At 70.4% G+C, this 54870-nt stretch carries 56 protein-coding genes, 1 tRNA gene, 4 pseudogenes and 1 riboswitch (1 of these 62 only partly in view); of the genes and pseudogenes, 32 read left to right on the forward strand and 29 right to left on the reverse strand.

The features are described from left to right. Positions 1 to 128: 128 nt before the first annotated feature. Together DPA01S_RS17285 and DPA01S_RS17570 are read right to left on the reverse strand one after the other, a co-directional pair. The gene (locus tag DPA01S_RS17285) at positions 129 to 947 is read right to left on the reverse strand and encodes an OLD family protein (protein WP_232303070.1); all 819 of its coding nucleotides are present in this window, start codon (positions 945 to 947) and stop codon (positions 129 to 131) included. Between the two features lie 39 nt (positions 948 to 986). Continuing rightward, positions 987 to 1943 (reverse strand): annotated as a pseudogene (locus DPA01S_RS17570) (AAA family ATPase); the annotation flags it as partial. Positions 1944 to 2094: 151 nt separating this feature from the next. On the opposite strand from DPA01S_RS17570, the gene DPA01S_RS08370 reads away from it, so the two are divergent. The 3 genes from DPA01S_RS08370 (at position 2095) to DPA01S_RS08380 (ending at position 4426) form a co-directional block, all read left to right on the forward strand. Further along, a complete protein-coding gene (locus DPA01S_RS08370) occupies positions 2095 to 2481 on the forward strand; it encodes a VOC family protein (RefSeq protein WP_061915415.1) in 387 nt (128 codons plus the stop codon). A gap of 306 nt (positions 2482 to 2787) precedes the next feature. After that, positions 2788 to 3039, forward strand: coding sequence for a hypothetical protein (locus DPA01S_RS08375; RefSeq protein WP_061915418.1), 252 nt, complete (start codon positions 2788 to 2790; stop codon positions 3037 to 3039). A gap of 106 nt (positions 3040 to 3145) precedes the next feature. Beyond that, positions 3146 to 4426 (forward strand): AAA family ATPase, encoded by a 1281-nt coding sequence (locus DPA01S_RS08380; RefSeq protein ID WP_061915423.1) that lies wholly within the window; start codon positions 3146 to 3148, stop codon positions 4424 to 4426. Here the strand turns inward: DPA01S_RS08380 and DPA01S_RS17290 are convergent, their stop codons facing one another. After that, positions 4427 to 5056: a Rossmann-fold NAD(P)-binding domain-containing protein gene (locus tag DPA01S_RS17290; RefSeq protein ID WP_232303071.1), complete on the reverse strand. Its 630-nt coding sequence runs from the start codon at positions 5054 to 5056 to the stop codon at positions 4427 to 4429. It lies immediately after the preceding gene. 460 nt (positions 5057 to 5516) lie between these two features. On the opposite strand from DPA01S_RS17290, the gene DPA01S_RS08390 reads away from it, so the two are divergent. Then, positions 5517 to 6167 (forward strand): antitoxin Xre/MbcA/ParS toxin-binding domain-containing protein, encoded by a 651-nt coding sequence (locus DPA01S_RS08390; protein ID WP_061229168.1) that lies wholly within the window; start codon positions 5517 to 5519, stop codon positions 6165 to 6167. 46 nt (positions 6168 to 6213) lie between these two features. Further along, a complete protein-coding gene (locus tag DPA01S_RS08395; RefSeq protein WP_181366020.1) occupies positions 6214 to 6801 on the forward strand; it encodes an RES family NAD+ phosphorylase in 588 nt (195 codons plus the stop codon). Positions 6802 to 6925: 124 nt separating this feature from the next. Here the strand turns inward: DPA01S_RS08395 and DPA01S_RS08400 are convergent, their stop codons facing one another. Continuing rightward, complete coding sequence (locus DPA01S_RS08400) at positions 6926 to 7534, reverse strand: hypothetical protein (RefSeq protein WP_061915429.1); 609 nt, start codon at positions 7532 to 7534, stop codon at positions 6926 to 6928. A 69-nt stretch (positions 7535 to 7603) separates the two neighbouring features. Here DPA01S_RS08400 and DPA01S_RS08405 point away from each other — a divergent pair, with 69 nt between their 5' ends. From DPA01S_RS08405 to DPA01S_RS08415, 3 genes are all read left to right on the forward strand, one after another. Beyond that, positions 7604 to 8740, forward strand: coding sequence for a plasmid pRiA4b ORF-3 family protein (locus DPA01S_RS08405; RefSeq protein ID WP_232303072.1), 1137 nt, complete (start codon positions 7604 to 7606; stop codon positions 8738 to 8740). A 280-nt stretch (positions 8741 to 9020) separates the two neighbouring features. Next, entirely contained in the window at positions 9021 to 9680 is a 660-nt protein-coding gene (locus tag DPA01S_RS08410) for an ATP-binding cassette domain-containing protein (RefSeq protein ID WP_061915431.1), read from the forward strand. Beyond that, a complete protein-coding gene (locus DPA01S_RS08415; RefSeq protein WP_061229164.1) occupies positions 9677 to 11833 on the forward strand; it encodes a YhgE/Pip domain-containing protein in 2157 nt (718 codons plus the stop codon). Before DPA01S_RS08410 ends, DPA01S_RS08415 begins: the two co-directional genes overlap by 4 nt. A 48-nt stretch (positions 11834 to 11881) precedes the next feature. On the opposite strand, the gene DPA01S_RS08420 is transcribed toward DPA01S_RS08415, so the two are convergent. Genes DPA01S_RS08420 through DPA01S_RS08430 form a run of 3 tightly spaced genes read right to left on the reverse strand, consistent with a single transcriptional unit; the run spans position 11882 to position 14950 of the window. Then, a complete protein-coding gene (locus DPA01S_RS08420; RefSeq protein ID WP_061229163.1) occupies positions 11882 to 12799 on the reverse strand; it encodes a siderophore-interacting protein in 918 nt (305 codons plus the stop codon). Then, positions 12792 to 13850, reverse strand: coding sequence for a FecCD family ABC transporter permease (locus DPA01S_RS08425; RefSeq protein ID WP_061229162.1), 1059 nt, complete (start codon positions 13848 to 13850; stop codon positions 12792 to 12794). The genes DPA01S_RS08420 and DPA01S_RS08425 overlap by 8 nt, the downstream gene beginning before the upstream one ends. Continuing rightward, the gene (locus DPA01S_RS08430) at positions 13847 to 14950 is read right to left on the reverse strand and encodes a FecCD family ABC transporter permease (protein WP_232303073.1); all 1104 of its coding nucleotides are present in this window, start codon (positions 14948 to 14950) and stop codon (positions 13847 to 13849) included. The genes DPA01S_RS08425 and DPA01S_RS08430 overlap by 4 nt, the downstream gene beginning before the upstream one ends. Positions 14951 to 15013: 63 nt before the next feature. Here DPA01S_RS08430 and DPA01S_RS08435 point away from each other — a divergent pair, with 63 nt between their 5' ends. The 3 genes from DPA01S_RS08435 to DPA01S_RS08445 are packed head-to-tail and all read left to right on the forward strand — an operon-like array spanning position 15014 to position 17277. Continuing rightward, on the forward strand, positions 15014 to 15949 hold the full coding sequence (locus DPA01S_RS08435; protein WP_061229161.1) for an ABC transporter substrate-binding protein: 936 nt from the start codon (positions 15014 to 15016) through the stop codon (positions 15947 to 15949). After that, the gene (locus DPA01S_RS08440) at positions 15949 to 16791 is read left to right on the forward strand and encodes an ABC transporter ATP-binding protein (protein WP_061915434.1); all 843 of its coding nucleotides are present in this window, start codon (positions 15949 to 15951) and stop codon (positions 16789 to 16791) included. Before DPA01S_RS08435 ends, DPA01S_RS08440 begins: the two co-directional genes overlap by 1 nt. 48 nt (positions 16792 to 16839) lie before the next feature. Further along, positions 16840 to 17277: a hypothetical protein gene (locus tag DPA01S_RS08445; protein WP_061229159.1), complete on the forward strand. Its 438-nt coding sequence runs from the start codon at positions 16840 to 16842 to the stop codon at positions 17275 to 17277. Positions 17278 to 17322: 45 nt separating this feature from the next. Here DPA01S_RS08445 and DPA01S_RS08450 read toward each other — a convergent pair whose 3' ends face one another. Then, positions 17323 to 17940 (reverse strand): response regulator transcription factor, encoded by a 618-nt coding sequence (locus DPA01S_RS08450; RefSeq protein ID WP_061229158.1) that lies wholly within the window; start codon positions 17938 to 17940, stop codon positions 17323 to 17325. A gap of 128 nt (positions 17941 to 18068) precedes the next feature. On the opposite strand from DPA01S_RS08450, the gene DPA01S_RS08455 reads away from it, so the two are divergent. Beyond that, a complete protein-coding gene (locus DPA01S_RS08455) occupies positions 18069 to 18347 on the forward strand; it encodes a WhiB family transcriptional regulator (RefSeq protein WP_061915436.1) in 279 nt (92 codons plus the stop codon). A 388-nt stretch (positions 18348 to 18735) separates the two neighbouring features. Here DPA01S_RS08455 and DPA01S_RS08460 read toward each other — a convergent pair. After that, positions 18736 to 18808: transfer RNA gene (locus DPA01S_RS08460), tRNA-Gly, on the reverse strand. 280 nt (positions 18809 to 19088) lie between these two features. Between DPA01S_RS08460 and DPA01S_RS08465 the strand changes: the two genes are divergently transcribed. From DPA01S_RS08465 to DPA01S_RS08495, 7 genes and pseudogenes are all read left to right on the forward strand, one after another. Beyond that, on the forward strand, positions 19089 to 19499 hold the full coding sequence (locus tag DPA01S_RS08465; RefSeq protein WP_061915438.1) for a YciI family protein: 411 nt from the start codon (positions 19089 to 19091) through the stop codon (positions 19497 to 19499). A 51-nt stretch (positions 19500 to 19550) separates the two neighbouring features. Continuing rightward, positions 19551 to 20423, forward strand: a pseudogene (locus DPA01S_RS08470) (RNA polymerase sigma factor); the annotation flags it as partial. Positions 20424 to 20664: 241 nt separating this feature from the next. After that, positions 20665 to 20961: a DUF3072 domain-containing protein gene (locus DPA01S_RS08475; RefSeq protein WP_061229156.1), complete on the forward strand. Its 297-nt coding sequence runs from the start codon at positions 20665 to 20667 to the stop codon at positions 20959 to 20961. Positions 20962 to 21225: 264 nt separating this feature from the next. Next, positions 21226 to 21597 carry a hypothetical protein gene (locus DPA01S_RS08480; RefSeq protein ID WP_061915443.1) on the forward strand — a complete coding sequence of 124 codons (372 nt, stop codon included), beginning with the start codon at positions 21226 to 21228 and terminating at the stop codon, positions 21595 to 21597. Between the two features lie 125 nt (positions 21598 to 21722). Beyond that, a complete protein-coding gene (locus DPA01S_RS08485; protein WP_061229154.1) occupies positions 21723 to 22415 on the forward strand; it encodes a DedA family protein in 693 nt (230 codons plus the stop codon). A gap of 162 nt (positions 22416 to 22577) precedes the next feature. After that, the gene (locus DPA01S_RS08490) at positions 22578 to 23003 is read left to right on the forward strand and encodes an organic hydroperoxide resistance protein (protein ID WP_061229153.1); all 426 of its coding nucleotides are present in this window, start codon (positions 22578 to 22580) and stop codon (positions 23001 to 23003) included. Positions 23004 to 23122: 119 nt separating this feature from the next. After that, the gene (locus DPA01S_RS08495) at positions 23123 to 23638 is read left to right on the forward strand and encodes a cupin domain-containing protein (RefSeq protein ID WP_061229152.1); all 516 of its coding nucleotides are present in this window, start codon (positions 23123 to 23125) and stop codon (positions 23636 to 23638) included. Positions 23639 to 23652: 14 nt separating this feature from the next. Here DPA01S_RS08495 and DPA01S_RS08500 read toward each other — a convergent pair whose 3' ends face one another. From DPA01S_RS08500 to DPA01S_RS08535, 8 genes are all read right to left on the reverse strand, one after another. Next, complete coding sequence (locus tag DPA01S_RS08500; RefSeq protein ID WP_061229151.1) at positions 23653 to 26460, reverse strand: aconitate hydratase; 2808 nt, start codon at positions 26458 to 26460, stop codon at positions 23653 to 23655. 179 nt (positions 26461 to 26639) lie between these two features. Continuing rightward, complete coding sequence (locus DPA01S_RS08505; RefSeq protein ID WP_061229150.1) at positions 26640 to 27692, reverse strand: TerC family protein; 1053 nt, start codon at positions 27690 to 27692, stop codon at positions 26640 to 26642. 228 nt (positions 27693 to 27920) lie between these two features. Beyond that, a complete protein-coding gene (locus DPA01S_RS08510) occupies positions 27921 to 28241 on the reverse strand; it encodes a hypothetical protein (protein ID WP_232303074.1) in 321 nt (106 codons plus the stop codon). Between the two features lie 23 nt (positions 28242 to 28264). Beyond that, complete coding sequence (locus DPA01S_RS16770) at positions 28265 to 28735, reverse strand: hypothetical protein (RefSeq protein WP_153038732.1); 471 nt, start codon at positions 28733 to 28735, stop codon at positions 28265 to 28267. A gap of 446 nt (positions 28736 to 29181) precedes the next feature. After that, complete coding sequence (locus DPA01S_RS08520) at positions 29182 to 29586, reverse strand: four-helix bundle copper-binding protein (protein WP_061915445.1); 405 nt, start codon at positions 29584 to 29586, stop codon at positions 29182 to 29184. A gap of 276 nt (positions 29587 to 29862) precedes the next feature. Next, on the reverse strand, positions 29863 to 30303 hold the full coding sequence (gene arfB, locus DPA01S_RS08525) for an alternative ribosome rescue aminoacyl-tRNA hydrolase ArfB (RefSeq protein ID WP_061915521.1): 441 nt from the start codon (positions 30301 to 30303) through the stop codon (positions 29863 to 29865). A gap of 97 nt (positions 30304 to 30400) precedes the next feature. Beyond that, positions 30401 to 30997, reverse strand: a complete 597-nt coding sequence (locus DPA01S_RS08530) for a 1-acyl-sn-glycerol-3-phosphate acyltransferase (RefSeq protein WP_061229148.1) — start codon at positions 30995 to 30997, stop codon at positions 30401 to 30403. 74 nt (positions 30998 to 31071) lie between these two features. Next, entirely contained in the window at positions 31072 to 31650 is a 579-nt protein-coding gene (locus DPA01S_RS08535) for a TetR/AcrR family transcriptional regulator (RefSeq protein WP_061915448.1), read from the reverse strand. Between the two features lie 77 nt (positions 31651 to 31727). Here DPA01S_RS08535 and DPA01S_RS08540 point away from each other — a divergent pair, with 77 nt between their 5' ends. The 6 genes from DPA01S_RS08540 (at position 31728) to DPA01S_RS08565 (ending at position 35555) form a co-directional block, all read left to right on the forward strand. Continuing rightward, complete coding sequence (locus tag DPA01S_RS08540) at positions 31728 to 32249, forward strand: nuclear transport factor 2 family protein (RefSeq protein ID WP_061915451.1); 522 nt, start codon at positions 31728 to 31730, stop codon at positions 32247 to 32249. A gap of 9 nt (positions 32250 to 32258) precedes the next feature. Continuing rightward, positions 32259 to 32897 carry a sulfite exporter TauE/SafE family protein gene (locus DPA01S_RS08545; protein ID WP_061915454.1) on the forward strand — a complete coding sequence of 213 codons (639 nt, stop codon included), beginning with the start codon at positions 32259 to 32261 and terminating at the stop codon, positions 32895 to 32897. A gap of 59 nt (positions 32898 to 32956) precedes the next feature. Next, entirely contained in the window at positions 32957 to 33787 is an 831-nt protein-coding gene (locus tag DPA01S_RS08550; protein ID WP_083961787.1) for an SDR family NAD(P)-dependent oxidoreductase, read from the forward strand. A gap of 72 nt (positions 33788 to 33859) precedes the next feature. Then, positions 33860 to 34156: a hypothetical protein gene (locus tag DPA01S_RS16775; protein WP_061915457.1), complete on the forward strand. Its 297-nt coding sequence runs from the start codon at positions 33860 to 33862 to the stop codon at positions 34154 to 34156. Continuing rightward, positions 34123 to 34719, forward strand: a complete 597-nt coding sequence (locus DPA01S_RS08560; RefSeq protein ID WP_232303075.1) for an ABC transporter permease — start codon at positions 34123 to 34125, stop codon at positions 34717 to 34719. The genes DPA01S_RS16775 and DPA01S_RS08560 overlap by 34 nt, the downstream gene beginning before the upstream one ends. An 83-nt stretch (positions 34720 to 34802) precedes the next feature. Next, a complete protein-coding gene (locus DPA01S_RS08565; protein WP_061229907.1) occupies positions 34803 to 35555 on the forward strand; it encodes a TetR/AcrR family transcriptional regulator in 753 nt (250 codons plus the stop codon). Here the strand turns inward: DPA01S_RS08565 and DPA01S_RS17705 are convergent. The 6 genes and pseudogenes from DPA01S_RS17705 to DPA01S_RS08590 all read right to left on the reverse strand — a co-directional run. Continuing rightward, a pseudogene (locus tag DPA01S_RS17705) lies at positions 35511 to 35890 on the reverse strand (SUMF1/EgtB/PvdO family nonheme iron enzyme); the annotation flags it as partial. The gene DPA01S_RS08565 and the pseudogene DPA01S_RS17705 sit on opposite strands and share 45 nt — an antisense overlap. A 3-nt stretch (positions 35891 to 35893) precedes the next feature. After that, positions 35894 to 37078 (reverse strand): FAD-dependent oxidoreductase, encoded by a 1185-nt coding sequence (locus DPA01S_RS08570; protein ID WP_061915460.1) that lies wholly within the window; start codon positions 37076 to 37078, stop codon positions 35894 to 35896. 4 nt (positions 37079 to 37082) lie between these two features. Further along, positions 37083 to 37349 (reverse strand): DUF6480 family protein, encoded by a 267-nt coding sequence (locus DPA01S_RS08575; RefSeq protein ID WP_061915464.1) that lies wholly within the window; start codon positions 37347 to 37349, stop codon positions 37083 to 37085. Between the two features lie 32 nt (positions 37350 to 37381). Further along, a complete protein-coding gene (locus DPA01S_RS08580; RefSeq protein WP_232303076.1) occupies positions 37382 to 38275 on the reverse strand; it encodes an aspartate dehydrogenase domain-containing protein in 894 nt (297 codons plus the stop codon). A gap of 256 nt (positions 38276 to 38531) precedes the next feature. Further along, the gene (locus DPA01S_RS08585; RefSeq protein WP_153038730.1) at positions 38532 to 39146 is read right to left on the reverse strand and encodes a hypothetical protein; all 615 of its coding nucleotides are present in this window, start codon (positions 39144 to 39146) and stop codon (positions 38532 to 38534) included. 5 nt (positions 39147 to 39151) lie between these two features. Beyond that, positions 39152 to 41005, reverse strand: coding sequence for an alpha/beta hydrolase (locus DPA01S_RS08590; RefSeq protein ID WP_153038729.1), 1854 nt, complete (start codon positions 41003 to 41005; stop codon positions 39152 to 39154). 58 nt (positions 41006 to 41063) lie between these two features. Here DPA01S_RS08590 and DPA01S_RS08595 point away from each other — a divergent pair, with 58 nt between their 5' ends. After that, a complete protein-coding gene (locus DPA01S_RS08595; protein WP_232303082.1) occupies positions 41064 to 41381 on the forward strand; it encodes a WXG100 family type VII secretion target in 318 nt (105 codons plus the stop codon). Between the two features lie 56 nt (positions 41382 to 41437). After that, a riboswitch (TPP riboswitch) is annotated at positions 41438 to 41534 on the forward strand. Between the two features lie 76 nt (positions 41535 to 41610). Next, a complete protein-coding gene (locus DPA01S_RS08600) occupies positions 41611 to 42387 on the forward strand; it encodes a 3-oxoacyl-ACP reductase (RefSeq protein WP_439950979.1) in 777 nt (258 codons plus the stop codon). Positions 42388 to 42416: 29 nt separating this feature from the next. On the opposite strand, the gene DPA01S_RS08605 is transcribed toward DPA01S_RS08600, so the two are convergent. Further along, positions 42417 to 43919: an alpha/beta hydrolase gene (locus tag DPA01S_RS08605; RefSeq protein WP_232303077.1), complete on the reverse strand. Its 1503-nt coding sequence runs from the start codon at positions 43917 to 43919 to the stop codon at positions 42417 to 42419. A gap of 179 nt (positions 43920 to 44098) precedes the next feature. On the opposite strand from DPA01S_RS08605, the gene DPA01S_RS08610 reads away from it, so the two are divergent. After that, positions 44099 to 44743, forward strand: a complete 645-nt coding sequence (locus tag DPA01S_RS08610) for a sensor histidine kinase (protein WP_232303083.1) — start codon at positions 44099 to 44101, stop codon at positions 44741 to 44743. Positions 44744 to 44754: 11 nt separating this feature from the next. Beyond that, a pseudogene (locus tag DPA01S_RS16320) lies at positions 44755 to 45179 on the forward strand (response regulator transcription factor). Between the two features lie 70 nt (positions 45180 to 45249). Here the strand turns inward: DPA01S_RS16320 and DPA01S_RS08620 are convergent. Then, on the reverse strand, positions 45250 to 45453 hold the full coding sequence (locus DPA01S_RS08620) for a hypothetical protein (protein ID WP_061915486.1): 204 nt from the start codon (positions 45451 to 45453) through the stop codon (positions 45250 to 45252). A gap of 133 nt (positions 45454 to 45586) precedes the next feature. Between DPA01S_RS08620 and DPA01S_RS08625 the strand changes: the two genes are divergently transcribed. Further along, positions 45587 to 46510: an SDR family oxidoreductase gene (locus tag DPA01S_RS08625; protein ID WP_061915489.1), complete on the forward strand. Its 924-nt coding sequence runs from the start codon at positions 45587 to 45589 to the stop codon at positions 46508 to 46510. Positions 46511 to 46872: 362 nt separating this feature from the next. On the opposite strand, the gene DPA01S_RS08630 is transcribed toward DPA01S_RS08625, so the two are convergent. The 4 genes from DPA01S_RS08630 to DPA01S_RS08645 form a co-directional block, all read right to left on the reverse strand. After that, the gene (locus DPA01S_RS08630) at positions 46873 to 47985 is read right to left on the reverse strand and encodes an NDMA-dependent alcohol dehydrogenase (protein ID WP_061915492.1); all 1113 of its coding nucleotides are present in this window, start codon (positions 47983 to 47985) and stop codon (positions 46873 to 46875) included. 80 nt (positions 47986 to 48065) lie between these two features. Beyond that, positions 48066 to 49607, reverse strand: coding sequence for an aldehyde dehydrogenase family protein (locus DPA01S_RS08635; protein ID WP_232303078.1), 1542 nt, complete (start codon positions 49605 to 49607; stop codon positions 48066 to 48068). Between the two features lie 131 nt (positions 49608 to 49738). Beyond that, positions 49739 to 51379: a helix-turn-helix domain-containing protein gene (locus DPA01S_RS08640; RefSeq protein WP_061915495.1), complete on the reverse strand. Its 1641-nt coding sequence runs from the start codon at positions 51377 to 51379 to the stop codon at positions 49739 to 49741. 102 nt (positions 51380 to 51481) lie between these two features. After that, entirely contained in the window at positions 51482 to 52420 is a 939-nt protein-coding gene (locus DPA01S_RS08645; RefSeq protein WP_061915498.1) for a helix-turn-helix domain-containing protein, read from the reverse strand. A 164-nt stretch (positions 52421 to 52584) separates the two neighbouring features. Here DPA01S_RS08645 and cysD point away from each other — a divergent pair, with 164 nt between their 5' ends. Together cysD and cysN are read left to right on the forward strand one after the other, a co-directional pair. Beyond that, positions 52585 to 53502 (forward strand): sulfate adenylyltransferase subunit CysD, encoded by a 918-nt coding sequence (cysD, locus tag DPA01S_RS08650; protein WP_061229344.1) that lies wholly within the window; start codon positions 52585 to 52587, stop codon positions 53500 to 53502. After that, positions 53502 to 54870: the 5' portion of a sulfate adenylyltransferase subunit CysN gene (gene cysN / locus DPA01S_RS08655; protein WP_082767766.1), read on the forward strand. The gene runs 542 nt beyond the window's last position; 1369 of the gene's 1911 nt are visible here — the first part of the coding sequence; the start codon lies at positions 53502 to 53504; the stop codon falls past the right edge of the window. The genes cysD and cysN overlap by 1 nt, the downstream gene beginning before the upstream one ends.

Genomic DNA, 54870 nt, shown 5'->3' on the forward strand with positions numbered 1-54870 from the left:
GCTGAATCACTGTCAACTTGTGGAACTCAGGCCTGATTCTGGACCTGGACTACGGGCGTCCTTCTCCGGCGCCCTTCCATATGCGATAAGCACCCGGGAGCAAGCTGGGGTAGGCCACTAGTGCGATCTCAGATGAGGTGCGCAGAAATCAATCGATGGAAGTCATCGAACCCCTCAAGCGGAAGTCTCTCCCTCGCTAAAGCCTCGAGCAAAGCCTGGCCTGATTTCATTTGGGAGACTCGGTTCGCAAACGAGTTTGTAATCGTTTTTGCCCTAACCAAGCCCCAGCGCTCCTTCGGTGAGGCCGACTCCCATATTGTAGTCGCGTCGGTTACTGCCTTCGTCACAGTGTCTTTCGAAACTTGCTCGAGCTTCTCGATGGCCCTCTCTAGTCGCTCGATGGGCCGCTCGCCCCTTGGGCTGGGCCAGTCAAATTCAGTCTCGCGACGTAGACGTCTCTGAGCGAGCTCGGCGATTACGCTCTCCCGCTGGGTGTTAACCAATTCATCGAGAATTTGCCTCAGCAGTGCGACGTTGGCGAATTCGTTTCGAACTAATCTCCGATCAATCATCGCGGCGAGCGAAGCGTCCTCGGACAGGTAAATCCCCTCGATATCGCCGGTTGGCCATATAGCGATACGTGCCGCTATTTCGCTTGGGGGTTGGGGGGCGTCGACGTCTCGATCGACAGCGCCGATCACCGGAATATCGTAGGGGGCGAGTTGGGCGACTTCGCGAAGCGCCTGTGCGCGTCCTCCTGCGCTTCGAATAGAGGCCCGCGCCAATTCTGGGAATTGCAGCGTCAGTAAAGGAGCGTCGTTCTCTCCCTCCACTATGACAAGAAGGTCTGATTGAGTTAGGCTGCTGGCGCGAAATCCGGCCGCCCGGTACAACTCCAAGCGCCCGTCTTCGTCGCTGATTAGGCGCGGAGGTGCATCGTGGCTCATCCGAATAATTGAGGAAGGTGGTATCGCGTCCAAGACGGCTGGGCTATGGGTGGCCACAATTAACTGTCCGGCGTCCCCGACGCCCGTCCGTAGGGCGTGTATTAGACGCTGGCTAAGCAATGGATGTAAATACGCGTCAGGCTCGTCTACCAAGGCGGTCGAATGGCCTTGGCCTGCGCGCAAGACTCGGCTAATAACAACTAGTGCTTGGCGCTCTCCGCTCGATAAATCCCTTACGCCGTGAGTCGCGCCTGACGGGGTAGACACGCGCAGTTCCTCGGGGTGCTTCCGAGTAAGTGGAAGAAGCTCTTTGGGTGAGATTATCGAGTTAACGGCGGCCTGGAATGATTCCCAGTTTATACGAGCTTTCGCAGACTCCTCAGTTTCTCCAGGTTCGTCTGGGAGCGACGCGGCCACACAAAGAGCTCTTGCGAAGCTTTCGAATTCTTGATCATCGAGTCTCCCGTAATTCTGCACGGCGAATCTTGGTTCTGCCGTTTTTTCGAAAGAAACTAGCTCGGCTAATTGGCTTAAGTCGATAGACTTGGAGCCTTCGGGTAGGAGTCTCCGCTCCGCTGGGAGATAGATTAAGTTGAGGCTGGGTGAGGACTTGATAAACTCAGGCGAATTAAACGCTGTATGCAACGCGAAAGACTCGGGGACGGTGGTTCGCCTAAGTCCAGCCGTTGGGTGATGCGTGAACGTAATCATTACCGTTTGGGGAAGACGCGTATGGCTGCCGGTTGAAGCTATTTCAAACCGCTCAAGCGCAGCCCGCTCGCTTTCGCTTAGTCGGATGGAAATTTGCACTTCAGACTTTGCTCCAGCTACCGCCGAAGGGATGTAGCCGGTCCAAGGGGCTAGGAGGCAAGCGAGCAGTTTGCTCTTCCCCGTGCCATTGCTACCTGCTATAGCTACTACCGACGTTTCTGGAAACTCGATCGAACCGTCGGTGACGCCGCCGATTCCTTGGGTGGTTACCGAGGTGATGCGCATAGAAAATCTATATCATCGAGTATCTTAACTGCGTGCGCTTCGCCAGAATCTTCTGCCGCAGAACGCAATGCTCGGCCGGACAACCGAACTTGAGTCGCTCAGCGAGCACCGGGGGCTTGAGCGGAGTCCGCGCCGGTCGTAGCGTAATGCCATGGCTGGCATCAGCGCGCGGCACGTGGTCGTCGCCCTCGACTGTCCCAACGCGCGCGAGCTCGCCGAGTTCTACGCGTCGATGCTCGGCTGGCGGCTACACGACGGCGGGAACCCGGACTGGGTCGACGTCCTGCCGCCAGAAGGCGAGTCGGGCGCGCTCGCGCTCGCCTGCCAGACCGTCCCCGACTTCCGCGCGCCCACCTGGCCAGGCGGCCCGGTCCCTACGCAGGTGCACCTCGACTTCCACGTGAACTCGATCGCGGACGCAGAGCCGACCGCCCTCGCCGCCGGCGCCCGACGGCACGATCACCAGCCCAGCCTCGACGGTCGATTCGTGGTCTACCTCGACCCGGTCGGGCACCCGTTCTGCCTCTGCGAGGCGTGAGACCGCGCGGAGCACACCGCGCGACCCGGCGGCCCGAGCACGCCGCCTGTCCGGGCGATCGCGGGGCTCCACGTCGAGGACCCTCCCAGCATGTCCCGCCTCGGCGCGTGATGCAGCGCGTGGGCGGCGATGACCTTGTCGTCGTCGTGCCGCGGTCTTTCCCCGTCACCACACGGTGACCCCTCGCTTATCTGGCAACCCTCCGCAGCCGCGCGGCGCTCCGGAAACCCGTAGCGCTACGGGTACCCGGGGCCGGTCGGCGCCGAGGCACTGGGTCGTGGAAGGACCAGCCACCAGGAGGGCACCATGACCAGCAGAATTCGACGGGCACTGGCGGGGGGGCTACTGGCCGCGGCCACCGCCACCGGCATCGCTCTGGCCGGAGCGGGAACGGCCAACGCCTACATGCCGCCCGAGCCGACCCACCAGGGGACCGAGGGCGAGCGGGCCTACTACCAGGGCGGCGGCGACCCCACCATCCACCGCTTCACCTGGACCGGCGGCGCGTGGCGCTACGACGGATGCGTCGGCGTCGGCTACTACGAACAAGTGCGGTAATCGCCACTCCCGCCGCCTGTCCTGGGGTTCACTGTCACCGAGGGGTCCGCCGCGTCGGGTCAGCGATGACGGAGAACCCCGGGGCAGGGGCAGGGGCAGGGGAGCGATGCAGGGCCGGACAACTGAACTCGAGTGGCTCACCGAGCAGCTGGAGGCGGGTGGCTCCGGCCCGCCGCGGCTGACGCTCGTCAAGGGCCCGCTCGGCTCCGGCAAAACGGCCCTGCTGTTCAGCGCGCTCGCCGAGCTCGACCGGCCGACGCTCTTCCTGCGCGGAGACCCCTACCCGGACACCGAGACCCCCCTCGCGGCCGCGCGACAACTGGTGGAGCGGCTGTTCGACCAAGACCTCGAGCGCGTCGTGGCCGACCATTCCCCGGCCGCCATCCACCGACAGTGCTGCCGGTTCCTCGAGGCGAGCCCCCGACTGCTCATCATCGACGACGCACAGTGGATCGACCCCGCCTCCCTGCGGCTCTTCGCCGCCGTCCTCCCGCACGCCGCCGACACCGTCCTGGCCTACCGGACCGGGATGACACCCACATCCCTCATCGACGCCGCGCGGCGGGTGGGCGCGACCATCGAGCACCTCACCGTGGGACCACTCGACGACGACGAGGTCGCCGCCCTCGCCGCCGACCTCGATCCCCGGCAACGCCGGACCGTCGTGGAATCCGCCGCCGGCAGTCCGCTGTTCGCCCGCACGCTGATCGGCGCCTTTCGGCGGAACCCGCACGCCACCACGCTCGAGCATGTGTTGCACGAGGGGGCCGGGGCGGGCGGTGACGCGTTGAGCTCGGTGGTCGGCGCGGACCTGGCCCGGCTCGACCCGGGCGCCCGGCTCACCCTCACCGCGATCGCCGTGCTGGGCAGCGCCGACCCCGCGCAGCTGGAGGCGGTGGCCGGCGTCGCTGACGTGGGCCGGCACCTGGGCGTGTTGCGCGACTGGGGTCTCATCTCGACGTGGGCGGCTGAGCCCCTCCACCCGCTCGTGCGGTTCACCGCCTACTCGCGCGCGTCCGCCGCCGAGCGCGCCGCGCTGCACCGCGCGGCCGCCGCTCTGCCCGGCCAGGACGCGTTCGCCCGGGCCGGCCACCTGGCCTCGCTCGGGCCCGCGGCCACCGCGGAGAAGATCAGCGTGATCCTCGACGCCGCCGAGCGCGCCGCCGACTCCGACCCGCAGGTGGTGGAGCGATGGCTCGCGGGGGTCGGGGGCGCGGCGGCGGTTTCCGGTGGCGCGGCGCCTGCGGCGGCCGGGCACCCCGGCTCGGGCTCCTCCGGTATGGCGCCTGCGGCGGCGGGGCACCTCGGTCGGCGGTGCGATCTGGTCCGCGCGCGGGCGCAGGTGATCATGGGCCAGCCGGACAGGGCGATCGAGGCGCTGCGGTGACTACACGATCGGGGCGAGCTCCTCGCGGACCCAGCTGCGCAGGCGGGTCGGTGTGGTGGTGACGATCGAGCGGGCCTGCTCGGGTACGAAGTCGTCGCGTAGGCCGGTCGACATGCCCAGGAGTGCGTCCGCCCAGGCCGGCGGCATGCCCGCGCCGAGGTACTGCTCGCGCATCTGCTCGTCGGTGATGCGCTCGACGCCGACCTCGCGACCCAGCTCCGCCGTGAGGATTCTCGCGACCTGGTCCCACGACAGGTCCTCGGGGCCGTGGACGGCCTGCACGCGCCGCCCGCGCCACCCGGTGTTGAGCAGGGTGAGCGTCGCGACCTCCGCGATGTCCCGCGGGGCGACCCAGCTCATTTGCGCGTCGAGGGGAAGCACGGTCTGGAGCCGGCCGGCCCGGAGTGATTCCACCTCGAACAGCAGGTTGGTGAAGAAGTAGCCGCAGCGCAGGTGGGTGACGGCCGCGTCGGACTGGTCGAGGGCGACTTCTGTTTCCGCGAGGCCGTCGATCTCGCCCGCGCCGTGGCGCTTCTCCGCCCCGACGCTGCTCTGGAAGACGACCCGGCCGATCCCGTTCGTCTCGACCGCCGCGACGACGGACTCGGTCGCGCGGCGATAGTCATCCACGGCTCCGGGGACTCGGCGGGTGGGTCGACCCAGTAGAGGGCGCCGACGTCGGCCGTCGCGGCGATGACCTGGTCGGGGTCGCGGGAGTCGGCCCGCCTCGGCTCGGCGTGCTCGGCGAGCTCGGCGGGGATCTGGTCCGGGTGGCGGGTGAGCAGGACCGGCCTGACCCCGGCGCGGATGAGCATCCGCGTCAGGTGGCGGCCCACGTTGCCCTGGGGGGTCGTGACGGCGATCTTCATGGGGTCCCTTCTGCCGGGCGCGTTCTCTTGCGCGGGTTGGCGCGTGCAGGTTGCTGCGTGCGGTTTCCACGCTAGGGGCGGAAGCGGTCGGATTCGGTCCGGATTGCGGGCAGTTGCGGGCTTCCGTCGCCCTCGAGGAGGTACCTGGAACCGCGGTCTCCGAGAAGTCCCGCCCGCGGCCACCTACGGGTAAACTTCCATAGCACTGGAAGAAGGACGGAATGATGGCAGCAACGCTCGAAGGCGCGGAGGACACCGCCCGGTCAGCGGCCGAGACGCTTGCGGCCACGATCGAGGCAGGGGTCTCGGAGGATCGGCGTCAGACCGACGAGTTCATCACCGAGCTCACCGATTTCGCGTTGGAACTGCTCCACTCGTGGCCGTCTACAGCGCCGAGAGTTCACATCGACGGTCTGTTGTCCCTACTCATCCGTGCGCGGACTGCACATGAACAAGACGACGCCGACGACCTGCTCGTCGCCCTCGTCGGGATGCGGACTGTCCTGTCGCGGATACAGCGTCAGAAGCGCCTCGCCCGGATCGAAGATCCGCAAGAAGCGCTCGCGCTCCTCGACACCTCTCTGGATGGGTGGAGTGCTGACGACATCGCGCGGGTTGTAGGAGCACAGTCGCGGGTCCTGGCCAACTGGCGGGCCGGAGCGGTGCCGCGTAGAGCCGCGCTCGAGCGGTTGCAGATGGTGGCCGAGCTCGTGGTGGAGTTGCGGACGGCCATGACGGCTCGCGGGGTCCGAATGTGGTTCGACAACCCGGTGCCGCAGCTCGACGGACGGTCACCGCTCGAGGTGCTCGAGGAGGGCGACCTCCGGGCGCAGGCAGAGCTTCTGGAATTCGCGCGCGGTGGCCTCCGTTAGGAAGGCGCCCCCGCGGATACACGTGGAACGGGCCGCGTTTCGCCAGGTGGGGCACGCGCAGCCACCGCTCTGGCACGACGCCGGCCTCGGCGGCGTGCCCGTGCAGTCGAGCGGTCGCTGGCATCGGAGAGGCGAGGGCTACGCCCAGTACCTGGCGTTGTCGCCCGCGGGGGCGTGGGCGGAGCTGGTCCGCTACTTCGCCCTGCGGACTCCAGAGGCGGTAGTCGAGCAGCGACGATCGCTGTGGCAGGCGTACGTGGTTCTGGACGACGTCGCCGACCTGTCGACGTTCGACGACTGGACGGCGTGCGGTCTGGACCCCGAGGTGGCGGTAGCCGATGACCACGCCGAGTGTCAGAAATTGGCGGCATGGCTGCAGGGTGAGCGCTACCGTGGGGTGCTCGCGCCGTCAGCGGCACTACCCGGCAGCGTCAATCTCACCGTGTTCGGGGGCCGCTATGAGCAGCTGGCCGCTGATGACCCGAGCGCCGTGCGAGGACGTGATCCTGACCGATGGCTGCGCGTGGCGCTGGCGGCGGAGGGGGCCCACCCTCCGAAAGAGCTGGTGACACGGACCCGGTACCGAGGCCAACCGCATGGCGGATACGAAGACTGGGCAGCTGGCACGGGGTAACTGTGCGGGGACGGGTGTGACCACTCGCGGGCCGGAGGGGGGCGCAGCGGCGGCGTCGTCGCAGCAGGACCCGCTCCAGCCGGCGGGAGCGGGCCCGACCGGGCAGTGGAGGCGCTCGTCGTCGTCATCGCTTCCGCGCTGGCACGTGCTCAACCTCGACGGACAGCGGCCGCCACGAGAGCCCCGGGATCGAGCGCAGGGGAGCGAACGGGTCGGCAGCGCGCTGCCAGGCGACCGCCAGGTCGTCTCCGATGAGGTCGGCATCGGCGGGATGGGCGCGCGTGGCGAGCTGCCGCAGGCACTGGACGTCGGTGAGCTTGACGGTGACCGTCCACGTGAACGTGCCCCGGTCGGGGGCCTCAGGCGTCACCGCGCTGGCGACCTCGAGAACGGTGAAAGCGCCTCCCTCGAGGAGCTCCTCCAGCCCATCCGTGGGCCAGAGCAGCCAGGGCAGCTGTTCCAACGGCGGAAGGGCGGGATCGGGTCCCGCCTCCTCGCTCGCGGGATCCTCGATCACCTCGCCGGAGAACGCGTCGACTACCACGGTGTCCTCCTGGTACCGCGTCAGTTCGGCTGTCACCGCCGCCGGGTCGTCAACGGACACCGCCGCGGTGACAGTGCAGGACCACGTCTCGCGGTTCCTCCCGCGACGGGGACGCGCAGGCGAGGACTGCGGCGCGGGCTCGGGTTCGGGTTCGGGTAGGTCGAAGAGGCCGGGTTCGACGTTGTCCATGGCGGGTGAGCCTACTTCTCCGGCCCGGGATGCCCCAGTACGGCGCTCGAGTCTCGTATCGTCGATGAGGTGACGCCCTCGACAGACCGCCCGTACGGACCAGGCGACCTCTCCGCAGATGAACTGAAACAGGCCATTCTCGACGCGCTCGCGAGCGCGGGGGTCCCGCAGACCGAGCTGATGGCCTCGCTGGCAGCCGGGGCGGACTACCAGTCGCCGTGGGAACGCCCGGCCGTCAACCGCCGCCACCCGAGGCGCGAGACACCGGTGACGTACCGCGTCAAGGTCGAGTTGCTGGACTCGTCCCCGCCCATCTGGCGGCGCCTGGACCTGCGCAGCGACCTCATGCTGCCGCGCCTGCACCTGATCCTGCAGGAGGCCATGGGCTGGACGAACAGCCACCTGCACGAGTTCATCCATTCGTCGTCGCGCCAGGACCGCGACGCCGAGCACTTCGGCTCCATGGACTACCCCGACGCCGGCGAGATGGGCGAGCTCGACGAGGCCGACGTGCGGCTGGACGAGCTGGCCCACAGCGTGGGCGACAAGTTCCTGTACTGGTACGACTTCGGTGACAGTTGGTGGCACCGCGTCACCGTGGAAAAGGTCCTGGAACATGGCGACGACGACGAGATTCCGGATGCAACCGTGGTGGCCGGTCGCCGGGCATGCCCGCCGGAGGACTGCGGGGGGATCTGGTCCTACAACGAGTGGATCGCCGGGGACGCCGACCCGGACGGCTGGGACCCGCACACACTCGAGTTCTGGGCGGGGTGGGATGCGGAAGCGTTCGACCTCGACGATGCCCAACAGCGAGTGGCCCGGGTCGCGGAGATGCCCGCCACCCTCCGGGAAATCCAGCTGGAGGAGGCCGAGAAGCTGCAGATCCTGCTCGAGCGGATCGGGGAGGGCGTCAAACTCACCGCGGCCGGGTACCTGCCGCCGGCGATGGTCGAGCAACTGATGGTCGACACCGGCTGGCACCGCCAGTGGATCGGGAAGAACAACCGCGAGGACCTCACGTTCCCGATCTGGCAGCTGCGGGACTGGGCCCGGGCGCTGGGGCTGGTGCGCAAGTACAAGGGCGAGCTACGGCCCACCCGCCGGGGCGCGGCGCTGAAGAACGACCGCGAGGCTCTCGCCGACCTCATCGCCCGCAGCATCCCGCACGACCGGCTCTACGGCACACCGCTCGACTGGTTCTGATGTGCCGGAACGCGACCCGCCCGTATGGGGGGCGTGGCCGGCTGCCATGCGGTGGGATCGGCAGCGGTGTATAAAGTGGAGTCTAGTCCGCTTTGGAGATCGCCGCGTACGCAACGAAGCGCGCGGCCGCGGCCACCGGTCGCTCCCGCCAACAATGAAGACCTCACCCACCCGGGACGTCACCATGACCACTGCACGCGAGAATCCCGACAACGCTGAGCCCCCCGACAACGCTGAGCCCGCCGAAAGCGCTGAGCCACCTGAAGTCCCGGAACCAGCGGTGCGCGCTCGCGGCCTCGGGCTGGTGGGCGACCACGGCCGGGTCTTCGGCCCCGTGGATCTGGATATCGACCGCGGTGGAATCACCGTCCTACGCGGCCACCCCGGCAACGGCCGCACATGCCTCCTGCTCACCCTGGCCGGTCGAATGGCACCCACCGAGGGGCGGCTCGAGGTGCTCGGTCACACCGGCAGTCGCGAGATCTTCACCCGGTCGGCGATCGCCGGATTCTCGGGCATCGACGAGCTGGACCCGGCGGTCACGGTCCGCACGGTCGTGGCGGAGCAGCGCGCGTGGATGAGCCCGTGGTGGCGCCCGCGTGGCCGCACCGGCCCAGCCCAACTCGAAGAGCTCCTCGGCCCGGTGTACGGGGACCTCCGCCTGCCCGGGCTGCGCACCTACATCGGAGACCTCACCGAACTGGATCGCCTGCTGCTGCGCATAGCGCTGGCCCGCTACGAGGGCACGCCGATACTCGTAGTGGACGACATCGAACAGGTCCGCGTTCCCGCGGAACGCGCACGAGCGCTGCAGCGCCTGGCCGAGATCGCCGACGCCGACCAGAGCACCGTCATCCTGTCTTCCGTGGACTCCCTGCCCGCGGGCTCGCCCGAGCACCACATGGTCACCGTCCCCGCCACCAAGGAAGGCCTCGCATGATCTCCGGACTGTCCATCGGCAGTGAGCTCAAACGCTTCGGCCGCGGACGGCTACCGCGAGTGGCGATAGTCGTGCTGGTGCTCATGCCCCTGCTCTACAGCGCCCTGTACCTCGCCGCCTTCTGGGACCCGTTCGGCCGGACCTCCCAGTTGCCGGTCGCGTTGGTCAACGACGACACCGGGACGCAGGTCGACGGCGAACCACTACGCGCCGGCGACCAGGTGGTGGACGAACTCCTGCAGAACGACCAGCTCGACTGGCGACTGGTCGACGCCGCCGAGGCCGAAGCCGGACTGTCCGATCACCACTACAACTTCGTGGTTCGCCTGACCCCGGAGTTCAGCGAATCCGTCGCCTCACCCACCGGGGACGACCCGCGGCAGGCCGCGATCACCGTCACCTACGACCAATCCGGCAACTACCTGTCCAGCCTCATCGGACGCAGCGCCACAGCCGAACTGCACAACGCGGTGGGCTCGGCCATCTCAGCGCAGGCCGTCGACAAAGTCCTCGTGGGTGTGCAGGATGCCGGCGCCGGGCTGCGCGAGGCCGCCGACGGTGCCGCGCAGCTCGACGACGGCGCGGGCACACTCGACGACGGCATCACCGAGCTGAGCGAAAAGTCCGCCGAACTGGACGCCGGCGCCCGCACCCTCGACCAGGGCGCCGCCACGCTCGCGGACGGCAACCACCAGCTGGCCACCAAGATCCACGAGGCCCGCTCCGGAGTCGACCAGCTGGCCGGCGGGATCGGCACTGCCGCCGACGGCGCGACGCAGCTCAACGAGGGCGTCCAGCGCCTCGACGGCGGAGTGCAGCGGCTCGGGAACGGGGCCGCGCAGGTCAGCGGCGGAGTCGACCAGCTCGCCGGTGTCCTGGATCAGCTCTCGCAGGCACAGAACGCCGCGATCGCCCCGCTGCGGCAGGCCGCCGCGCAGATGAGGCAGGTCGAGGCCACCACCGGCCTGGCCACCGCTCCGGGGTCCGCGGGATCGGGGAGCTCCGCGGGATCGGCCGGGGTACCGGTCTCCGTGCAGTTGGAGACCCTGGCCGACCAACTCGAATCGCAGGGCCTCGGCGCCGGCTCGTCGCAACTGTCGGACCTGCACCGGCTGCGCGACGGCGCCCGCGAGTTGTCGTCGGCACTCAACGACCCCTCCGGCGAGTTCCTCACCGGGATCAACGCCCTGGGCGCCGGCGCGGCGCAACTCGACAACGGACTGCAACGACTCGACACGGGCGCCACCACCCTCGTCGACGGCGTGCGCCAGCTCGACGAGGGCGCCGCACGCTTGGACGAGGGCGCGGCCACCCTGGCCGCGGGCACCGGCGACCTCACCGACGGCACCGGCCGCCTCGTCGACGGCACCAGCCGGCTCGCCGACGGCTCACACACCCTCAAAGACGGCACCGGCCGGTTGTCGAGCGAACTGGCCGCCGGCGCCGACCGGGTCCCGCAGTGGAGTGACCAGCACCGCGAGGACATGGCGCGCACGATCGGAGACCCGATCACACTCACGTCGATATATGACAACCCGGCGGAGACGTTCGGCTACGGGTTCGCCCCGTTCTTCGTGCCGCTGGCACTGTTCGTGGGCGGGATCATGATCTGGCTGCTGCTCACGCCACTCCAGCCGCGCGCCGTGGCCACACGGTTGCACCCGCTGCGGGTCGTGATGGCCTCGCTGCAGCCGGCGCTGCTGTTGGCGCTCGGGCAGGCGGTGGTGATTCTGCTGGTGCTGCGCTTCGGTCTGGGCATGACGCCGGTTCACCCGATGGGCGCACTGGCCATCATGGCGCTGTCGGCGGTGGCGTTCATCTCACTCATCCAGATGCTCAACGTGGTGTTCGGCCCGTCGGTCGGCAGAGTGCTGTCCATGGCACTGCTGATGCTGCAGCTGACCTCGGCGGACGGCATCTATCCGACCGCGGTCGAGCCCGCGTTCTTCCGCTGGATCCACCCGTTCAACCCCATGACCTACACCGTGCAGGGGCTACGGCAGACCATCATGGGCGGCAGCCCCTCGCAGATGTGGATTCCGGTGTTGGTTCTGACGTTGGTGACGGTGGGTGCGATCGGCATCAGTACATGGGCGGCGCATCGCAATCGTGTGTGGACGCTGGAGCGGTTGCACCCGCCGGTGGCCATGTAGCGCGGAGTTACTCCTCCGTCGTGATGAACTGGGCGAGCGACTCGGGGCCTATAGCGGCCCGCCGAGGCGCCAGTAGCCGGTGAACTGGACGCGGTCGGGCTCCTGGCCGCGGGCGAGGAGATGCCGGCGGACGGCCGTGACCATCCCGGACTCGCCGGCCACCCACGCGAACCCGGCGGGGAGCTCGACCGCGGCCATCGCGTTGATGAGCTCATCCGCCGAGCCGGGCGCCGCCGCCACCACCCGAACCCGGACGCGGTCGGCGTCGGCGGGGGAGACCGCGGGCAGAACCGTGCGGGGGAGGGCGGACGGGTCAGGCACCGCGGCCAGCACGTCGAGCGCCAACGTCGGCGGTCGCTCCTCGATCAGCCGGGCCAGCGCGGGCAGGGCGGTGGCGTCCCCCACGGCCAGCATCCGGTCCACCGCGGGAAGGGCCCGGCACACCCGCGGGCCGACGATCGTCAGCGCGTCACCCGGCCGGACCGACTCGAGCCAGCGCACGCCCGCGCCCGAGGCGTGGCGGACCAGGTCCACGGCGAGGGCGCCGTCTCGCAAGGACCGCACGGTGTACTCCCGCACCAGCGCGGCGCTGCCCGGTGGGTGGCCCAGCCCGCCACCCGGCGCGGGAACGGGGAGGGTGACCTCGCCCGTCACGGGATCGGGCAGGCAGAAGACCACGACGTCGTCGAAGGACGGGCTGCGCACGGCGGGCACGAGGCCGGTGTCGCCGGCCGCGGCGGAGGCGGTGGCGCATGCGGAGCTGGCGGCGGCGAACTCCCCGAGCTCGTCGCCCTCGAGCGTCACGCGCACCAGCTCGGGAGCGAGGGGTTCGACGGCGCGTACTCGGACCCGCCGCAGCGCGGTCGGCTGCCAGCTCTCCGCCCGGTGGGGGTTGCGCGGGCGCGGGGTCTCGCGGTCGGACGGGCGCCGTGCGGGTTTCTCGGACATGCCGGTCTGGTCAACCACGGCGACCCTCCCGCCACAACAGACCCAGGAAGAACAGCCCGCCGAGCACCACCGTCACCACGCCCACCGGTAGCGGCTGGGCGAACGCGTGCTGAGCCACGAGGTCGGAAGCCAGCAGCAGCACCCCGCCCAGCAGTGCCGCCGGCAGGACCCGATCACTGCGGGTGAGCAGCCGCGACAGGTGCGGAGCCACCAACGCCACGAACGAGATCGGCCCGGCCGTCGCCACGGCCGCCCCGGCCAGGACCGTGGCCGCCGCCAACAGGACCAGCCGCGTGGAGCGCAGTCGCACGCCCAGGGCCACCGCGACGTCGTCGCCGAGCGCCAGCGCGCGCATGGCCCGGGACCGACTCGCGATGACCACCGCGGCCACGAGCAGCACCCACGCCAGCGGCCAGAGCTCGGACCAGCCGCGACCCTGCAGCGAGCCGGTGAGCCAGATCTGGGCGGTCACGGCGCTGGCCACGAACCCCCTGGAGAGCAGGTGCGCCACGTACGCCATCGCCAGGGCGCCCAGGGCCACGCCGAGCAGGACCAGGCGGGCGCCGCTGAGCCCGCGCCACCACGTCAGGGCCAGGATGAACCCGGTGGTGAGCGCCGCGCCCGCGAGTGCGCCCGTGGCGACCTGCGCGATCCCGCCGCCCAGCACGAGGATCACCGTCGCCCCGCCCGCCGACGCGCCCTGGGTGATGCCGATGATGTCCGGGCTGGCCAGCGGATTGCGGGTGAGCGCGCAGAACAGCGCGCCCGACGTCGCCAGAGCCGCGCCCACCGCCAGCGCGACCAGCGCCCGGGGCAGGCGGCGTTCGTGGATGAAGAAGTTGGTGGTGCGGTCGGGTGCGTCGCCGAGCAGGGTCGCCACCGCGTCGGGGACCGAGATGATGAACTCGCCGATCACCAGCGAGGCGGCCACGAGTATGACGACGACGACGGCGAGGATCGCAGTGACCCACGCAGTGCGCAGGTGCAGCCGCACCGAGAATCGGCCGGCGGCGAGGAGGCGTTCGTCGCTGGGCAGGGCTGTTGCGGGGCGCGGTGCGGTTATCGTCATGCGACACCCACCCGTCGGCCCGCGGCCAGGTACGCCACCAGCAGCGGCGCGCCGATGAACGCCATGACCACGCCCGCCGGGGTCTCCGAGCCGCTCGCGATCACGCGGCCGACCACGTCGGCCACCAGCAGCAACGCCGGGGCCACCACAATGGACAGCGGCACCACCCGGATCAGGCTCGGGCCGACGAGACCGCGGACGAGGTGGGGCACGACCAGTCCCACGAAGCTGATGGGGCCGGCCAGCGCCGTGGCGGTCCCGGCGAGCAGTGCGACGGCGACGAGCGACCACACCCGCACCCACCCGGGGCGCACGCCCAGCGCCACCGCCGAGTCGTCGCCCAGGGCGAGCGCGTCCAGGCCGCGCAGGAGCAGCAGGGCGATCACCGCGCCCGCGACGACGAGCGGGATCACGCCGGTGACCTCGTCGATCGACCGCGCAGTGAGCGAGCCGACTTGCCAGAAGCTGTACGCCTGCAGGACGGTCTCGTCCAGCACGACGAACGTTTGGCTGAGACCGGACAGCACCGCTGCCAGCGCGACGCCGGCCAGGGTGAGCCGAACAGGGGAGGACGCCGCGAGCGCCGAGGTGCTGAGCAGGAGGATGATCGCGGACGCCACACCGGCGCCGGCCAGTGCGAACCACACCGTGGAGGCCAGGCCGAGGCCGCCGGTGAGCGTCGCTCCGGCGACCACCCCCAGCGCGGCGCCGGCATTGACGCCGAGGATTCCCGGGTCGGCGATCGGATTGCGGGTCATTGCCTGCATGAGCGCCCCGGACGCGCCGAGCGCCGCACCGCACACCAGCCCGAGCACGGTCCGGTTGGCCCGCAGTTCGCCGACGATCCCCACCACGCTCTGCGTGCCCTGGCCGAGCAGCGCACCCACCACCTCGGCGGGCGGGATCGGGCGGGCACCGATAGCGAGGCTGGCCACGACCGCGGCCGCCAGGGCCAGGACGGCCACGATCAGTCCGGGGAACAACCCGGCTCCGCGGCGGGGCTGCTGGCCAGCGCTTGCTGCCGGGGCGGCTGCCCGGTCGGCGGCCGGCACCGCGGGCCGTGCGTCGGCGTCGGAGTCGGGGAGAGGTCGTGGGGCCACGGTGGAACCCTAGACCAGACTCATTGTTAGGTGAGCCTTGCCTGTGTGGTTTGATCTGTAGTCATGACCAGAATCTCACGCCGGCGCCGCTCGGTGCCCGCCCTGATCGCCATGGCCCTCGCCTCTGCGGTGGCTCTGTCCGCGTGCTCCGGCAGCAGCGACACCGCCGAGGCACCTTCGGACGAGGCCTATACCGTCACCCACGCGATGGGCGAGACCGTGATCGACGGGACGCCCGAGAGGGTCGTCGTCCTCGACTCTCCGCACCTCGACGCGCTCGTCGCGCTCGGCCACACGCCCGTCGGGATCACCGAGTCCGGCGCCGGCTCCGGCGCCCCGCCGTACCTCGGTGACGTGGACGCCGAGATCGTGGGCCTGACCTCCGAGCCCGACATCGACGCGATCGCCGCCCTTGCCCCTGACCTCATCATCGGCGCCAAGGTCCGCCACGAGGCCATCTACGACGAGCTCTCCGGCATCGCCCCCACCGTGTACTCCGAGAACTCCGGCACCGACTGGCAGGAGCAGGCGCGGATCACCGCCGCCGCCGTCGGTGAGGACGAGGAGATGGAGCAGCTCATCGACGACCTCGACACCCACATCGCCGAGGTCGGCGAGCAGGTGGGCGCCGAGGGCACCACGCTGTCGATCGTCCGGTTCCGCCCGGACAACTTCCGCCTCTACGGACCCGAGACGTTCTCCGGCTCGATCCTGTCCCAGATGGGCTTCGACCTGGGCGAGCGCGAGTGGAACGAGTACTCCATGGCCGAGCTCTCCCCGGAGCTGTACGAGCAGATCACCGGCGACGTCGTGTTCTTCACCAACCCCGGCGGCGACCCGTCGGCGACGACCATGGCGACCGTGACCGGGCTCTGGGGCGACCTGCCCGCCGTGAAGTCCGGCCAGACCTACGAGGTCGAGGACGAGACCTGGATGGTCGGCATCGGCGTCCTGGGCGCCGGCGAGATCCTCGACGACGTCCAGGAGATCCTGGGCTGATGCGCCCCACCTCCCTCGACCGTGATGCCCGCGCCGGCGCCCAGCTCGAGCGCGGGCGCGGGCTCACGGTGGAGGGGGCGCGGCTCGCGTACGAACGGCGCGTCGTGGCCACCGACCTCGACCTGGAACTGCCCGAGGATGCGTTCACGGTGATCGTCGGCCCCAACGCCTGCGGCAAGTCCACGCTGCTCAACGCCCTGGCTCGCGTGATCGCTCCCGGCGAGGGACGGATCCTGCTGGACGGACACGATCTGCACCGGCTGCGGACCAAGGCGGTCGCCCGCCGGATCGGGCTCCTGCCGCAGGGCGCCGTCACTCCGGAGGGGATCCGGGTCGACGACCTGGTGGCGCGTGGCCGGCACCCGCACCACAGCCCACTACGCCAGTGGAGCCGCGCCGACGACACCGCCGTGACCGCCGCGATGGCCTCCACCGGGGTGTCCGATCTGGCGACCCGGTTCGTCGACGAACTCTCCGGCGGCCAGCGCCAACGCGTGTGGGTCGCCATGCTGCTGGCCCAGGAGACGCCCATCCTCCTGCTGGATGAGCCCACCACCTACCTCGACATCGCGCACCAGTACGACCTGCTGGACCTGCTCCGAGACCAGCACGAGAGCGGTCGCGCGGTGATCGCCGTGCTCCACGATCTCAACCAGGCCGCCCGCTACGCGACGCACCTGGTCGTGATGAAGGACGGCCGCGTGGTGGCCACCGGCGCCCCGGCCGAGGTCCTCACCGCCGAGCTGGTGGAGCAGGTTTTCGGGCTCCCGTGCCTGATCGCCGCCGACCCGGTGACGGGAACGCCCACCGTGGTGCCGCTCGATCGGCGCAGGCGGAGCTGATCGCACCGCTACGCTGACCGGACCTCATCCGCTCACCCTGGGAGATTCATGTCCGCACTGCGCACGTCCATGGCTGCTGTCGGTGCCGCGATCGCGGCAGGCGTTGCGGGAAGTCTGATCGGCGCGGCGCCCGCCACCGCACAGCCGGCCGCCCCGCCGATCCCGCGGGGTATGCCGCAGGTGGTGACCGATGTGCTCGGCCCCCGGGACCCCGGGTTCTGGAACCCGGCGGTGAACGGCACCCGCGTCCTCACCCCGGTCGAGCCTGGTGTCGAGGTGGCGTGCGCGACGGGCTTCGAGCCGGTGATCTCGTGCTCGACGCTCGACATGCGCGACTTCACGCCGCAACGCAGCCTGGGGTTCATCGACGTGCCCACGCTCGGAGGGCCCGCACTGCGGATGTGGTTCGACTATCCGCGGTGGGGCGACGGCTCGACCGGGGACGTGAACCGGCGGGTGATCGAGTGGTGGGAAAGCAGGAACTGACGTCACCGACGGCGACTGACCCGCCGCAGACAGTCGTACCCGGCCCTACCGGTCGGGCTTGAGGCCGTTCTCGATGCCCCACGCGACCGCCTGCGCGCGCGTGGCCACGTCCATCTTCCGGTACGCCGAGCGCACGTAGGTTTTCACCGTGTTGAGCGAGAGGTAGCACTGCTCGGCGATCTGCTCGTTGGACAGCCCCTGCACGATCAGGCTGACCACCTCGGCTTCTCGGTGTGAGAGGCCGGCCTCCTTGGCGGGCCACTTGTCGGGACCCATGATCGGCAGGCCCGCTCCCGTCAGGGTGACGCGCTTGCCGGCGGCGATCTGCTCGATGCCACTCACCAGCTCGGGAGCGGTCAGGGACTTGGACAGGAACCCGTGGGCGCCCGCGTCGAGGCTGTCGCGCACCGCGGCCGGGTCAGAGGTGAACGAGTAGACGGCGACCGCCGCGATGGTCGGATCCTGCAGGAGCTTCTCGAGGCGGTCGTCCTTGCCCAGGGACGAGGCGAAGGAGTCGTATAGGGCCACGTCCACGGTGGCCGATCCGCTGGAGACCAGGTCCTTCTCCACCATCTCGATCCGGTCGGAGTAGGGGGCGAGAAAGGCGTTGACGCCGGCGACGACGACGAGGTAGTCATTGACCACTGTGACCTTGATCGGCATCCGCAGATCTTAGCAACGGGCTCTGAACGGCCACGCCCTGCTAATACACCCCTAGGGGTGAAGTGTGCCCGGGTGGACCCGGGAGACAATTCGACGTTGATCTTCCGCCATCTGCGACAGGAGCACGAGTGCCACGGTTCAGGAATCTGAAACCCACATCGGAGTTCTGGGCCTGGAGGGACGACGGAGCGTGCGTCGGCGACCCCGATCTCTTCTACAGTGCCGAGGACGAGCCGAAGGGCGTGCGTCGTCGCAAGGAGAAGGCGGCCAAGGAGATCTGCGCCCGCTGCCCGGTCCTCGAAACGTGCCGCAAGTTCGCGATCGAGGCGGGCGAGCTCTACGGCGTCTGGGGCGGGATTACCGAACTCGACCGGCACAAGCTGGCCGGGCGGCAGCGGACCGGCTGAGGCTCCCGCCCCCCCGCCCCAGTGGAGTGACCGTCGCGCGCTACGACGGCATGCGCCTGAAAAGCCCCGGATCGGTGCGGCGATGGTGCGCTGATTATCGCGCCGGATCAGGCCCGACAACTGATAACCAGATGAGCGCTGGGCCCACGATCCGCGCCAGGCGCGTCGATAGGTCGCACCTGCTTACGTTGTCCCAGGACGGGTCATGGAGAAGTCAGTGTCTGTGACCACTCGACGAACAGCGGGCGCCGGACGGGCAAGGGCTCGCGCATCTGGCGCGCGGGCGCCGAATCTCGTGTGCACGGCCCCCACACATCGGGCGCGCGGACCCCGCTGACGAAGAATGTCCCGGGCCATCGACGAACGATGATCCGGGACATTCACTCTGAGCGGATGACGAGATTCGAACTCGCGACCCTCACCTTGGCAAGGTGATGCGCTACCAGCTGCGCCACATCCGCATTGCATTCCGGCCCGCCGGGGCGTTCCGTGCTGCGAGAAAGAACAATAGCGCACGCCGTGAAGCGGTTGTACGCGGGGTCCCCGAGCGCGTCGGACGGGGTCCTCGAGCGCGTCGGACGGGGTCCCCGAGCGCGCCGGACGGGTTCACGATGGCGCCGATCGCGGTCCCGACCACGGCTGCGCTGCGCCCGCACCGCCCCGGATGTCGAAATCCGGCGGACGGTTCCGTCCCCCTCGTGAAGCGACCACACTCGGTCGCACAGCGTGAGGAGGACCATCATGGCCAAGTACCTGTTGCTCAAGCACTATCGCGGCTCGGCGCCGGAGGCGCCCACCTATCCACCGCTGGGCGAGTGGGCGCCCGAGGAGGTCTCCGCGCACTTCGAGTACATGGAGGATTTCGCCAACCGGCTTCGTGAGAGCGGGGAGTACGTGGACTCCCACGCACTGTCGGAGTCGGGGACGTGGGTGCGGTACGACGGCGAGGGCAAGCCCCCGCTGACCGACGGCCCCTTCGCCGAGACCAAGGACCTCATCGCCGGCTGGATGATCATCGACGTGGCCGACTACGACCGTGCGGTCGAGCTGGCCGGCGAGCTGTCCGCGGCACCCGGCCCCGGCGGCGCGCCGATCCGGGAGTGGCTCGAACTGCGGCCCCTGCTCGCGGCGCCCACGGAGATGGAGGACTGACCGATCGTGGCCGGGCACGATGCCGTGGCTGGGCCCGGCTCACCGTCCGGCCTGGACCTGCGGGCGCTCATCCCGCAGGTGATCGGCGTCCTCGTCCGCCGCGGAGCCGACTTCGCCGCGGCCGAGGACGCCGTGCAGGATGCCCTCGTCGAGTCCCTGCGCAGCTGGCCCGCCGACCCGCCACGCGATCCCCGGGCCTGGCTGATCGCCGTGGCGTGGCGCAGGTTCCTCGACGCGGCCAGGTCGGAGTCGGCCCGTCGGCGCCGCGAGGGCCTGGCGACGGCGGAGCAGGCGGTGACCTCGTCGTCGTCCTCTCCGCTCGTCCCACGCGACCGGGGTGACCGGAGTGACCGGGGCGGTGCGGGTAACCCGTGCGGCCAGGTCGATCGGCCCGACCGCGACGACACCCTCTGGCTCTACTTCCTGTGCGCGCACCCGGCGCTGCCGATGCCGTCGGCGATCGCGCTGACCCTGCGCGCGGTCGGCGGCCTGACGACGCGGCAGATCGCGCGGGCGTTCCTCGTCCCCGAGGCGACCATGGCGCAGCGCATCAGCCGCGCCAAGCGCACGCTGGCCGGCCAGCGGCTCGACCGGCCCGGCGACGTCGCGACCGTCCTGCGCGTGCTCTACCTGGTGTTCAACGAGGGCTACACCGGTGAGGTCGACCTGGCCGCCGAGGCACTGCGCCTGACCCGGCAACTGTCGGCGGCGATCGACCACCCCGAGGTGCGTGGGCTGCTGGCGCTGATGATGCTGCACCACGCGCGCCGGGCGGCGCGGTTCGGGGGCGACGACGACGAGCTCATCCCCCTCGCCGAGCAGGACAGACGCCTGTGGGACGCGGATGCCATCGCGCAAGGGACCGCGATCCTGCAGGCGGCGCTCGCGCGCGATCAGCTGGGGGAGTACCAGGCGCAGGCCGCGGCGCTGGGTGGGCGACGGTCAGCGGGGCCCCTCCGGCCGCCGGCGTAGCCGCACACACTCTGGCGTCTGCGCGCAGCCGCTCCTGCGGATGGCGTCTCGCTCCCGGGGATGTGCGCGAATTCCGCAGCCGCCTCTGGCCATGGCGTCTGGCCTGCGCTTCGGGGCGCGCGAGACGCCATGGCCAGAGGCGGCTGTGCAGCGCTCGGTGGTCCGCTCATCCGGCCCGGCGTAGCGTGCGGGCATGACCGATTCCCAGCAGATCCCGAGCAGCGACAACGGACAGCGGAGCGGAGATTCCAGCGGCGAGACCCTCGGTGCGCCGGTCCCCGAGGGGCGGGCGGCCGGCGGTGGGTCGCTGCAGCGTGACCCCGACGACTGGGTCACCGGCGACGAGCCCATGACCGAGGCGCAGAAGAGCTACCTGGACACCCTGGCCCGCGAGGCCGGCGAGGAGCTCCCCGCGACGTTGACCAAGGCGGAGGCGTCCGAGCACATCGACCGCCTGCAGAAGGGCAACCCGCGCACCGACCGGGCGTAGGCGTCCCGCTCCGTGCAGCGCCACGCGCGGATGGCACCGACGCGGTGCTTTGAGGATCCGCGAGTGCGCGAAGGCTAATGCGGCTAACATTGTTGGTGGCCGTCAGGTGTGGACTCCTTGGCGGCGTCTACGTGAAGAGGATGCGAGGGGCCGGGCCCGCACGAGTCGCCCGGGTCACGCAAGTGGGTCTCGCCCACGGACTGAACAGGTTGTAAAATTCCGCTCAGAAGGCGGGTGGTCGCGATGACTGTTCAGAATCGGGTGATGTCGCAGAAGGCCGTGTCGGGAGATCGCGCGGAGCGTGCACTGCGAGAGCTCGACGACCCGCTGTTCGCCGACCTCGTCGTCAAGGAACTGCGTCGGCGCAGCTCGTTCACCGGCGTCGCCGGGCGAGATCCTCATCCGGCGGGGCGTCCTGTCAAACTCGACCACTTCGACCCGCGCCGCGCAGACGACATCGTCGCCGTGGTCAACCGGATGCTCGACGCCGGGCACGCCCCGGAGGCCGCCACCGTGTGGTGGACCACGCCGACCAGCTCGCTGCCCGGGCGGCGCGCGCCCATGGACCTACTGGGTCAGGACCACGCCGCGCTCCGCGAACTGGCCGCGGCCTACGTCACCGGCGCGGAAGTCTGACCACGACTTCTGTTGACGGCGGGGAGGTCTGACCGCGCCCGACCGGATCGTGATGCCGCAGGCCCGGGGGTGAGCTCGGCCGCGCGCGGCCGCTCCGACGTACCGCCGCGCCCTAGACTCCCCACATGATGGTTCTCGCCGCGTCGCCTCCGACCGACCCCTCCGCGGGGTACGACGGGTTCATCGGCTGGATCCTCTCACTCATGGAGACCCTCGGCGAGCTCGGCGTCGGTATCGCGATCCTGCTGGAGACCTTCCTGCCGCCCATCCCGTCCGAGGCCGTCCTTCCCGGCGCCGGCTTCCTGGCCTACGACGGCCGGATGAGCTTCTGGCTGGCCTGGGTGGCGGCGACCGCGGGTGCGCTGCTCGGCGCGTGGATCTGGTACGTCGTGGGCGCGGCGCTCGGCCGGGACCGCACCCGCCGCCTCGTCGGCCGGATCCCGCTGCTGGACCACGACGACTTCGACAAGTCGGAGGCGTTCTTCCAGAAATGGGGCGGCGTCGCCGTACTGGTGGGGCGCTGCGTCCCCCTCGTGCGGTCGTTCATCTCCATCCCCGCGGGCATCGAACGGATGCCGTTCGCGCACTTCAGTGCCTACACGCTCCTCGGGTCCGGCGTGTGGAACGCCATCTGGATCGGCGCCGGATACCTCTTCGGCCCCGCCATCAAGCCCGCGCTCGAGCAGTGGAGCGGCATGCTGTCCAACGCCGTGCTGGCGGTGATCGCGATAGCCTTCGTGTGGTTCGTGGTCAAGCGCGTGCGCCGACTCTCGCGGACGGCGATCGCCGAGAAGAAGTCGGTCGGTAGCGACCACTGAGCCGTGACCGCGCGTGGGCCGGACCGGGTGTCGTCCATCCGGCCCGGACGGCGCTCCGAATCCCCCGTGGTCGCCGGAACCACCGACGCGGCCCCTGACGCCACCCGCGGACGCGGCGTACGTTGGGCCACGCCCGCACCACACGACCTGAGGAGATCGCCCATGTCCGATGCGCTCTACACCGTCGAGGCCCTGTCGACCGGCGGCGGCCGCGACGGCCACGTGGCCACCGCCGACAAGGCCGTGGACCTGACCATGGCCCCGCCCGAGGAGCTCGGTGGCTCCGGCGAAGGCAACAACCCCGAGCAGCTGTTCGCCGCCGGATACGCCGCCTGCTTCCACTCCGCCCTGCAGAGCGCGGCCAGGCAGAAGAAGGTCAAGATCGACGGCTCGTCCGTCGGCGCACGGATCTCATTGGTGCGCTCGGGCGAGGAGAGCATCGACCTGGCCGTGCAGCTCGAGGTGATCATCCCCGGCCTCGAGGCAGAGCAGGCCGACGAGCTGGCCACACTCGCCCACCAGATGTGCCCCTACTCGCGCGCCGTCGAGGGCAACATCGAGGTCAACGTCTCGGTCGGCGAGGACTGAGCGCCACCTTCTCGCGGGGGCGTGTCAACAAAAGCCTGTTCTCAGCAACGGCGCTGCGCTAGCGTTGCTCGCACGGTCGGCGTCGTCCAGTCGATCCGGGAAGTCACGGGGGACCTTCCATGCGGAGCACATCGATCAGACGCGGCATCATCCTTCTGGTCGGCTCGATCGCCCTGGCTAGCTCAGCGTGCAGCACCGGCGGGGCCGGGTCCGCAGACGAATCGGCGATCGCGCCCCCGCCGCCGCCCGCATCGCAGATCGCCGGCACGCAGCCGGTCCTCGCGGTCGACATCGTGCAGGGCCTCCAGGAACAGCCCGTCGAGGTGAAGGTCCACGGCGACCGGGGCGTGTCGGTGACGTTCCGCGAGATCACGATCGCCGCCGGTACCGGCACGGGGAGGCACTGCCATCACGGTCAGCTCATCGCCGTGGTCAAACAGGGCGAAATCACCCACCACTCCGACACCTTCCCCGGAGGTACACGCACCTTCCGGGCGGGGGACTCGGTCGTCGAAGGCGCCGGTTACCCGCATGAAGTGCGGAACCAGGGCACCGAGGACGTCGTCCTCATGGTGACGTACGTGACCCCGGTCGGGAAGCCACTCATCGAGGAAGACCTCTCCCAGTGTGAATGACGGTGGGACAGCGGTCAGAGCATCTGCCGCAGCATGTACAGCAGGATGCCGCCGTGCTGGTAGTACGTCTCCTCCGCCGGGGTGTCGATGCGGACCTTTGCGGTGAACTCGATCGCGTCGTCGCCCTCGCCCGCGCGGACCGTGACCTCGCCCGGAACAGAATCCTGGCCGTCGAGTCCGGTGATGGAGAAGACCTCATCGCCCTTCACCCCGAGGCTCGAAGCGGACTCGCCCTCGGGGAACTGCAGGGGCAGCACGCCCATACCGATGAGGTTCGACCGGTGGATCCGCTCGAACGATTCCGCGATCACGGCTCTGACCCCGAGCAGCTTCGTGCCCTTGGCCGCCCAGTCGCGCGATGAGCCGGAGCCGTATTCGGCGCCGGCGATGACGACCAACGGCACGCCGTCCTCGGCGTAGCGGATCGACGCATCGTAGATGCTGGTCTGCTCGCCGCTGGGGAAGTGGGTCGTGACGCCGCCCTCGGTGCCGGGCGCCAGTTGGTTGCGCAGCCGCACGTTGGCGAAGGTGCCGCGGATCATCACCTCGTGGTTGCCGCGCCGCGACCCGTACGAGTTGAAGTCCGCCGGCTCGACGCCCTGCTCCTGCAGGTACTTCCCGGCGGGCGAGGAGGCCTTGATGGCACCGGCCGGGGAGATGTGGTCGGTCGTCACCGAGTCGCCGAGAAGAGCCAACACGCGGGCGCCGGTGATGTCCCCGATGGGCTCCGGCTCCGCGGACATGCCGTCGAAGTACGGTGGCCGCCGGATGTAGGTGGAGTCCTCGTTCCAGTCGAACTTGTCGCCCTCCGGCACGCTCATCCCGCGCCAGTTCTCGTCGCCCGTGAAGACGTCGGCATAGCCCTTGGTGAACATGTCGGCCTCGAGGTTGGCGTCGACGACCTCCTTGATCTCGGCCGAACTCGGCCAGATGTCGCGGAGGTAGACCGGCTCGCCGTCGGAGCCGGTCCCCAGCGGATCCTCGAGCAGGTTCTTGCGCATGGTCCCGGCGAGGGCATAGGCGATGACCAGCGGCGGGGACGCCAGGAAGTTCATCCTGACCTCGGGGTGGATGCGTCCCTCGAAATTGCGGTTACCGGACAGGACCGCCGCGACGTTGAGGTCCTTGTCATTGACCGCCTCACTGACGGCCGGCGTCAGCGGCCCCGAGTTGCCGATGCACGTCGTACAGCCGTACCCGACCAGGTCGAAGCCCAGCTGCTCCAGGTACGGGGTGAGGCCGGCCCGCGCGTAGTAGTCGGTCACCACGCGGGAGCCGGGGGCCAGGGTCGTCTTGACCCACGGTTTGGGCGCGAGTCCCTTCTCGACCGCCTTCTTGGCGAGCAGTGCCGCGCCGATCATCACCGAGGGGTTGGACGTGTTGGTGCACGAGGTGATCGCCGCGATGACGACGTCCGCGTGGTCGACGATCACCGGGGAGTCGCCGCCCAGCACGACCTCCGCCGGGTCGCTGGGCCAGCCGAGCTTGGCGTTGGCGGTCAGCTGCTCCTCGGAGTAGCGGCGCGGCGGCTCATCCGTCGCCGTATCGGGATTGAAGGCGATCGGGTCGCTGGCCGGAAAGGTGTCCTCCGCGGCGTCGTCCACGCTGCCGGGCCGCCCCCCGGACCGTTCCTTCTCCTCCGCGAGGTTGCCGAGGACCACGGCCGGCGCGTCGCCCAGCTCGATACGGTCCTGCGGGCGCCGGGGACCCGCGATCGACGGCTCGACGCTCGCAAGGTCGAGCTCGATGACCTGGGTGTACTCGGCCGGATTGTCCGGGTCGTGCCAGAGCCCCTGCTCCTTGGCGTAGACCTCGACCAACTCGATCTGCTCCTGAGACCGGCCGGTCAGCCGCAGGTAGTCGAGCGTCTCCGAGTCGATCGGGAAGATCGCACACGTCGCCCCGTACTCCGGGCTCATGTTGCCGAGCGTGGCCCGGTTGGCCAGCGGCACGCTGGAGACGCCGGGTCCGAAGAACTCGACGAACTTGCCGACCACGCCGGTCTTGCGCAGCAACTCCGCGACGTGGAGGACCAGGTCCGTCGCGGTCGTGCCCTCCCGCAGTTCACCGGTCAGCTTCAGGCCGATGACCTCCGGGATGAGCATGCTCATCGGCTGGCCGAGCAGAGCTGCCTCGGCCTCGATGCCGCCGACGCCCCACCCCAGCACGCCGAGGCCGTTGACCATCGGTGTGTGTGAGTCGGTGCCCACCAGCGTGTCCGGGTAGGCCTGCCTCATGCCCTCGGTGCCCTCGCGGGTGAAGACGACCCGGGACAGGTACTCGAGGTTGACCTGGTGGCAGATTCCCGTGTTCGGAGGGACCACGAGGAAGTCAGCGAACGACTCCTGCGCCCACCGCAGGAGCTGGTAACGCTCCCGGTTCCGTCCGAACTCGAGGTCGGCGTTGACCTGGAAGGCGTCCGGACGGCCGAACACGTCGGCGATGATCGAGTGGTCGATCACCAGCTCACCGGGGATCAGTGGGTTGATCTTCTTGGCGTCCCCGCCCAGATCGGTGATCGCGTCGCGCATCGCGACCAGGTCGACGACGCACGGCACCCCGGTGAAGTCCTGCATCAGGACGCGGGCGGGCGTGTACTGGATCTCCCGATCCACCTGGTTACGGGGATTCCACTGCCGGAGCGCCTCGACCTGCTCGGCCGTCACCACGCGACCGTCCTCGTTGCGCAGGAGATTCTCCAGCAGGATCTTCAGGCTGTAGGGGAGTGTTACCTCGGTGGAGACCCGGTCGAGTCGGTAGATCTCGTAGTCGACGCCTCCGACTGCCAGCGCGTCTCGCGAATTGAAACTGTCGACACTCATGATCGGCCCCTTCCTTGTGTGGCGCCGATGGAGCCGTGCGAGTGAGGGGCTCACCGGCGTTGAGCCCGACCCTACCCCTGTCGATGAGAAGTTATAAGCGGTCACGCGTTCCGCGGAGCGGGCCGAGAACCGCGGTCGCGAAGTCGGTCCCGAACGGCCTTCGCGGCCGCTTTCATCAGTCAGCGTGGCGGTCCGGCGGCGGGACGTTCCGAGCGATGGCGGGAGCGCGCGCGGCCGAACAGCGGCTCGAGTCGTGCGTCCTCGTCCGGGGTCGCGATGCGGAACGGCGGTTCGGTCGGGGTCGGGAGGCTCCGCCGGTCCTGCCCGCGCGTGGCCCTCAGGCTCGCCACGACCGACACGGTGAGGATCGTGGCGATGACGGCCAGCGAGAGCGGGGTAGGGATGTAGAAGACGTCGATCTTCAGCAGCATCTTCACGCCCACCCACATCAGCACCAGCGCCAGGCCGATCTTGAGGTACACGAACCGATGGACCAGATCGGCGAGCAGGAAGTACATCGCGCGCAGCCCCAGGATCGCGAACGCGTTGGCGGTGAAGACGAGGAACACCTCGTCGGTGACGGCGAAGATGGCGGGAATGGAGTCGACGGCGAACACGATGTCAGTCGTCTCGACCAGCACGAGCACTGCCAGCAGGGGAGTGGCCATGATCAGTCCGCCCTTGCGGACCAGCAGTCGCTGTCCGTGGAAGGTGTCGGTCATCGGCACGAACCGGCGGAACGCCCCGAGGACCCTGGACTGGTCGGGGTTGAGGTGCTCGTCGCGCTGACGGATCATGCGGAAGCCCGTGTACAGCAGGAACGCGGCGAAGATGTAGAGCACCCAGGAGAAGTTGGCGATCAGCACCGCGCCGCCGGCGATGAAGATCCCGCGGAAGATCAGAGCGCCCAGCACACCGAGGAACAAGACCCGGTGCTGGAACTGCGGGGGCACCGCGAAGTGGGCGAAGATGATCGCCCACACGAAGACGTTGTCCACGGCCAGGGACTTCTCGATGAGGTAGCCGGCGAAATACTGTTGGCCGAAGTCAGCGCCCCAGACGGCCCAGACGATCGCGCCGAAACCGACTCCGAGCGCGATCCAGACCGCCGACCACGTGGCCGCTTCCTTCACGCCGATGACGTGTGCCCGGCGGTGTGCGACGAGGTCGATCGCAAGCATCACGACGATGAAGGCGATGACGGCGAACCAGAGCCAGAGCGGGGTGTCCATAACGGGGACCTTTCGATCAGTGGGTGATCGAAGGTCTCTCCCGGCCACTGACTATGTGTGGCCCGCTCCGCCGGGCCCGGGGCCGTAGTGACGACGATGCGTGTGAGGGATACTTCCCTTCTGGTGGAGTCAGAGTAGCGGAAAAGACGAGTCGCGCGTAAAGGTGGCCGCCGATCAACCGGGGGGCCGGCGTGAACGCGCGGCCCCCCGATGCCGGTCGGCCGGGAGTCAGACGACCTCGTCGTCGTCGCCTTCAGGGTCGCCGTCGTCGTCGGGTAGTTCGATAGCCTGCTCCGCGACGTCCGCCGGGTTGGCCTCGCGGAAGGGGTCGTCGACGGTCACCTCGGGCTCGTACTCCTCGGGAGCGGTGACAGAATCAGGGCCCGGGGTGTACTCGTCCGGGTCGATGGGGTTCTCGGTGATCATCTCGTCCTCCTCGTGGCGTGGGGGCGCGTGGACCTCCACGTCTAGCAGCCTCTCGCCGGCCGCGCCACTGGACAGCGCGTCGGACCGCGCGAGGCAGCGGTCGACCCGGGCGTGCGGGAGCACTTCCGTGCGCTGGCCGGGGCGCGTCAGGAGTTGGCGATCGCCAGGATGATCCACACCGGAAGCCAGAGCCCGAACGTCACTATCGTCAGGACCAGGTGCAGGGCGTGGTTGACCCGCTTCGCCGGGGCACCGTGCACGTAGACGGCCTGTTGCATCGGCGGGTAGCCGAACTGCTGCGGGTACGGGCCCGGTTGGAACTGCGGAGGGGGCACGTGCAGGTGTTGCGGGATGTACGGGTCGCCGTACCCGTACGGCGAGGGTGCCCCGTACGGCGCGGCCGGCGGCATGCCGTAGGGGAAACCGCCCTCGTGGGCCAGCGGCTCGACCGGTCGCGCGAACGGCGGGCGCTCGGCAGGGAACTGCTCCGCCGGGTACGACGCCGTGGGGAACTGCTCGGTGGGGTTCAGATGGTCCGGCAGCGCCGAGCGGCCCCGGTCGTCGTGGCCGTCCTCGGTCCACGGCCCGTCCTGCCGCCGCGGGTGCTGCTCGTTCATGGTGACTCGATTCGAGACTCGGGGCCGGGTGGGACTCCCACCAACATAACCCCCACCGCCGCATGTCCACGCCGTGCGGACCGAAGATCCGGGTCGGGATCAGGGTCACCCCGACCCCCGGTGCGCGCGTCTCGGGGGGACACCCCCCGGTCACCGACCCATCCCGCCGCAGGAGAACTCCGAATCCCTGACGGTCACCTGGATGCTGCCCCTCGCACGACTCCTGAAAGCCCCTCCTGGGAGGGCGAGCTCGTCGTCGTCATCCACGCCGCCCGGTGAGCGCGGAGATGGCGCCCGCGGCCGCGGTGTGCGGACCGGCGTGTGCTACCTGTGGCGCACCGACGGCACCGGCGGGGGACTGACCCCTGCTGGACGCACACGGTCGACCCCTCCAGGAGCACGCGCTGTAAGCCGTTCGCGCAGCGGTTCCGCTCCGCCCGCGCCGGTCAGCCGATCGCGGCGAGGAGATCAGCGCACGCCTTCTCGCACCGACGGCACGCCTCGGCGCACAGTCGGCAGTGCTCGTGCATGTCGGCGTGCTGCTCGCAGTCGTCGGCGCAGGCCGCGCAGGCGGTCCGGCACGCCACCAGCTGCGCCTTGACCACCTCGAGGTTGCTGCCGGTGCGGCGGCTGAGCAGCGCTGCGGTGGCGGCGCAGACGTCGGCGCAGTCGAGATCGGTGCGGATGCAGTCGCGCAGGTCAGCGACCGACTCCTCGCCCAGGCAGGCGTCCGCGCATGACGAGCAGATCGTCGCGCATGCTGCGGACGCCTCGAGGGCCTCTGCGAGCAGTTCTACGTCGAGCCCGTCGGTCGGATTCGGATGGGACCTGATCATCTCGGAAGTGCTCATGCGCCCACGCTACCGTTGTGGGCCGCCGTGACAAGGGTTGGATTAGCGGAGGAACCCGCGAGATGAGGTGTGCGAGTGAAGCTGTCGATCGTCGACCTGGGGATCGTCGCGCCGGGGCGGAACGACCCCCCACGCGCGATGCTCGCCGTCAACATCACGGTCGGGGAGGACCGTGAGGACGGACTGCGGTAACGGAGACTCGATCGTGTCGTCGGGTATGCGGGGTTCGCCGGCAGGCACCGATTCGCACCTCGGCGAGGGGCGCGTGGAAGGCGATCAGTCGAGGTCGGGGCGTCGGCGATTGCGCTTGATTTCGGCGCGTCGACGCTCGTGCTGGAGTCGTCGGCGGCGCGAGCCGAGGGTGGGCCTGGTCGGTCTCCTGGGGGCCGGCGGCGCCACGGCGTCGCGCAGCAGGTCGGCGAGTCGCTGCCGTGCCGTAGCGCGGTTGCGCCGTTGGGAGCGGTTCTCCTCCACGGCCACGGTGAGGACGGAGCCCGACAACCTCGCGGCGAGCGCCTGAAGCGCCCGGGTGCGCTGAGGCTCGTCCAGGGCCGTCGTCGTGGCGAGATCGAGGCTGAGCTGGACCCGCGAATCGGCGGTGTTGACGTGCTGCCCGCCCGGGCCCGACGACCGGGAGAACCGCTCGAGCAGTTCTCCGGCCGGGATCACGAGACCGCGGGAAGCGCCGGGCCCCGGGGGTACTCGCAGGTCGTCCATGACGTCAGTGTCCCGCATAGGGGCGCGGGACGGTGGGCCGACAGGGCCGCACCTGGCCGCACCGGGCCTCACCGGACTCCCGGGCGTGCGGCGACACTCAGGGGTCGGGCTGCTCCACGTCCCGCGTGCGGGTTTCGTCGGCCAGCCGCGGCTCGACGCGTCTGTCCGGGTGGAAGCCGGCCTTGTCCGCGTAGAACGCGCGGATGCGGTCCATGTCCGCCGCGACGTCGCCTGTCAGCTCGATCGTGGGGCCCAGCCCGGTCGTCATGGTGGCCCGATCGACGTACCCGAGCGTCACCGGGAGGCCCGTCTCCCGCGCGATCCGGTAGAAGCCGGACTTCCAGCGTGAGTGCCCACTGCGCGTGCCGTCCGGCGTGATGACCAGGCAGAACGTTTCTCCGGCGTGGACCTGCCGGACCATGTCCTCCACGACCCGGGCCGGGCTCCCGCGGTCCACGGCGACCCCGCCGAGTGCTCGCATGAGCGGCCCGCGCCAGCCGGAGAAGAGGCTGGCCTTGCCCAGCCAGTGAACGTCGATGCCCAGACGCCATGCGATGCCGAGCATCAATACGAAGTCCCAGTTGGACGTGTGTGGGGCGCCGAGAAGGATCGTCGGTCGATCCGGGCCGGGGCTGGTGGACAGCGTCCAGCGGCTGAAGCGCCAGAATAGGCGAGCGGCAAGGGAGCGGATCACCCCGCCACCCTAGGTGAACGAGCGGGCGCGGGCTGAGGGATGAGCCTCCGGGGTTCGCGGCGGTGACGGCGAGTTCAGCGCTCGCCGGTGACGACCCTGGCCAGCAGATCGGCGAGGCTCTCGTCGATGCCGTCGCGCTCGGACTCGGGGATGTCGAGCGCGTCGAGCAGGGCCCCACGCAACACCGGCCACCCGTAGACGGCAGTGAATGCCAGTAGCAGCTCGACGTCACCGGCCGGCGGGGGAGAGCTCATCCGGCGCAGCGCGGCGGCCGGCCGCTGGGAGGGATCTAGCATCGGCGGGAACGCGGCATCGCGGTCCAACGCCAGCCACGCCAACAGCCTGCTGATCTCCGGGCGTGAGGAGGCGCCGAGCAGCATCCCGCGCACGGCCTCGCCAGCGTCGTCGAGGTTCTCTAGTCGCGCCGCGCCGAACCGCACCGCGTCCTGCATCACCGCGGTGATCAGCGCGTCCTTACGGCCGATGTGCCGGTGGATGAGCCCGAGATTCACCTGCGCGGCGTCCGCGATGTCACGTAGCGGGACGTGTGGTCCGCGCTCCGACAGCAATCGACGGGCCTCGCGCAGGACCGCCGAGCGGACCTCGTCGCGACCGGTCGGGCGGGCATCGGCGGCGTTCTTCCCGGTTTCCATTCCCGGACTGTACACAATTGACTACAGTCGCAGCAGTGCGCGCGACACGCGCGCCCCCACCCGTGCGAAAGGCCCTCATGAACACCACCGACCGCCGCGACGACATCGACGCCATCAAGGCCCTCAAGTACCGCTACCTGCGCTGCGTCGACCTCCGGCTGTGGGACGAGCTCGCCCAGACCCTCGCGCCCGAGGTCACCGCGTCATACGGCAAGCGCCTGAGCTACACCGGCCGAGACGAGGTCGTGGCCGGGCTGCAGCAGCAGATGACCGACGGTGTCATCACCGAGCACCAGGCCCACCACCCCGAGATCGAGATCGACGGCGACACCGCCACCGGCCGCTGGTACCTGCAGGACCGGGTGATCGTGCCCGAGTACGACACGTTCATCTTCGGCAGCGCCTTCTACGACGACGCCTACGCCCGCGTCGACGGCCGTTGGGTCATCACCCGCACCGGTTACAAGCGCACCTACGAGGCCATGATCAACCTCAAGGACGTGCCCAGCTTCCGGCTCAACGACAACCACCTGGCCCCACCGGCGAGAAGTGACGGCGGCCCGGACCGCCCGGATCGACAACGCAGCCGACGGCCGTGACGGTGACGAGTGGACCTGATCGTCATCGCCGCGCTGTGCGTGGCCGCCGCCTCGGTGATCGGCGGCGCCGCCGGGTTCGGCACCTCGCTCATCGCCGCGCCGCTCATGCTCACCGCGGGCATCGGTCTCGCGGAGACGGTGGTGGTCAACCTGGTCGTCGCGCTCATCACCCGCGTGGGCGTCACCGTGCAGTTGCGCGAGCACATCGACTGGCGGCGCGTCGCCGTCCTCGGTGCGGCGTCCGTGCCCGGGGCCTGGCTGGGCGTGCAGACCATCACGCTGCTCCCGGATCAACACCTCAAGCCGGCCGCCGGCGCGATCGGCGGGTACTTCTCCACCACCACCTCGCTGAACGGCCCACCCGTCGTCCTGCTGCTGGGCCGCGCGAAGATCCCGCCGCTGAGCTTCATCGCGGACCTCGCCGGCTACTTCGTCATCACGAGCATCGTCTCGCTCGCGCTGCTGTGGTCGGGCACGGGGATCGACCTGCCCGGCCTGTGGCCGCTCCTCGCGGCGTGCGTCGTCGCGGGGATCACAGCCAACCAGCTGGGCATCGCGATCGCCCGACGCCTGCCCACCCACCTGTTCCGCTCGGCCGTGATCGTCCTCGTGGTGATCGCAGGCCTGCTCACCATCGTCACCGCATGAGTGCCACCCGCCCGTCACCGCACGACCCACCCGTCACCGCACCACCCACGGAGGATCCCATGACCGACACACCGCAGAGCCCCGCAGGCCAGAGCCCCGCGAGCCGGAACACCCCGGCCCAGGGCACCTCGACCCGCCTGGCCGGCAAAGTCGCCATCGTCACCGGCGGCGGGCAGGGCGTCGGCCGCGGCATCTCGCTCGGCCTCGCCGAGTCCGGCGCCGCCGTACTGCTCGTCGGCCGCAAGATGCACAAGCTCGAGCGCGTCGCCGAGGAGATCCGTGCCGCCGGCGGCACCGCCGAATGCCTGGCCACCGACATCACCGCCGAGGACGCCCCCGAGACCATCATCTCCACTGCAGTCGAGCGACTCGGCGGCGTCGACATCCTCGTCAACAACGCCAACATGGCCATGCCCCTGCCGCTGTCCGACTACCCGGACGACGACTTCCGCACCGCCTTCGAGGGCGGCCCCCGCGTCACGCTGAGCCTCATGAAGCTCGCCCGCCCCGAAATGGCAGAGCGCGGCGGCGGCACCGTCATCAACCTCGTCACCTCCGCCGCCGTGCGCTGGGACGCCGCCAACTACGGCATCTACGCCGCCGTGAAAGAGGCAGTCCGCGCCCTGACCCGCGCCGCAGCCTACGAATGGGCCGCCGACGGCATCCGCGCCCTCAACGTGGCGCCCCACGCCCACAGCCCCGGGCTCGACTGGTGGATGGACAACAACCCGGAGGAGGCCGCCGAGTTCATCGCCGGCATCCCCGCCGGCCGGGTGGGTGACCCCGTCGCCGACATCGGCCGACCCGTCGCCTGGCTCTGCTCGGCAGAGGCCTCGTATCTGACCGGCGCGACCATCCCGCTCGACGGCGGGCAGTCGCGCTGGGGCTGACCTCGTCGTCGTCGCCGTCGTCCCCAGACCCGCCCCCCGGCGCCTGACGCCCCGCACCGAAAGGCCCCCGCCATGACCGACACCCCCGCCGTTGCCGGCGGCACCGACACCCCCGTTGCCCCGAGCGGCTCCGATGCCGCCGGCCGCGATGCGTTCGCCCTGGCCGCCGACATCGCCTCCGGCGTCACCACCGCCGCCGAGGTACTCGAGGACGCCATCGCGCGCATCGAGGCCCTCGACCCGCAGCTGAACGCGATGGTCGCCACGCGCTTCGACGCCGTCAGGGCCTCGACATCCTCGGCGGCCTGCTCTACGGCGCCAGGGTCTCCATCACCGTGGGTATCGGCGGCGTCGTCATCGGTGGTCTGATCGGCGGCGCGCTCGGTCTCATCGCCGGCTACAAGGGCGGCTGGGCCGACCGCGTCGTGTCCATCATCAGTGACGTGCTGCTCGCGTTCCCGTCCCTGATCCTGCTCATCGCGATCATCACGGTCCTCGAGCCGACACTGCTCAACGTCACGCTCGCCCTGGGTGTCATGGTGGTGCCCTCGTACGCGCGTCTCGTGCGCGCCAACGCCATGAGCTTCGCCGGCCGCGAGTTCGTCACGGCCGCCCGCTCGCTCGGCGCCGGCGAGATCCGCATCATGTTGCGCGAGGTGGCCCCGAACATCGTGGCGCCCGTGCTGTCCTACAGTTTCATGCTGGTCGCGGTGCTCATCGTGGCCGAGGCGTCGCTGAGCTACCTGGGACTGAGCATTCCCCGCCCCGAACCGACCTGGGGCAACATGATCAGCGCCGGCCAGCCCGACTTCGAGCGGTATCCCTACCTCGTAGGTATCCCGGCGTTCGTGCTGTTCCTCACCGTCCTGAGCTTCAACCAGCTGGGCGAGGCGGCCGGCCGCAAGTGGAGCCCCGGCGCGGCCAAGATCTGATCCGAACCGCCGGCCCGCCCGGGGCCGGCCGACTCGGCCGTGACGCAGTCGGTCGAGGATGAAGGCGTGGAGGAGTGGGTCCGATGGAGCGGACGAACGAGGTCCCGGACGACGCCGGGGCGAACGGCGCCTCCCAGACCAGGGACGCCAAGACGGCGATGATCGAGATCGCCGAGAAGCTGATCGGGGAACGCGGCCTCGACCGCGTGTCGATGCGCGACGTCGCGACGGCCGCCGGGCAACGGAACAACTCGGCGGTGCAGTACCACTTCGGGGGCCGGGACGGGCTCATCCGGCAGGTGCTGCGGCGCAGGCTGACCGCCCTGGACTCGGTGCGGCAGCAGCGGCTCGCCGAGATCGACGAGCACGGCCTGGGCACGGACCTCGCCTCGCTGGTGCGGGTCCTGTTCGAGCCGATCGTCGAGCTGTTGCGGGCGTCGCCGGACGCCACCCACTACGCGCGCTTCCTGCAGCGGGTTGGTCCGGTGATGGGCCCGGAGGCGCCGGAGGTGCGGCTGCGCACGGCGACCGACGACGTGGTGGTGCGGCTCATCGACGTGTGTTCACACCTGCCGCGGCGGGTGGCGTTCGAGCGGATCGATCTGGCCACGCAGATGTTCACCGGCGCGCTGGCGGTCTACGAGGACCGTCGCGACGCCAGCAGCACGGTGGTCAACACCGACTTCGAGAAGGTCGTGGCCCACCTCTACGACATGATCGAGGCGGCGCTGCGGGCCGGGCAGGGCTCGGCCGGGCAGGGTGCGTCCGGGCAGGGTTCGGCCGCCCTCGGCTCACATGTCGCGAACGCAGCGGAAGCCGAGGTTGGCGGTCGCTGACCCGGCCGTGTTGGCCGACCGCGCCGCCACCCGGTAGCGGTAGCAGTACGAGTCGTGGCACAGGTAGGACCCGCCATTTGGCGGCCCCCGGGGTGCCGCCAGTCCGCCCCGCGCACGGCCACCCACCACGGCGTGGTGTCGAGCCGGTGGAGGACGTCGGCGGGGTCGGCCTCGACGGCGAGGTGGAACACCGGGGACACACCCATCCGCTCGGCCTCGGTGACATACCCCGTGTCCTTGCAGAAGGTGGCGAACTGCGCGTTCGACACCGCGCACTCGTCCATCCGGAACGAGCGGACGCTCACTTCGCGCGGGCGCGCGGCAGGACGCCCGCCGGTTCAGACGCGACCGCGTAGGAGTTTGCGGAAGTACACGACGGGCTGGACGAACCGGTCGAACGCGTACGTGATCCGCCGTGGCACGGTGACGTCGATCCCGCGCACCGAGGGGGCCGGCCGACCGTCCCGATCGTGCTCGTCGAGCACCAGCCGGTTCCCGCTCACGGCGACGGGGATGACCGTGTAGCCGTCGTACTCCCGTAACGTCCCGCGGTCGCGGGCGGCGCGGAGATTGTCGGCCACCACCCCGACCTGCGCGCGCAGCGCGCCACCTGACGGGCGTGTGCCGACCGTCGCGGCGTCACCCAGGCCCCACACCGTGTCGACGCGCGAGTGGCGCAGGGTGCCCGGGTCGACGTCGACCAGGGCGGCGACGTCGTCGGTGGCGAGCCCCGAGTTGGCGACGAACCGGGGCGCACGGGTGTGCGGGGTGACGTAGGCCAGGTGGACGTCCTCGATGGCCGCGGGCGTCGGGCCGTCCACCGACACCGTGCGGGCGTGGTGGTCCACGGAGTCGACGCGTGACTGCTCGTGAACGGTGATGCCGTACTGCTCGATGAACGGGCGCAGCCTCCGGTCGGCGCGCTCGAGCCCGAGGAGCCCGCGGAACGGGGTCACGAGGTGCACGTCGATACGGTCGAGGACGCCCTCGCGCCGCCAGCGGTCACACGCCAGGAACATCGCCTTGAGCACGGTCCCGCCGCAGGAGGCGGGTTCGGGCGGAACCGAGAACACCACCGTGCCCTCACGGACGCGGACCAGGGCGGCGCACGCCCGGCCGGCGTACTCGGGTACGTGCGCGGACACCGCCCACCCGTCGACGTAGCCCCCCCGCAGTCCCGGGATCGCGTCCCAGTGCGGGGTCAGGCCGGGGCACAGCACGAGGTCGCGGTAGCCGACGGTGGCGCCCGTGTCGAGGGTGACCGTTCGTTCGGCCGGGTCGACACGGGTCACCGCCCGGGGGAGGAGATCCACGCCGTCGGGGATGACGGTCGCCATCGGTCGTTCGTACCGGGACATGCGGGCCCGCCCGGCCGCCGCGTAGTTGAGCATCGGCCGATACCGGTGCACGGGGCTCGGGTCGATGAGCGCGACGCTGCGTATGCCGTCGCGCCTGAGGCGGGCGGCCAGGGAGACCCCGGCGTTGCCCGCCCCGACGATCACGGTGTCGAACGCGGCGGGCATGGCGTCAGAACACTTCGAACGCGTAGCCGACGAGGCCGATGACGACGAGGAGGACGACGACGGCGATGACCGCGATCCACACGTAAGCGCTCTTGTTGCCCGGCTGGGGTGTCGGGCTCTGCTGTTCCGTCGGGCCCTGCTTGCTGGTGGCGCTATCCGACTGCAACGAGGTGGAGTCGGAGTCCGGCGTGATGCCGGCCGGGGCCGCGCCGTGACTGTCCACGTCGGGGCTCTGCGCGGGGTCGGGGTCTGACGGTCGGGCGTTGGCCATGAGGCACCTTTCGATCGACTGGAACCCTCACGTTAGGGGCTCGTCGCATGGCCTTCCACCGGTCGACCACCCGTGAGCACGACGACCCCCGGCCCGGCGCCCGCCGCGAGGGCACCCAGGACGTCCGCCACCGACCAGGCGGTGATCGCGGACGTGCGGCCGCCGGAGTCGGGGTCGACGGAGTTCTCGAACTGCAGCTCGTAGCGGCCCACCGGCGACTCCCACTCGACGACGTGGCGGGTGCGTCCGACGTCCGGGTCGGCGACCACGATCACCTCGGTCCGGTCCAGGCCGAGGGTGGCCAGCGCGAGCGCGACGGACGCGTTGGAGGTGCTCGGGAACTCGAGCGCCGCCTGGCGGGCCGAGCCGCGGAACACCTCGCGAGGCTCGGTGAGCTGCTCGTCGACGTCCAGGGCCACGGGTCGCTTGATCGTATAATGGCGGACGCTGGCGTCTGAGGTCCCGGCGCGGGCGGCCGCCCCGAGGACGTCGAGTCCCCCGATGGCCCCGGCCGGTACGAGCACGCGGCCGGCGCCCGGTCCTCCGGCGAGGAGGTCTCGGGGGTCGTCGTGGCGGGCGAACACGCCGCACGAGCACACCACGATGTCCGTGCCGGTGGCGGTGACCCTCGGGATGTACTCCGCCGCCGCGTCGACGCTGCCGGCCTCCACCACCACGTCAGCCGCGTCGATGGCGGCCTCGATCTCGCTCTCCGTGCTGCTCGAGCGGAGCATGGTGCCGAGTCTCGCACCCGGGACCCGGCCCTGCTCGAGCGCCTCGATGACGGCGCCGCCGATCGAGCCGGCGCCGACTACGGCGACCTGCAGCGGAGGCCGTGGAGTGGCGGCGCCGGCCAGGCCATCAGGGCCGGCGGCGGGGTCTGGATCGGACGAGGAACCGGCGGAGCGGGTGAGGGGAGGGGTCATGGTGGGCCCCACCGTACCCAGCGCGCGGGGAGGGCGCGGGCGTCGCGGACTCGGAAGATCAGAAGGTCATCGAGTGGGAGCACCCGGCCGGACACCGGTGGCGGAGGGAGTTCGTCCCGGTCGGCGACGGCGTCACCGAGGTCACCGAGGCCTACGACGGCACCACGTCCAAGGTCGGCCGCTTCCAGGAGATCAGCGGTCTGGCCGGACTGAACGTGGCCGGGATCGAGAAGACGCTGACCGAGCTCTCCGCGCGCTATCCGGCCTGACCGTTGTCGTCGTCGTTGTCGTCGTTCCCGGGAGCGGTGACGTCCCCGCCCGCGGCGGGGTAACAGGCGGTCTGGCCGCCGTAGGTGAAGCCCGCCCCCTCGACGTTGGCGATGCTGACCGTGTCACCGCGCTCGTTGGCGATCCGCAGCACGTGGTGGACGGTGCCGGACATCGGGACCTCGGAGCCGTCGGTGTAGCCGTGGCCCTCGACGATCTCGCGGATGCGCGGCCAGGCCCGCCCCCACTGGTCGGCGTCCATCACCGTGGTGACGCTCAGCTGGGGCGCGTTGTAGACGTACAGGTCCACGTCGCACGCGGTGACCGCGCCGCTGGACGGGTTCTGCTGCCACCCGTCCGGGCCGAGGGTCTGCTCGACCACCATGCGGACCTCGTCGAGCGTCGCGTCCAGCGCGCGCCGGGGCTCGTCGATGGTCATGGCGTCGTTCACGGGCTGCTCCTCGGTGGTCGTGGGGGCGGCGACGGTCTGGCTGTCGGTGCATCCGGCCGCGACGGCCAGGACGCCCGCGCCCAGCGCCGCGGCCAGGGCGCGGCGGAGGGCGGCGTGGCGGAGTGCGGAGGGACGGGTCGTGGCTGTTCGCATGCCGGTCATCTCGCCAGAAGGTCGAGTCGGTCCGCAGCGATGGCGGCGAGATTGTGCAGGGAGACGGTCTCGTTCTTCGTGTAGATGCTGTGCGCGCCGACGTCCTCGCCGTTGATCCGGTTGTAGTCGTCGCGGCCGTAGCGGGTGTCGTGAGCGACCGGCTCGCCGGTCTCGGGATGGGTCCGCACCACCACGTCCGTGGTCTCCATAGACAGTTCCTCGAGCCCCCACTGCCGCGGCGGGTTGCCCAGGCCGACCGTGGTGGTGCCCACCTCGCCGAAGATCTCGTTGACGAAGTCGCCGTCCTCGGTCATGTGGAACGCCCGCCCCTCGTCGATCCCGAGCGCGTCCTTGTCCGGGAGGGGGCGCATGAGGTCCTCGGTCGGGGCCGTCTGCGTCGGATGTGTGGCGGAGGTGTCCGGGTGGAGCTCGGGGAACCCTGGACTGCCGTAGAGGGCCAGGTTGTCCACCGGGGACCGGCCGTCGACGGCGAGCTCCTGCGCGGCGATGCCGGAGGTGGTGGAGCCGTACGAGTGGCCGAACAGGGAGAGGTTCACGTCGGTCTGGGTGTTGGCCACGGCGATGCCCCGCGCCGCGTTCTCGACCTTGGACGCCTCCTGCAGCGCGAGCGTGTTGGTACCCACGCCCAGCAGGTCGGCCTTCTGGGGATGTTGGTAGGCGAGGAAGGCGATGGTGGCGTGCGACTCGCCGGGCGCGAGCTCGGTTGCAGCGAGGTTGAGGTTCTGCGCGTCGTTGACCTTGCCTATCACGCTGTCGTGCACGTTGGTGGTGTAGCCCTCGACGGACAGGGAGACATTGTCCGCGGTATCGGGATTTCCGATGGAGATCGCCACCTCGGGAAGGTCCTCGGACAGGTCGTACTCGAGCAGCATGCGGTCCGGACCGGTGGCCGCGGTCCGGGTCCGCTTCAGCGTCTCGAGGTGACGCTCCGCCGCGTCCACCCGCGACTGCATGGAGATCATCCCGGCATAGTAGGCGTCCGACCCGCCGGGGCGGTCCATGTAGTCCCCGAGCTCGTCGCGCCGGTCATCGAGTTCCTTCTGCGCATCGGTGATGTCCCGGTCCAGCGCCTCGCGGTTGAGCTCGTCGCGGACCTCCGACGGCAGACCCCAGAGGTTGCGGATCGCGTCGGGCTCGTGGTCCATCATGTACTGCTGCTGGTCCCCGGTGAGTGACTCCCACCAGGTGCGGACCTGCTCGGCCGGGGCGTCCTGCGGGGGCGGCGGCGGAACGTCGTTCTGCGACTCCACGGCGTCGGAGACCGAGTCGGCACCCCCGTCGTCGATCTTTCCCGCGGCGATCGCGCGCAGGCCGTCCGCCGCGAGGGTCTCGATCCCCCGGCCGCGGCGGACCACCTCGGCGACGGTCTGCTCGATCTGGCGCTTGATCCCCTCCCGGGTCAGTTTCTCCTCGGGGGTCAGGGACACCCCGAACCGGAGGTCGCTCACCACCCCGGTGTCGCCGATCCGGAACTGGTTGCCGGACGCGTACATCTCGAGGCTCGTCACCTCCGCTTCGAGGATCGTCAGCGCCGACTCCACCTGCTCGGCGGTGTTCCGGGCCGCCTGGGCCTCGGCCGCGGCGTCGGTCACCGAGTCGCGGAAATCCATGAAGTGCCGGGATGCCATCGTCTCGCCCAGGGAATTGACCCACGACTGCCATTGACCGGCGTCCCGGACCTCCTCCTCGAACGACTCCAGGGCGGCCACACGGTCGATCATCGCGTCCGCGAGACGGCCGGCGTCGGCGGCCTCCCAGTCCCGGATCTCACCGTAGTTCAGCGCCACGTTTCTCCTCGAGGTCCACCACGCGTCGGCCACGGCCACGCTAGCATCCATTTCCGAAGTCTCACCAGGTAGTTGACCTCGATGGGAGTACGTAGTGGGCCCGTTCAACGTGGACACGAACGAACTGCGAACAGGCGCTGAATCCGTCCGGAACGCCGCTGAAACCGCGCGTGGACAGCTGGATACGACCGTGGATTCCGCACGGTCCGCCGAGCCGGGGTTCCCGGGCGAGGCCGCCGGTCCGTTCCGGGACGTACTGACTCGCTTCTCCGAGTTCGACCAACGGCTGGAGCGGACCGGCCACTCGACCGCGGACCGCCTCGAGGACTCCGCGGACCGGTACGACCGGACGGAGGACGTGATCGAGGGAATCTTCGACGGCCTCGGCGACGCGGTCGAGGGGATCGGCAGGGCCTTCGGTCGGTAGCCGCCACGCCGGGGCCGTCCGTGTGCTGGCCGGACGGTGAGCGACGGCCTACGCTGGCCGGGGACACGGGGTGCTGCCCGCCGGGCGGCTGAGAACACACCCGTCGAACCTGATCTGGGTAGTTCCAGCGAAGGAATGTCGATACGCTCTCCTCTACGGAAGTGGAGTACGCGGATCACCGCGAACCACATCGCCATCCTCCGCGCGAACCGCCGGAAAGCGAGTGGCAGTGCCGAACACACCGAGCATCGACCAGCAGATCGTCCTGGTGACCGGGGGAGCCAGAGGCCTGGGCCGCGAGATCGTCCGGTCCTTCGGGCGGGAGGGCGCCCGCGTCGTCGTCAACTACCGCCGCAGCGCCGACGACGCCGCCGACCTGGTCGGAGAGCTCGGCGCCGACCGCGCCGTCGCCGTTCGTGCCGACGTGACCGACGACGACGAGGTCCGCGCTCTCGTTGCCACCGCCACCACTCACTTCGGCGCCCCGATCACAACCGTCGTGAACAACGCGCTGGCCGATTTTCAGTTCAACGGTGACGCCCGCCCGTCGCCGGAGACCCTGAGCTGGGAGAACGTGGACCAGCAGCTGCGGGGTGCGGTCAAGGCGATCCTGGCGACCACCCAGGCCGTGCTGCCGGGGATGCGGGAGGCCGGGTTCGGCCGGATCGTCACGATCGGCACCAACCTCTTCCAGCATCCGGTGGTGCCGTATCACGACTACACGGCGGCCAAAGCCGCGGCGCTGTCGCTCACCCGCACCCTGGCGGCGGACCTGGGGCCCCACGGCGTGACGGTGAACATGGTCTCCGGCGGGCTGCTGCGCACGACCGATGCCAGCGCGGCCACCCCGGACGAGGTCTTTGACCTCATCGCCTCCGGAACGCCCCTGCGCCGCGTCACCACCCCGGCCGAGTTGGCGGATGCGGTCCTGTTCTTCGCCTCGCCGTGGGCGCGGGCGGTGACGGGGCAGAACCTCATCGTGGATGGCGGCCTGGTCAACGGCTGACCGGCTGGCCCGGCCCCGTCCGCCCCGACTCAGCCGGCCGCGGGGATCGGCGGCGCCGGGGCCTCGGTCACGTCGGTGTGCCCGGTGCGCAGGTACTCCACCACGGCGTCGTCGACCACGGTGTTGCCCTTGGCCACCTGGCCGTGGTCGCCGCCGGCGACGGTGATCATCTGCGCGCCCATCCGGTCCGCCAGGGCGTGCGCGCCGTGCAGCGGCGTCTGCGGGTCGCCGACGGAGTTGAGCAGTAGCGGCCGCGTCTCGAGCGCGTCGCCGCTGAGCTCGACGGGCGTGGTGATCGCGGGCGCGCCGGCACAGGCGGCGCCCGAACTGAACATCAGCCCGGTGGCGTCGAAGATGTCGCCGGTGACGAACTGGGTCCACAGGAACCCGGGGTAGTCGAGCGGCCGCGGGGCCACCCGGTTCTCGTTGCACAGCACGGCCGACTGCATGTTCAGGGCGATCATCGCCTCTTCCGGTAGCTCCGGCAACTGCGGGTCCCCGCCGCCCCCGGAGATCGGCTGTCCGGCGGCGAGGGCCTCGGCCAGCGCGGGCCACGCCGCCGACTGCGCCGCGAGCCCGCGGGTCGAGGCGAGCGTCGGGGAGGCGGCCTGGACGGCGCCGGGGGAGGCCAGCTGCCGGGCGAGTCCCTCGAGCTGCACACGGGCGGGGCCCGTCAGGGTGGCCCCGGCCATCCACGGCTCGGCGAGGGCCTGCCACACCGGCGGCACGTCGCCGATCTGCGCGGGCGGCGGGGCGAGCGTGGCGGTGGTGCCGGTCTCGGCCAGGACCTGCTCGGTCCACCGCTGGTACACCTTCAGCGGGGTGTCGCCGAGGCCGTAGACGGCGTCGTTCGCCGCGATCCACTCGAACATCGCGTGGACGCGCTGCTTGTACGGCTCGTTCTGCTGGTAGAGGACCTCGTTCCACATCCAGTCCGGGTTCGCCGCGGAGTCGAGCACCACCTTGTCGGTGTGCTGCGGGAACAGGGTGGCGTAGGCGGACCCGAGCAGGGTGCCGTACGACAGGCCGTGGATGGAGATCCGTTCCTCGCCCAGCGCCTGCCGCACCTGCTCCCAGTCGCGGGCGGTGTTCTCGGTGGTCAGGTGGCGCCAGTCGTCGCCGCTGGCGGCCTCGCACGAGGCTCGGTGGGTGGCGCCGAGCGAGGTGGCGATGGTCAGCGGGTCGGAGGCCATCGGCTCGCAGTGGAGGGGGCCGGCGTGCGCGAGGCCGCGCGGCTGGACGCCGATGAGGTCCCACTCGTCGCGCATCGCGTCCGGCCAGGTGAACATGCCGTCGTCGAAGTAGGTGAGGGAGTCGCCGCCGGGGCCGCCCGCGTTGCCGAAGAGGGAGCCGCGCCGCGCGCCCGGGTCGCGCGCCGGGAGCTTGGAGACCGTTACGTCGATCGTGTCGCCGTCAGGCCGCGAGTAGTCCTGCGGGACGGTCACGGCCGCGCAGACCGCGCCGGGGGTGGTCACCGTCTCCGGGCACGGGCCCCACGCGAGAGAGGAGGCCGGGGCGGGAACCGCCTGCACGGACGGTACGGTCGGCGCGGCTACCGCGAGTCCGGGAACGACGACGGCGAGGGCCGCGAGCGCAGCGGCGAGACGTGGGGACATCATTCGGCTTCGGCGACTGGGCATAGGCCAAGCATTCCAGAAGCCTGCGCTGAGAACGAGGCCATGACGGATGTCATCAGTGACCGGGCGTGGCCATGTCGATGGCGGGCACCCGCATCTCGGTGGGCGTCGCCGACCGTGAGGCGACGCTGCGCCGCGCCCTGGGCGTGGCCGAGGAGCGCGACCGCATGGTCCGCGGCCTCCACGACTTGCTGGGCCACACCCTCACCGCCCTGACGATCCGAACCCAGCTCGCGCGGGCTCTGGTGGACACCGATACGGCGGCGACGCGGGGCGAGCTGGACACCATCGAGGACCTCACCCGGTCCGAGCTGCAGGAGATGCGGCAGACCGTCGCCGGCCTGCGCGCCGCCGACCCGGCGAAGGAGGTGGACGAATTGTCGCGGTCGCTGCGGTCGGCGGGCGTCGACGTCGTCGTCGGAACCCCCTCCCTCGTCCCACCCGCGCACGCCGAGCTCGTCGCCTGGACGGTGCGGGAGGCGGGGACCAACATCGCGCGCCACTCGGGCGCGCGGCACGCGACCGTGGAGTTCGGCATCGCGGGCCTGCGGATCTGCGACGACGGCGAGGGGGTCGACTCCCACCGGTCACGCGCCGCCGGCGGGTCCGGCCAGGGACTGCGCGGGCTGGCGCAGCGGGCCGACGAGGTGGGTGCCCGGCTGGCGGTGCGCGAGCAGGTCGGCGGGGGTACCGTCGTGGAGCTGGGGTGGGAGCGGTGAGCGGGGGACCGCTGTCGGGTGCGCCGATCCGGATCATCCTCGCCGACGACCGGGCGTTCGTGCGCGGTGGGCTCGCGGCGCTGCTGGCGCGAGAGCCCGACATCGAGGTGGTGGCCGAGGTCGAGCGGGTTCCTGGTCAAGGACACCCCGGCGCGCGAACTGACCGAGGCCGTTCGGAGGGTCAACGCGGGGGAGACGGTGGTCGATGCCCAAGCTGGCACGGGAGTCGATGGCCGCCGGCCCGGACCCTCTGACCCCGCGCGAGAAAGACGTCCTGCGCGAGGCGCTGACAGGGGCCCGGATCGCCGACATCGCGGCCGAGCTACATCTGACGCAGAGGACGGTGCGCAATCACCTGTCCTCGGCCATCGCCAAGACCCACACCTCCACCCGCGGCGAGGCGGCGAGGGAGGCGCAGGTGCGTGGCTGGCTGTGAGGTGTGTCGACCCAGCCCGCTCACCGGCGGGCAACCGGGGTGGAGTGCCCCACCCCACCAGGCCGGCAGGTCAGGCGGACGGCGAGGTGTTGGTGCCGCCGTCGTTGATCTCGAAGCGGGTCCACTTGCCGTCCATGTCGACCTCCATGGCGTACCCGAGCGCGTCGTCGGGAACCTCGACCGTCTTGAACCAGTCGTACGCCTTGGTGTCGTCAGCGAACTCCTTCTCGTCGATCACGTTCTGCTCGGGGTCAATCACGCGGTAACGGGGCATGCTTGCTCCTTGGTCTCGTGGGAAGTTGAGTTCTCTTCCGCAGTGTGGGGGATTCGGCGCGGGCTCGCATCCGGACGGGCGGCCGTCCGCGGCGGGTACCTTCGATCCGGACAGTCGATCCAGGAGGCCACAGATGAGCACCGACCCCACCGCTACCCCCTCCGGCCAGCAGAGCTCCGCGGCTCCGGTCGATCCCACCACCAAGTTCCAGGTGGAGATCCCGATGCAGTCGCAACCCGCCCCGGGGCTGGCCTCCGAGCTCGTGCCCCCTGCCGACCACGGTGAGGCGTCGTATGTCGGGCACGGTCGTCTGACCGGTCGGCGCGCCCTCATCACCGGCGGGGACTCCGGGATCGGTCGGGCGGTCGCCATCGCGTTCGCGCGCGAGGGGGCCGACGTGGCGATCGGCTACCTGCCCTCCGAGCAGTCCGACGCCCACGAGGTGGCCGAACTCGTCCGCGGGGCGGGTCGGACGTGTGTGCTCCTGCCAGGCGATGTCGGGGACGAGCCCACCGCGCGGGGCATCGTCCGCGACGCCGTCGCCGGCCTCGGCGGGATCGACGTGCTGGTGCTGAACGCCGCACGGCAGACTTTCGTCGAGAAACTCGAGGACCTGTCCTCCGATCAGTGGGCGGAGACGATGAACGTCAATGTGAACGCCCCGTTCTGGATGATGCAGGAGGCGCTGCCACACCTGCAGCCCGGTGCGAGCGTCATCTTCACCTCGTCGGTGCAGGCGTACACCCCGTCAGCTGGCCTGGTGGACTACGCCACCTCGCGGGCGGCCGTGAACACCATGTCCAAGTCGCTCGCACAGCAACTTGCGCCGCGCGGGATCCGTGTGAACTCGGTGGCGCCGGGCCCGTTCTGGACAGCGTTGCAGGTGAGCGGGGGAAAGAAGGCCGAGGAGTTGCCGTACCACGGGCAGAAGAACCCGCTCGGCCGACCCGGTCAGCCCGTCGAGATGGCGGGCGCGTACGTGTACCTGGCTTCGGAGGAGTCGTCTTACACCACCGGGAACACGCTCTCGGTGACCGGCGGCGCCCCCACGCCCTGACTCGGCGGGACCCGGATCGCGGTCGCCCGCGGGGCTCGCGGCGTTGTCGGCCGCCGGCTTCGCGGCCGCAGGCGCGCCAGACGTCCCCCCCCCCAACCGCCCTCCCGGATGGCGTCTGGCGCGTACCGCGGGGCAGGCGAGGCGCCATGGCCGCGGGCGGCTGTGGACTGGGCGGGCAAGGGCACGGGCGAGACGCCATCTGCCCGGGCGAGACGCCATCCGCGGGAGCGGGTGGCGACAGATGCACCGACGCGCGCCGCCCAGGGGGTGGGGCGACGCGCGTCGGGAGAGGAGCCGATCACCGAGATGGCGGCGCGCCGTCCCGCGGGTGGGCCGACTCCGGTATGTGGGCCCGCGGGAGATCAGGCGTCGTGGATCAGCACACCTCGCAGGTTCTTGCCGTTGCGCAGGTCCTCGTACCCCTGGTTGAGGGTCTCCAGGGTGTACGTGGTGGTGACCAGCTCGTCGAGCTTGAGTTTGCCCTCGTCGTACAGGCGCAGCAGCTTGACGATGTCGTACTGCGGGTTGGCCGAGCCGAACAGCGAGCCCTTGATGGTCTTCTGGAACAGGGCCATCATCGTGCCGTTTACCTGCACCGTCTTGTCGACCATGTTCCCCATACCGGTGATCACCACCGTGCCGCCCTTGCCGATGATGTCGAACGCGTCCGAGACCACCTGCTCCTCGAGCGAACCCACGAGGATCAGGGCCTGGTCTGCCATCTGCCCCCACGTCAGCTTCTCGACCTCCGCGTGGGCTTCGGCGGCGGTGGCGAAGGCGTGCGTGGCGCCGAACTTCATGGCCTCGTCGCGCTTGAACTCGATGGGATCCACCACCACGACGTGCCGGGCGCCCGAGTTCGCGGCACCCTGGACGGTGTTGATCCCGAGTCCGCCGACGCCGTAGATCACCGTGGTGTCGCCCTGGCGGACGTTGCCGGCGTAGGTGGCGGTGCCCCAGCCCGACGGCACGCCACAGCCCACGAGGACGGCCTTGTCGAGCGGTAGCCAGTCGTCCACCTTGACCACCGAATGCTCCGAGATCACCGAGCGCTCGGCGAACGTCCCCAGCATGCAGAAGGCGCCGAAGTCCTGGCCGCCGGAGTGGAACCGGCACGTCCCGTCGGGCATGTGGCCCTCGAGGATGGTGGCGCCCATGTCGCAGAGGTTCTGCCGACCGGTGGAGCAGTAGCGGCAGGTACCGCAGCTGGGGATGAACGAGCACACCACGTGGTCGCCGGGCTTGACCTTGGTGACGCCGGTGCCCACGGCCTCGATGATGCCGGCGCCTTCGTGGCCGCCGACGATCGGGAAGCGGGGCATGAAGTCGCCGTCCGACAGGTGCAGGTCGGAGTGGCACAGGCCGGCGGCCGTGTACTTAATGAGTACTTCGCCGGGGCCGGGATCGTCGAGGTCGAGTTCCACGATCTCGAACGGCTGGCCGGTCTCGAACATGACGGCTGCTCTGGTCTTCACAGTCGTGTTCCTTTCTGATTGGAAAGCGGGACGGGTGAGGAGGGGATGGTGTGGGACGCGGGCGAGGGGAGGTGCTCAGCTCACAGCTGGATGTTGACCGACCGGGTCTGGGTGTAGAGGTCGAGCGCGCCGGCGCCGAGTTCGCGGCCCCAACCGGACTGCTTGAACCCGCCGAACGGCATGGCGGTGTCGAAGCCGTTGTACTGGTTCACCCACACGGAACCGGCCTGCAGGCGGCTGGCCACCTGGTGGGCCTTGGAGAGGTCCTTGGTCCATACGCCGGCGGCGAGTCCGTACATCGAGTCGTTGGCCTGTCGGACGGCGTCGTCGACGTCGGTGAACCGCAGGGCGGAGACGACGGGGCCGAAGATCTCCTCCTTCACGACCCGGTCCTCGGGCTTGACGTCTACGAACACCGTCGGCTGGATGAAGAAGCCGGTGTCGCCGTGGCGGGCCCCGCCGGTCAGGGCGCGGCCGCCGTCCTCGATTCCGGCGCGCAGGTAGTAGGAGACCTTGTCGAACTGGTCCTGGTCCACCACGGGCCCGAGCACCGTGTCGGGGTCCAGCCCGTGGCCGATGGTGGCCTGCGCAGCTGCGTCGGCCACGGCCTGGGTGAACTCCTCGTAGATGGAGTCCTCGACGTAGAGGCGGGTGCCGGCGGTGCAGGCCTGGCCGTGGTTGAACATCCACGCGGCGACCGACCCGGCCACGGCGGCGTCCCAGTCGCAGTCGGCGAAGACGATGTTGGCGCTCTTGCCACCCAGTTCGAGAGAGACCTTCTTGAGGTTGCCCTTGGCGGCGTCCACGATGAGCTTGCCGACCTCGGTGGAGCCGGTGAAGGCCACCTTGTCCACGTCGTCGTGGCCGGAGATCGCGGCGCCGGCATCGCCGAAGCCGGTGATGATGTTGACCACGCCGTCGGGCACGCCGGCCTCCTGGCAGACCTCGCCGAGCAGGAGCGCGGTGAGCGGGGTCTGCTCGGCCGGCTTGAGGACGAGGGTGTTGCCGGTGGCCAGGGCGGGGCCGAGCTTCCAGGCGGCCATGAGCAGCGGGAAGTTCCAGGGGATGATCTGCCCACACACGCCCACGGGGACGCGCTGGGTGTAGGCGTGGAACTGCTTGTCGCCGGCGAACGGCATGGACACCGGGACGGTGGAGCCCTCGATCTTGGTGGCCCAGCCGGCGTAGTAGCGGAACACGTCCGCGGCCCAGGCCACGTCGACGGCGGTGGCGATCGCGACGGACTTGCCGTTGTCGAGCGCCTCGATCTGACCGAACAGTTCGGCCTTGGCGTCGAGCAGGTCGCCGATGCGCCACAGGATCTGCTCGCGCTCGCGCGGCTTCATGGTGGCCCAGGCGCCGTCGTCGAAGGTGCGGCGGGCGGCGGCCACCGCGCGGTCCACGTCCTCGGGCCCGCCGTGGGCGACCCGGGTGATCTCGGCACCGGTCGCAGGGTCGTGGGTGGCGAAGGTGCGGCCGTCGGCGGCGTCGACCCACTGTCCGCCGATGAGCAGGCGATGCGGGCGGGCCAGGAAGTCGCGGGCCTCGGCGCCCAGGCGCTCGTCGACGTGCGCGCCGGAGTCGGTGCTCGAGCCGGTGTCGCGGGAGAGTGTGCCGGTCATAATTTCCTCCGAAGATCCGACCGCCTCGGTTGTGAGGCCGATCACAACTCATCCTGGGGGCGGGTCGGCCCTCCGGAGTGTTCAGTTTCTGGACACGCGAGTGGACACGGTGACGGCGTGCACCGGGCGCGTCAGGACAGCCCGAACTCCCGCATCCGGGCGTACAGCGTGGTCCGGCTGATCCCCAGTCGCCGGGCGGCCCGCGAGCGCACCCCGCCGCACTCGGTGAGGGCGGCGACGATCGCGTCGTACTCCCCGCGGGCCAGCTCTCCGGGCCGTGGCGGGCGCGCCGAGCGGGACCGCGACGGCAGCGCGTCCACGTCGAGGGTCGCGGCGCACTTCTGCTCGAGCCGGGTCAGGCAGTCGCCGAGGACCGCGCGCAGGGTCACCAGGCCGTTGGGTAGGTCGAGCACGCAGGCCGTCTCCACGAACCGCGACGTCACCGTGGGTGGCCGACTACCGCGCCGCGCGGCCAGGTCGGCGACCATGCGGCGGACGATCTCCTCGCCCTCGGTGCCGCGCTCGTGGAGGGGGCGGACCTCTGTCCGCCGGTCGCACAGGTCGAGTATCGCCGTCACCGCGGGGCGCGGGTCGTCGCGACTGGTGACGACGACGAGGTGCTCTCCAGCCGATTCCATGCGCGCGGCCAACCGGCGCAGATCGGCGTCGTCCAACAGGTCGATGTCGTCCAGGATCACCGGCCCGGAAAGTTCACGGAGTGCGGGCGCGACCATCTCCCGCCATGCCGTCGCGGCGTCGTCCGCCTCGGCGAGCCGGAGATGGCGGGCCCCGGGGCCGGCGATCGCCCTCGCCGTCGTCGACCTCCCCGATCCCGACGGCCCCCGGACGGCGTGCCTCCGCACCACCGTCGCGGGGGCGGCGACGACGATCCGGGGCGCGAGCGTGGGCGCGGGCGCGGGCGTGGGCGCACCGGGCGACTCGGGGAACGTGAGGTCCAGCAGGTGCCCGCGGCGCCCCACGCGGCTGGTGGCCACCCCCACGGTGCCCACCGACAGCTCGACGACCTCACCCACATCGTCGCGCTCGACCAGACGGCGGAGGGTGACGAGGTCACGGGAATCCAGTCGCTCCAGGCTCGAGTGCGAGGCCAGCACCACCTCGTCCCCGAACGCGCACGTCGCGGTGTCGAAGGAGCGGGTGCGCTCGACGAAGCGGCGCCAAAGTTCCCGGTCGTCCGCGCGGGCGGTGTCGACGTAACGGGCTTCGATGTCGGCCACGACCTTCCGGACGAAGGGTGCGAACAGTCGGGATGCGTCCGCGGTCATGCCCGTGAGGTTGACCGCGCCCACCAGGCGTCGGGTGAGCGGATCGATGATCGGGTGGCCGTAGCAGACGAAGTCGCGTAGGACCTCGGCGAAGTGCTGCTCACCGTGGATGAACACCCCGGCCCGCGTCTCGAGCGCCGTGCCGATGCCGTTGTTGCCCAGGGCCTCCTCCGTGAGCTCGGCGCCTTCGTCGACGCCCCGCCGGAGCAGCATGCGGGAGATCCGCGCGTTGTCGCGTGCCGTCCTGATGACACGGCCCTCGCGATCTGCCAGCACGAGGCTGGCGCCGGTGTCCTGCAGGACGGTGTCGAGCCCGTCCATCACCGGGCGCGCGGCCTCGGTCAGGCGGTGGGAGCGGGCGGCCCGCGGGTCGGGCGCCCCCGGGCGGGCGCTGTGCGGGGTCAGGCCGCTCAGCTCGGACCGACGCCACGCCAGGTCCAGCGGGTTCGCATCGGGCGAGTGGGACGGGTGGGCGGTCCGGGGCATGGTCACCTCCGATAGGGCGGGAATGTGATCCACACCATACGGGCGTGGCGGCGATCGCGCTGCCTCGAGAGGCGGGGAGTCGCGCGCCCGGGTGGGGGGCCGTCAAGCGCGGCTCGCCGCGTGGGCCGGGTGTACGAGGTGGGAGGGGAGTGCGGCTGTCCTCGCCGCGGGCGGGCGCGAGGCGAGGCGGGCGGAGACGTCGGCCGCGCACTTTGTCACGGCCTCGGCAGCGCGGGCGACCGAGCGGCCCGTCATCCGGCGACCCGGGGCGACGGCCACGGACCCGACCGCCCGCCCATCGGCCCGCAGCACCGGTGCCGCCACCGAGGCTACGGCCAGATCCGCGGCGCCGCCGAGTTCGGCGTCGGTCACGTCGATCTCCGAGAGCTCGACGAACAGCTCGGACACGCGGTCGCGGACCAGAGCGCCGATACCGGAGGTCTCCAGCGAGTCGGCCATCCGCAGCAGCTCACGGCGGGCCGGGGTGAGCCGCTCGATGGACCAGCCACGTCGCGCGATCTGTGGGAGCACCACCTCGAGCCGGTCGCGCGCGGCGGTGGTCAGCCCCGCCGCGTCGGCCAGCCACTGACGTTGCTCGCCCAGGGGTAGTCGGGCCGCCAGCTCGCGGGCGAACGGGGCGCGCACCGGCACCACGTGGCCGACGGGCAGCGCCTCCCGGGAAGCGGTGCGCATGCCGGCGCCGACCGAGTCGACGACCTCGGCCATCCCGTCGCGGACCTCGAACACCACCGCCGCGATCCCGGTGGCGTCCGCCAGGGCCTCGAGCGGCTGGCGCGCGGCCCGGACCAGGTCGACCTCCGTGGCCAGCGCCGCGCCCACCTCGCGCAGTGCCGGCCCGGCCCGCCACCCGGCCCGCGTCTTCTCCGCCCACCCCTGGGCGTCCATCTCCGCCAGGACCGCGTGGAGGGTCGAGCGACTCGCCCCGGCCATCCTGGCGATCTCCGTCAACGGCAGGGGCGGGCCGTCGGTGGCGAGCGCGCGGAGCGCCGCGAGCACCCGGTGGGTCGGTTCGTGTCGCATATCCGTCATCATATGTCGGAGTTTCGACGGGGCGGGGGTGATTGCCCTCGGCGAGATGGAAAACCGGGCGGGGCGGGCGCAGGATGGTCCGGACGCCCGAAGGTAGACAGATCGGTCTGCCGTGCTGTCCGGTCCGCCGGCCAGCCCACGACACTGGAGGTCGCATGACGACGAGGTCGGCGGTGACGCTCTCGCATCTCGACGCGCTCGAGGCGGAGTCCGTCCACATCTTCCGCGAGGTAGCCGCACAGTTCGAACGCCCGGGGATGCTGTTCTCCGGCGGCAAGGACTCGGTGGTGATGTTCCACCTCGCCCGCAAGGCCTTCTGGCCCGCGCCGATGCCGTTCCCGCTCATGCACGTCGACACCGGCCACAACTTCGACGAGGTCATCGACTACCGCGACCGCGTGGTCGAGGAGACCGGTGTCCAGCTGCTCGTCTCCCACGTCCAGGACGACATCGACGCCGGCCGCGTGGTCGAGGACACGGGGGTCGGCGCGAGCCGCAACCGCCTCCAGACCACCGCCCTGCTGCGCGGGATCCAGGAGAACCGATTCGACGCCGTCTTCGGTGGCGCCCGCCGCGACGAGGAGAAGGCCCGCGCCAAGGAGCGCGTCTTCTCCTTTCGCGACGCGTTCGGCGCCTGGGACCCGCGCGCCCAGCGGCCCGAGCTGTGGAAGCTGTACAACGGCAAGCACCGCAAGGGCGAGCACATCCGCGTGTTCCCGCTGTCCAACTGGACCGAGCTGGACATCTGGCAGTACATCGAGCGCGAGGACATCGACCTGCCGCCGATCTACTACGCCCACGAGCGCGAGGTCATCGAGCGCGACGGCATGCTCCTCGCCAAGACCCGCTTCCTGGAGACGCTGCCGCACGAGGAGGCGCGCACTGAGCTCGTGCGTTTCCGCACCGTCGGCGACGCCACCTGCACGGGCTGCGTCGAGTCCGACGCCGCCGACAACGCCGCCGTCGTCGCCGAGGTCGCGGGCACCCGCGTCACCGAACGCGGCGCCACCCGCGCCGATGACCGGATCTCCGAGGCCGGCATGGAAGACCGCAAGAAGGAGGGCTACTTCTGATGAGCACCCCCACCACGGACACCGCGCCGGCCGCCGCCGAGAGCGCCGCCGAGCAGCTGCAGACCATGGCCGAGCACGCGCAGCTGCTGCGCATCGCCACCGCCGGCTCCGTCGACGACGGCAAGTCGACGCTCATCGGCCGGCTGCTGTTCGACTCCAAGGGCATCTTCGAGGACCAGCTCGCCTCCATCGAGGCCACCTCGGCCAAGCGCGGCGACGAGTACACCGACCTCGCGCTGCTCACCGACGGGCTGCGGTCCGAGCGCGAGCAGGGCATCACGATCGACGTCGCCTACCGCTACTTCTCTACCCCGCGGCGCAAGTTCATCATCGCGGACACCCCGGGCCACGTGCAGTACACGCGCAACATGGTCACCGGTGCCTCGACGGCCGACGTGGCGATCATCCTCGTCGACGCCCGCAAGGGTGTGCTCGAGCAGACCCGCCGCCACGCGTTCCTGTCCGCACTCCTGGGCATTCCGCGCCTGGTCGTGGCCGTGAACAAGATGGACCTGGTGGACTACGACGAGGCCACCTTCGAGGCCATCCGCACCGAGTTCACCGACTTCGCCGCCAAGCTCGAGGTCCACGACGTCACCTTCGTGCCGCTCTCGGCGCTCAGGGGCGACAATGTGGTGGACCGCTCGGACGCCATGCCCTGGTACACGGGCCCGGCGTTGCTCGACCATCTCGAGAACGTGCACATCGCCTCGGACCGGAACCTCACCGACGTCCGGTTCCCCGTGCAGTACGTGATCCGCCCCCAGCGCGCCGACGGCTTGGATCACCGGTCCTTCGCCGGAACCGTCGCGGGTGGGATCATCAAGGTCGACGACGACGTGGTGGTCATGCCGTCCGGGCGGCAGTCCACGGTCAAGGCGATCTGGGGCCCGGGCGGGGCGGAGCTGGACGAGGCCGCGGCCCCCGCAGCGGTGACGATCGCGCTGAACGACGAGATCGACATCGTCCGCGGCGAGATGATCGCCCGGCCCGGTAACCGGCCGCACCAGGGCACCGAGCTCGAGGCCATGGTCTGCTGGTTCGCCGACGACACCACCCTCGAGACCAACAAGCGCTACATCGTCAAGCACACGACGCGCGAGACCAAGGCGATCGTGACGGGGATGGAGTACCGGCTCGACGTCAACACGCTGCACCGCGACCCCGACTCCACCGAGCTCCAGCTCAACGAGATCGGGCGAATCGGCCTGCGCACGCAGACGCCGCTGATGTACGACCCCTACCGTCGCAACCGCGACACGGGCGCGTTCATCCTCGTGGACGAGATCACCGGGAACACGGTGGGTGCTGGCATGATCATCGGGCCCGCCACCACCGGTTCCAACGTCGTCTGGCACGCCGGGGCCG

This window comes from Dietzia papillomatosis NBRC 105045 (genome assembly GCF_001570845.1).
Lineage (GTDB): Bacteria > Actinomycetota > Actinomycetes > Mycobacteriales > Mycobacteriaceae > Dietzia > Dietzia cinnamea.

What these genes read in the sequence shown, in the direction of transcription:
- DPA01S_RS17285 (WP_232303070.1), bottom strand. Translation starts at nt 947, where the DNA reads ATGAGCCACGATGCACCTCCGCGCCTAATCAGCGACGAAGACGGGCGC.
- DPA01S_RS08370 (WP_061915415.1), top strand. Translation starts at nt 2,095, where the DNA reads ATGGCTGGCATCAGCGCGCGGCACGTGGTCGTCGCCCTCGACTGTCCC.
- DPA01S_RS08375 (WP_061915418.1), top strand. Translation starts at nt 2,788, where the DNA reads ATGACCAGCAGAATTCGACGGGCACTGGCGGGGGGGCTACTGGCCGCG.
- DPA01S_RS08380 (WP_061915423.1), top strand. Translation starts at nt 3,146, where the DNA reads ATGCAGGGCCGGACAACTGAACTCGAGTGGCTCACCGAGCAGCTGGAG.
- DPA01S_RS08390 (WP_061229168.1), top strand. Translation starts at nt 5,517, where the DNA reads ATGATGGCAGCAACGCTCGAAGGCGCGGAGGACACCGCCCGGTCAGCG.
- DPA01S_RS08400 (WP_061915429.1), bottom strand. Translation starts at nt 7,534, where the DNA reads ATGGACAACGTCGAACCCGGCCTCTTCGACCTACCCGAACCCGAACCC.
- DPA01S_RS08415 (WP_061229164.1), top strand. Translation starts at nt 9,677, where the DNA reads ATGATCTCCGGACTGTCCATCGGCAGTGAGCTCAAACGCTTCGGCCGC.
- DPA01S_RS08425 (WP_061229162.1), bottom strand. Translation starts at nt 13,850, where the DNA reads ATGACGATAACCGCACCGCGCCCCGCAACAGCCCTGCCCAGCGACGAA.
- DPA01S_RS08435 (WP_061229161.1), top strand. Translation starts at nt 15,014, where the DNA reads ATGACCAGAATCTCACGCCGGCGCCGCTCGGTGCCCGCCCTGATCGCC.
- DPA01S_RS08440 (WP_061915434.1), top strand. Translation starts at nt 15,949, where the DNA reads ATGCGCCCCACCTCCCTCGACCGTGATGCCCGCGCCGGCGCCCAGCTC.
- DPA01S_RS08445 (WP_061229159.1), top strand. Translation starts at nt 16,840, where the DNA reads ATGTCCGCACTGCGCACGTCCATGGCTGCTGTCGGTGCCGCGATCGCG.
- DPA01S_RS08450 (WP_061229158.1), bottom strand. Translation starts at nt 17,940, where the DNA reads ATGCCGATCAAGGTCACAGTGGTCAATGACTACCTCGTCGTCGTCGCC.
- DPA01S_RS08465 (WP_061915438.1), top strand. Translation starts at nt 19,089, where the DNA reads ATGGCCAAGTACCTGTTGCTCAAGCACTATCGCGGCTCGGCGCCGGAG.
- DPA01S_RS08475 (WP_061229156.1), top strand. Translation starts at nt 20,665, where the DNA reads ATGACCGATTCCCAGCAGATCCCGAGCAGCGACAACGGACAGCGGAGC.
- DPA01S_RS08480 (WP_061915443.1), top strand. Translation starts at nt 21,226, where the DNA reads ATGTCGCAGAAGGCCGTGTCGGGAGATCGCGCGGAGCGTGCACTGCGA.
- DPA01S_RS08485 (WP_061229154.1), top strand. Translation starts at nt 21,723, where the DNA reads ATGATGGTTCTCGCCGCGTCGCCTCCGACCGACCCCTCCGCGGGGTAC.
- DPA01S_RS08490 (WP_061229153.1), top strand. Translation starts at nt 22,578, where the DNA reads ATGTCCGATGCGCTCTACACCGTCGAGGCCCTGTCGACCGGCGGCGGC.
- DPA01S_RS08495 (WP_061229152.1), top strand. Translation starts at nt 23,123, where the DNA reads ATGCGGAGCACATCGATCAGACGCGGCATCATCCTTCTGGTCGGCTCG.
- DPA01S_RS08500 (WP_061229151.1), bottom strand. Translation starts at nt 26,460, where the DNA reads ATGAGTGTCGACAGTTTCAATTCGCGAGACGCGCTGGCAGTCGGAGGC.
- DPA01S_RS08505 (WP_061229150.1), bottom strand. Translation starts at nt 27,692, where the DNA reads ATGGACACCCCGCTCTGGCTCTGGTTCGCCGTCATCGCCTTCATCGTC.
- DPA01S_RS16770 (WP_153038732.1), bottom strand. Translation starts at nt 28,735, where the DNA reads ATGAACGAGCAGCACCCGCGGCGGCAGGACGGGCCGTGGACCGAGGAC.
- DPA01S_RS08520 (WP_061915445.1), bottom strand. Translation starts at nt 29,586, where the DNA reads ATGAGCACTTCCGAGATGATCAGGTCCCATCCGAATCCGACCGACGGG.
- arfB (WP_061915521.1), bottom strand. Translation starts at nt 30,303, where the DNA reads ATGGACGACCTGCGAGTACCCCCGGGGCCCGGCGCTTCCCGCGGTCTC.
- DPA01S_RS08535 (WP_061915448.1), bottom strand. Translation starts at nt 31,650, where the DNA reads ATGGAAACCGGGAAGAACGCCGCCGATGCCCGCCCGACCGGTCGCGAC.
- DPA01S_RS08540 (WP_061915451.1), top strand. Translation starts at nt 31,728, where the DNA reads ATGAACACCACCGACCGCCGCGACGACATCGACGCCATCAAGGCCCTC.
- DPA01S_RS08550 (WP_083961787.1), top strand. Translation starts at nt 32,957, where the DNA reads ATGACCGACACACCGCAGAGCCCCGCAGGCCAGAGCCCCGCGAGCCGG.
- DPA01S_RS16775 (WP_061915457.1), top strand. Translation starts at nt 33,860, where the DNA reads ATGACCGACACCCCCGCCGTTGCCGGCGGCACCGACACCCCCGTTGCC.
- DPA01S_RS08565 (WP_061229907.1), top strand. Translation starts at nt 34,803, where the DNA reads ATGGAGCGGACGAACGAGGTCCCGGACGACGCCGGGGCGAACGGCGCC.
- DPA01S_RS08570 (WP_061915460.1), bottom strand. Translation starts at nt 37,078, where the DNA reads ATGCCCGCCGCGTTCGACACCGTGATCGTCGGGGCGGGCAACGCCGGG.
- DPA01S_RS08575 (WP_061915464.1), bottom strand. Translation starts at nt 37,349, where the DNA reads ATGGCCAACGCCCGACCGTCAGACCCCGACCCCGCGCAGAGCCCCGAC.
- DPA01S_RS08580 (WP_232303076.1), bottom strand. Translation starts at nt 38,275, where the DNA reads ATGACCCCTCCCCTCACCCGCTCCGCCGGTTCCTCGTCCGATCCAGAC.
- DPA01S_RS08585 (WP_153038730.1), bottom strand. Translation starts at nt 39,146, where the DNA reads ATGCGAACAGCCACGACCCGTCCCTCCGCACTCCGCCACGCCGCCCTC.
- DPA01S_RS08590 (WP_153038729.1), bottom strand. Translation starts at nt 41,005, where the DNA reads ATGGATGCTAGCGTGGCCGTGGCCGACGCGTGGTGGACCTCGAGGAGA.
- DPA01S_RS08610 (WP_232303083.1), top strand. Translation starts at nt 44,099, where the DNA reads ATGTCGATGGCGGGCACCCGCATCTCGGTGGGCGTCGCCGACCGTGAG.
- DPA01S_RS08620 (WP_061915486.1), bottom strand. Translation starts at nt 45,453, where the DNA reads ATGCCCCGTTACCGCGTGATTGACCCCGAGCAGAACGTGATCGACGAG.
- DPA01S_RS08625 (WP_061915489.1), top strand. Translation starts at nt 45,587, where the DNA reads ATGAGCACCGACCCCACCGCTACCCCCTCCGGCCAGCAGAGCTCCGCG.
- DPA01S_RS08635 (WP_232303078.1), bottom strand. Translation starts at nt 49,607, where the DNA reads ATGACCGGCACACTCTCCCGCGACACCGGCTCGAGCACCGACTCCGGC.
- DPA01S_RS08640 (WP_061915495.1), bottom strand. Translation starts at nt 51,379, where the DNA reads ATGCCCCGGACCGCCCACCCGTCCCACTCGCCCGATGCGAACCCGCTG.
- DPA01S_RS08645 (WP_061915498.1), bottom strand. Translation starts at nt 52,420, where the DNA reads ATGCGACACGAACCGACCCACCGGGTGCTCGCGGCGCTCCGCGCGCTC.
- cysD (WP_061229344.1), top strand. Translation starts at nt 52,585, where the DNA reads ATGACGACGAGGTCGGCGGTGACGCTCTCGCATCTCGACGCGCTCGAG.